Source organism: Marinomonas spartinae, assembly GCF_900089775.1.
GTDB lineage: Bacteria > Pseudomonadota > Gammaproteobacteria > Pseudomonadales > Marinomonadaceae > Marinomonas > Marinomonas spartinae.
In genome coordinates this window covers 57,672-114,705 of sequence record NZ_FLOB01000010.1, presented here as the reverse complement: position 1 = coordinate 114,705, position 57,034 = coordinate 57,672, and the positions used below count along the sequence as shown (strand labels likewise).

58 protein-coding genes (1 of these 58 running past the window's edge) are annotated in these 57,034 nt (G+C 43.2%); 40 read left to right on the top strand and 18 right to left on the bottom strand.

The window, feature by feature from the left end; translation table 11 throughout:
• Positions 1–228 precede the first annotated feature (228 nt).
• From MSP8886_RS17315 to MSP8886_RS17225, 19 genes are all read left to right on the top strand, one after another.
• Positions 229–1,032: a pyruvate, water dikinase regulatory protein gene (locus MSP8886_RS17315; protein ID WP_067018762.1), complete on the top strand. Its 804-nt coding sequence runs from the start codon at positions 229–231 to the stop codon at positions 1,030–1,032.
• Positions 1,033–1,619: 587 nt separating this feature from the next.
• Complete coding sequence (rnr, locus tag MSP8886_RS17310) at positions 1,620–4,214, top strand: ribonuclease R (RefSeq protein ID WP_067018760.1); 2,595 nt, start codon at positions 1,620–1,622, stop codon at positions 4,212–4,214.
• Positions 4,215–4,239: 25 nt separating this feature from the next.
• Entirely contained in the window at positions 4,240–5,007 is a 768-nt protein-coding gene (rlmB, locus tag MSP8886_RS17305; protein WP_067018758.1) for a 23S rRNA (guanosine(2251)-2'-O)-methyltransferase RlmB, read from the top strand.
• A gap of 12 nt (positions 5,008–5,019) precedes the next feature.
• Positions 5,020–6,081, top strand: a complete 1,062-nt coding sequence (gene cobT, locus MSP8886_RS17300) for a nicotinate-nucleotide--dimethylbenzimidazole phosphoribosyltransferase (RefSeq protein ID WP_139063173.1) — start codon at positions 5,020–5,022, stop codon at positions 6,079–6,081.
• Positions 6,082–6,127: 46 nt separating this feature from the next.
• On the top strand, positions 6,128–6,901 hold the full coding sequence (locus tag MSP8886_RS17295) for an adenosylcobinamide-GDP ribazoletransferase (protein ID WP_067018756.1): 774 nt from the start codon (positions 6,128–6,130) through the stop codon (positions 6,899–6,901).
• Entirely contained in the window at positions 6,898–7,488 is a 591-nt protein-coding gene (locus tag MSP8886_RS17290; RefSeq protein WP_067018754.1) for a histidine phosphatase family protein, read from the top strand. Before MSP8886_RS17295 ends, MSP8886_RS17290 begins: the two co-directional genes overlap by 4 nt.
• Before the next feature lie 76 nt (positions 7,489–7,564).
• Complete coding sequence (locus tag MSP8886_RS17285) at positions 7,565–8,179, top strand: trimeric intracellular cation channel family protein (RefSeq protein ID WP_067018753.1); 615 nt, start codon at positions 7,565–7,567, stop codon at positions 8,177–8,179.
• Positions 8,180–8,202: 23 nt separating this feature from the next.
• Positions 8,203–8,832 carry a cob(I)yrinic acid a,c-diamide adenosyltransferase gene (gene cobO / locus MSP8886_RS17280; protein WP_067018751.1) on the top strand — a complete coding sequence of 210 codons (630 nt, stop codon included), beginning with the start codon at positions 8,203–8,205 and terminating at the stop codon, positions 8,830–8,832.
• Positions 8,833–9,132: 300 nt separating this feature from the next.
• On the top strand, positions 9,133–9,576 hold the full coding sequence (locus MSP8886_RS17275; protein WP_067018749.1) for a DUF2753 family protein: 444 nt from the start codon (positions 9,133–9,135) through the stop codon (positions 9,574–9,576).
• A gap of 9 nt (positions 9,577–9,585) precedes the next feature.
• On the top strand, positions 9,586–9,864 hold the full coding sequence (locus tag MSP8886_RS17270; protein WP_067018748.1) for a hypothetical protein: 279 nt from the start codon (positions 9,586–9,588) through the stop codon (positions 9,862–9,864).
• Between the two features lie 195 nt (positions 9,865–10,059).
• Positions 10,060–10,365 (top strand): S24/S26 family peptidase, encoded by a 306-nt coding sequence (locus MSP8886_RS17265; protein ID WP_067018746.1) that lies wholly within the window; start codon positions 10,060–10,062, stop codon positions 10,363–10,365.
• Positions 10,366–10,532: 167 nt separating this feature from the next.
• Entirely contained in the window at positions 10,533–11,165 is a 633-nt protein-coding gene (locus MSP8886_RS17260) for a YitT family protein (protein WP_067018744.1), read from the top strand.
• A gap of 127 nt (positions 11,166–11,292) precedes the next feature.
• Positions 11,293–11,823: a GNAT family N-acetyltransferase gene (locus MSP8886_RS17255; protein WP_067018742.1), complete on the top strand. Its 531-nt coding sequence runs from the start codon at positions 11,293–11,295 to the stop codon at positions 11,821–11,823.
• Positions 11,824–11,855: 32 nt separating this feature from the next.
• Positions 11,856–12,545: a pseudouridine synthase gene (locus MSP8886_RS17250; RefSeq protein ID WP_067018740.1), complete on the top strand. Its 690-nt coding sequence runs from the start codon at positions 11,856–11,858 to the stop codon at positions 12,543–12,545.
• A 97-nt stretch (positions 12,546–12,642) separates the two neighbouring features.
• A complete protein-coding gene (locus tag MSP8886_RS17245) occupies positions 12,643–13,014 on the top strand; it encodes a DUF2750 domain-containing protein (protein ID WP_067018738.1) in 372 nt (123 codons plus the stop codon).
• Between the two features lie 196 nt (positions 13,015–13,210).
• On the top strand, positions 13,211–13,684 hold the full coding sequence (locus MSP8886_RS17240) for a HugZ family pyridoxamine 5'-phosphate oxidase (RefSeq protein ID WP_067018736.1): 474 nt from the start codon (positions 13,211–13,213) through the stop codon (positions 13,682–13,684).
• A gap of 131 nt (positions 13,685–13,815) precedes the next feature.
• On the top strand, positions 13,816–14,451 hold the full coding sequence (locus tag MSP8886_RS17235; RefSeq protein WP_067018734.1) for a TetR family transcriptional regulator C-terminal domain-containing protein: 636 nt from the start codon (positions 13,816–13,818) through the stop codon (positions 14,449–14,451).
• A gap of 140 nt (positions 14,452–14,591) precedes the next feature.
• A complete protein-coding gene (locus MSP8886_RS17230; protein ID WP_067018732.1) occupies positions 14,592–14,957 on the top strand; it encodes a DOPA 4,5-dioxygenase family protein in 366 nt (121 codons plus the stop codon).
• 266 nt (positions 14,958–15,223) lie between these two features.
• Positions 15,224–15,706: an FKBP-type peptidyl-prolyl cis-trans isomerase gene (locus tag MSP8886_RS17225; RefSeq protein ID WP_067018730.1), complete on the top strand. Its 483-nt coding sequence runs from the start codon at positions 15,224–15,226 to the stop codon at positions 15,704–15,706.
• Between the two features lie 88 nt (positions 15,707–15,794).
• Here the strand turns inward: MSP8886_RS17225 and MSP8886_RS17220 are convergent, their stop codons facing one another.
• A complete protein-coding gene (locus MSP8886_RS17220) occupies positions 15,795–16,646 on the bottom strand; it encodes an AraC family transcriptional regulator (RefSeq protein WP_067018728.1) in 852 nt (283 codons plus the stop codon).
• A 220-nt stretch (positions 16,647–16,866) separates the two neighbouring features.
• On the opposite strand from MSP8886_RS17220, the gene MSP8886_RS17215 reads away from it, so the two are divergent.
• The 4 genes from MSP8886_RS17215 to MSP8886_RS17200 all read left to right on the top strand — a co-directional run bounded on the left by MSP8886_RS17215 (position 16,867) and on the right by MSP8886_RS17200 (position 18,955).
• On the top strand, positions 16,867–17,286 hold the full coding sequence (locus MSP8886_RS17215) for a hypothetical protein (RefSeq protein WP_067018726.1): 420 nt from the start codon (positions 16,867–16,869) through the stop codon (positions 17,284–17,286).
• 162 nt (positions 17,287–17,448) lie between these two features.
• A complete protein-coding gene (locus tag MSP8886_RS17210; protein ID WP_067018724.1) occupies positions 17,449–17,892 on the top strand; it encodes a GNAT family N-acetyltransferase in 444 nt (147 codons plus the stop codon).
• A gap of 15 nt (positions 17,893–17,907) precedes the next feature.
• A complete protein-coding gene (locus MSP8886_RS17205; protein ID WP_067018722.1) occupies positions 17,908–18,495 on the top strand; it encodes a uracil-DNA glycosylase family protein in 588 nt (195 codons plus the stop codon).
• Positions 18,496–18,718: 223 nt separating this feature from the next.
• Positions 18,719–18,955, top strand: a complete 237-nt coding sequence (locus MSP8886_RS17200) for a glutaredoxin domain-containing protein (protein ID WP_067018781.1) — start codon at positions 18,719–18,721, stop codon at positions 18,953–18,955.
• A 470-nt stretch (positions 18,956–19,425) separates the two neighbouring features.
• Here MSP8886_RS17200 and MSP8886_RS17195 read toward each other — a convergent pair whose 3' ends face one another.
• The 5 genes from MSP8886_RS17195 to MSP8886_RS17175 form a co-directional block, all read right to left on the bottom strand.
• Positions 19,426–19,626: a hypothetical protein gene (locus MSP8886_RS17195; RefSeq protein ID WP_067018720.1), complete on the bottom strand. Its 201-nt coding sequence runs from the start codon at positions 19,624–19,626 to the stop codon at positions 19,426–19,428.
• Positions 19,627–19,898: 272 nt separating this feature from the next.
• Positions 19,899–20,555, bottom strand: coding sequence for a 5,6-dimethylbenzimidazole synthase (gene bluB / locus MSP8886_RS17190; protein ID WP_067018718.1), 657 nt, complete (start codon positions 20,553–20,555; stop codon positions 19,899–19,901).
• A 37-nt stretch (positions 20,556–20,592) separates the two neighbouring features.
• Positions 20,593–21,108: a hypothetical protein gene (locus MSP8886_RS17185; RefSeq protein ID WP_067018716.1), complete on the bottom strand. Its 516-nt coding sequence runs from the start codon at positions 21,106–21,108 to the stop codon at positions 20,593–20,595.
• Positions 21,109–21,247: 139 nt separating this feature from the next.
• Complete coding sequence (locus MSP8886_RS17180; protein WP_067018714.1) at positions 21,248–23,014, bottom strand: sodium:solute symporter family protein; 1,767 nt, start codon at positions 23,012–23,014, stop codon at positions 21,248–21,250.
• Positions 23,015–23,018: 4 nt separating this feature from the next.
• The gene (locus MSP8886_RS17175; RefSeq protein WP_370737031.1) at positions 23,019–23,318 is read right to left on the bottom strand and encodes a DUF4212 domain-containing protein; all 300 of its coding nucleotides are present in this window, start codon (positions 23,316–23,318) and stop codon (positions 23,019–23,021) included.
• Positions 23,319–23,512: 194 nt separating this feature from the next.
• On the opposite strand from MSP8886_RS17175, the gene MSP8886_RS17170 reads away from it, so the two are divergent.
• Entirely contained in the window at positions 23,513–23,971 is a 459-nt protein-coding gene (locus MSP8886_RS17170) for an MOSC domain-containing protein (RefSeq protein ID WP_067018711.1), read from the top strand.
• A gap of 43 nt (positions 23,972–24,014) precedes the next feature.
• On the opposite strand, the gene MSP8886_RS17165 is transcribed toward MSP8886_RS17170, so the two are convergent.
• The 3 genes from MSP8886_RS17165 to MSP8886_RS17155 form a co-directional block, all read right to left on the bottom strand.
• Positions 24,015–25,778: a sensor domain-containing diguanylate cyclase gene (locus MSP8886_RS17165; RefSeq protein WP_067018710.1), complete on the bottom strand. Its 1,764-nt coding sequence runs from the start codon at positions 25,776–25,778 to the stop codon at positions 24,015–24,017.
• A 283-nt stretch (positions 25,779–26,061) separates the two neighbouring features.
• Entirely contained in the window at positions 26,062–27,786 is a 1,725-nt protein-coding gene (locus tag MSP8886_RS17160; RefSeq protein WP_067018709.1) for an aminotransferase class V-fold PLP-dependent enzyme, read from the bottom strand.
• 74 nt (positions 27,787–27,860) lie between these two features.
• Positions 27,861–28,322: an Lrp/AsnC family transcriptional regulator gene (locus MSP8886_RS17155; protein ID WP_067018708.1), complete on the bottom strand. Its 462-nt coding sequence runs from the start codon at positions 28,320–28,322 to the stop codon at positions 27,861–27,863.
• Positions 28,323–28,680: 358 nt separating this feature from the next.
• Between MSP8886_RS17155 and MSP8886_RS17150 the strand changes: the two genes are divergently transcribed.
• The 7 genes from MSP8886_RS17150 (at position 28,681) to MSP8886_RS17120 (ending at position 35,542) form a co-directional block, all read left to right on the top strand.
• Positions 28,681–29,709 (top strand): ABC transporter substrate-binding protein, encoded by a 1,029-nt coding sequence (locus tag MSP8886_RS17150; RefSeq protein ID WP_067018707.1) that lies wholly within the window; start codon positions 28,681–28,683, stop codon positions 29,707–29,709.
• A 279-nt stretch (positions 29,710–29,988) separates the two neighbouring features.
• On the top strand, positions 29,989–30,708 hold the full coding sequence (locus MSP8886_RS17145) for a (Fe-S)-binding protein (protein WP_067018706.1): 720 nt from the start codon (positions 29,989–29,991) through the stop codon (positions 30,706–30,708).
• Positions 30,709–30,733: 25 nt separating this feature from the next.
• Positions 30,734–32,191, top strand: a complete 1,458-nt coding sequence (locus MSP8886_RS17140; RefSeq protein ID WP_067018704.1) for a LutB/LldF family L-lactate oxidation iron-sulfur protein — start codon at positions 30,734–30,736, stop codon at positions 32,189–32,191.
• Positions 32,184–32,924 (top strand): LutC/YkgG family protein, encoded by a 741-nt coding sequence (locus MSP8886_RS17135; protein WP_067018702.1) that lies wholly within the window; start codon positions 32,184–32,186, stop codon positions 32,922–32,924. The genes MSP8886_RS17140 and MSP8886_RS17135 overlap by 8 nt, the downstream gene beginning before the upstream one ends.
• A 50-nt stretch (positions 32,925–32,974) precedes the next feature.
• A complete protein-coding gene (locus MSP8886_RS17130; protein ID WP_067018700.1) occupies positions 32,975–33,877 on the top strand; it encodes a LysR family transcriptional regulator in 903 nt (300 codons plus the stop codon).
• Between the two features lie 219 nt (positions 33,878–34,096).
• The gene (locus MSP8886_RS17125; RefSeq protein WP_067018698.1) at positions 34,097–34,936 is read left to right on the top strand and encodes a DUF2076 domain-containing protein; all 840 of its coding nucleotides are present in this window, start codon (positions 34,097–34,099) and stop codon (positions 34,934–34,936) included.
• Between the two features lie 123 nt (positions 34,937–35,059).
• Positions 35,060–35,542, top strand: a complete 483-nt coding sequence (locus tag MSP8886_RS17120; protein ID WP_067018696.1) for a P-loop nucleotide/nucleoside kinase family protein — start codon at positions 35,060–35,062, stop codon at positions 35,540–35,542.
• Between the two features lie 103 nt (positions 35,543–35,645).
• Here MSP8886_RS17120 and MSP8886_RS17115 read toward each other — a convergent pair whose 3' ends face one another.
• Positions 35,646–36,299, bottom strand: a complete 654-nt coding sequence (locus MSP8886_RS17115) for a peroxiredoxin (protein ID WP_067018694.1) — start codon at positions 36,297–36,299, stop codon at positions 35,646–35,648.
• Between the two features lie 1,112 nt (positions 36,300–37,411).
• Between MSP8886_RS17115 and MSP8886_RS17110 the strand changes: the two genes are divergently transcribed.
• From MSP8886_RS17110 to MSP8886_RS17100, 3 genes are all read left to right on the top strand, one after another.
• Positions 37,412–38,794 (top strand): amino acid permease, encoded by a 1,383-nt coding sequence (locus MSP8886_RS17110; RefSeq protein ID WP_067018690.1) that lies wholly within the window; start codon positions 37,412–37,414, stop codon positions 38,792–38,794.
• A gap of 219 nt (positions 38,795–39,013) precedes the next feature.
• Complete coding sequence (locus MSP8886_RS17105) at positions 39,014–40,204, top strand: glycosyltransferase (RefSeq protein ID WP_067018688.1); 1,191 nt, start codon at positions 39,014–39,016, stop codon at positions 40,202–40,204.
• Positions 40,205–40,238: 34 nt separating this feature from the next.
• On the top strand, positions 40,239–41,588 hold the full coding sequence (locus MSP8886_RS17100) for a PIG-L deacetylase family protein (protein ID WP_067018685.1): 1,350 nt from the start codon (positions 40,239–40,241) through the stop codon (positions 41,586–41,588).
• A 55-nt stretch (positions 41,589–41,643) separates the two neighbouring features.
• On the opposite strand, the gene cpxA is transcribed toward MSP8886_RS17100, so the two are convergent.
• Together cpxA and MSP8886_RS17090 are read right to left on the bottom strand one after the other, a co-directional pair.
• A complete protein-coding gene (cpxA, locus tag MSP8886_RS17095; protein WP_245659128.1) occupies positions 41,644–43,095 on the bottom strand; it encodes an envelope stress sensor histidine kinase CpxA in 1,452 nt (483 codons plus the stop codon).
• The gene (locus MSP8886_RS17090) at positions 43,092–43,790 is read right to left on the bottom strand and encodes a response regulator (protein ID WP_067018683.1); all 699 of its coding nucleotides are present in this window, start codon (positions 43,788–43,790) and stop codon (positions 43,092–43,094) included. Before MSP8886_RS17090 ends, cpxA begins: the two co-directional genes overlap by 4 nt.
• A 192-nt stretch (positions 43,791–43,982) precedes the next feature.
• On the opposite strand from MSP8886_RS17090, the gene MSP8886_RS17085 reads away from it, so the two are divergent.
• Entirely contained in the window at positions 43,983–44,636 is a 654-nt protein-coding gene (locus MSP8886_RS17085) for a Spy/CpxP family protein refolding chaperone (RefSeq protein WP_067018681.1), read from the top strand.
• Between the two features lie 117 nt (positions 44,637–44,753).
• Here the strand turns inward: MSP8886_RS17085 and MSP8886_RS17080 are convergent, their stop codons facing one another.
• Together MSP8886_RS17080 and MSP8886_RS17075 are read right to left on the bottom strand one after the other, a co-directional pair.
• On the bottom strand, positions 44,754–46,652 hold the full coding sequence (locus MSP8886_RS17080) for a HAMP domain-containing methyl-accepting chemotaxis protein (protein WP_067018679.1): 1,899 nt from the start codon (positions 46,650–46,652) through the stop codon (positions 44,754–44,756).
• Between the two features lie 245 nt (positions 46,653–46,897).
• Entirely contained in the window at positions 46,898–48,337 is a 1,440-nt protein-coding gene (locus MSP8886_RS17075) for an aminotransferase-like domain-containing protein (protein ID WP_067018677.1), read from the bottom strand.
• Positions 48,338–48,546: 209 nt separating this feature from the next.
• Here MSP8886_RS17075 and MSP8886_RS17070 point away from each other — a divergent pair, with 209 nt between their 5' ends.
• From MSP8886_RS17070 to MSP8886_RS17050, 5 genes are all read left to right on the top strand, one after another.
• Positions 48,547–48,774, top strand: a complete 228-nt coding sequence (locus MSP8886_RS17070) for a DUF1127 domain-containing protein (protein ID WP_067018675.1) — start codon at positions 48,547–48,549, stop codon at positions 48,772–48,774.
• The gene (locus MSP8886_RS17065) at positions 48,774–49,436 is read left to right on the top strand and encodes a LysE family translocator (RefSeq protein WP_067018674.1); all 663 of its coding nucleotides are present in this window, start codon (positions 48,774–48,776) and stop codon (positions 49,434–49,436) included. The genes MSP8886_RS17070 and MSP8886_RS17065 overlap by 1 nt, the downstream gene beginning before the upstream one ends.
• 129 nt (positions 49,437–49,565) lie before the next feature.
• Positions 49,566–49,844, top strand: coding sequence for a GIY-YIG nuclease family protein (locus MSP8886_RS17060; RefSeq protein ID WP_067018672.1), 279 nt, complete (start codon positions 49,566–49,568; stop codon positions 49,842–49,844).
• A gap of 97 nt (positions 49,845–49,941) precedes the next feature.
• A complete protein-coding gene (locus MSP8886_RS17055; protein ID WP_067018670.1) occupies positions 49,942–50,325 on the top strand; it encodes a VOC family protein in 384 nt (127 codons plus the stop codon).
• 120 nt (positions 50,326–50,445) lie between these two features.
• Positions 50,446–51,570, top strand: a complete 1,125-nt coding sequence (locus MSP8886_RS17050; RefSeq protein WP_067018668.1) for a glycosyltransferase family 4 protein — start codon at positions 50,446–50,448, stop codon at positions 51,568–51,570.
• 43 nt (positions 51,571–51,613) lie between these two features.
• Here MSP8886_RS17050 and MSP8886_RS17045 read toward each other — a convergent pair whose 3' ends face one another.
• The 4 genes from MSP8886_RS17045 to MSP8886_RS17030 all read right to left on the bottom strand — a co-directional run.
• The gene (locus MSP8886_RS17045; protein ID WP_067018666.1) at positions 51,614–53,623 is read right to left on the bottom strand and encodes a RecQ family ATP-dependent DNA helicase; all 2,010 of its coding nucleotides are present in this window, start codon (positions 53,621–53,623) and stop codon (positions 51,614–51,616) included.
• Entirely contained in the window at positions 53,620–54,588 is a 969-nt protein-coding gene (locus MSP8886_RS17040) for a serine/threonine protein kinase (protein WP_067018664.1), read from the bottom strand. Before MSP8886_RS17040 ends, MSP8886_RS17045 begins: the two co-directional genes overlap by 4 nt.
• A 118-nt stretch (positions 54,589–54,706) precedes the next feature.
• Positions 54,707–55,975 carry a tetratricopeptide repeat protein gene (locus MSP8886_RS17035; protein WP_083201006.1) on the bottom strand — a complete coding sequence of 423 codons (1,269 nt, stop codon included), beginning with the start codon at positions 55,973–55,975 and terminating at the stop codon, positions 54,707–54,709.
• A gap of 85 nt (positions 55,976–56,060) precedes the next feature.
• Positions 56,061–57,034: the 3' portion of a response regulator gene (locus MSP8886_RS17030; protein WP_067018660.1), read on the bottom strand. It continues 295 nt past the right edge of the window; the window shows 974 of its 1,269 coding nt (coding positions 296–1,269); the start codon falls outside the window, past its right edge; the stop codon is at positions 56,061–56,063.

Below are 57,034 nucleotides of genomic sequence, written 5' to 3'. Positions count from 1 at the left end.
CGTAAAAGCTCTTTTTATTGTGTCTTTCATTATCATCGTGCTGTTCGACATCGCTGACATCAAGGTTAGGAGGCTGGAATTTTTTCTAGCCTACGCTTGTCAAAGTGCAGCGAATGAGATCATTGTATGTAGAGGAGTGCTAAGGAATAAAATCGATTATTCGATGTAGTTTTATTTCAATTAATAAATTCAATGTTGTTGCATAACAACAAAAAAGAGAAAAAATTTATGAAAGTGTATTTTGTTTCTGATGGAACGGCGATTACGGCTGAGGTGTTTGGTTCTGCGATATTGTCTTTTTTTGATATCCCAATCGAAATGCAAAGTGTGCCTTTTGTAAATACAAATGATCAAGCCAATGGTTTAAAAAGACAAATCAATTTAGAAGTAGCGAATGGCAATGCCCCACTGGTGTTTTATACCATTTCTGACATCTTAATTCGTGAGATTATTCAATCTTGTGATGCTCATTGTTATAACGTGTTTGGTGACTTGCTGTTACCTATTGAAAAAGCCTTAGGTGTGAAAGCCCTGCCGACGGCTCAAAAGGCTCATGGTATGAAAGCTGGGGTCTATGATGCTCGCATAGAGGCGATAAACTATGCCCTAGCGAATGATGATGGCGCATCGATCAAAAATTTCGATCAAGCAGATATCATTTTGTTGGGAGTGTCTCGCTCAGGAAAAACACCAACCAGTTTGTACCTTGCCATGCAGTACAGTATTAAAGCGGCAAATTATCCGATTACAGAAGATGACTTTTCTGCACCTGGCCTGCCAAAAGTGCTTCGTCCGTATAAGAAAAAACTGTTTGGTTTAACGATTGACCCCGATAGATTGCACGAAATTCGTACAGGGCGCATGGCGTCTAGTAAATATGCTTCGCCACGCCAGTGCCGTTATGAATTAGAAGAAGTAGAGTCTTTATATCGACAAGAGCGAATTCCTTTCTTGAATTCTACGCGGTTATCGGTGGAAGAAATTTCCGCCAAAGTAATGGCCGAAATGCATTTAGTGCGCCATAGACAATAATTTTTGCTGGAGAACCTATCAATTTATTCGATAGGTTCTTCTTTTTTGTGGGTTATTTAACTCGATTTGACGTAAAAAAGTGCGGAGTCTCCTTAAAACTATCATAATCAGTCGGTATAAAGATTCCTAAGATTAGTGAATTAGGGCGTTTTGTTGTGAAATTACACATAGAACAGCAACGTAGGGATTGGCTATTTCGAGTTTGCTTGTGCAGTTTATGTGAACAAGTGCGTTAAGCTAAAGAGTATTGGCGGAGAATACTCTATAATAATGGCTTATCAGGGAAGGTAAGAATAAGTTGTCTAAGACTCAGGCTTTCAGAGAAATGGTCAATTAAGGCGTGATGTTGAAAGAATGTAGCTACCTTTCAAAGCATTGCTGCGTAGAGTGACGTTTATCCCCATGCTGGGCAAGAGGACTTGTTTGTACCTTCCCTAGACAGGTCAGCGACTTGTTAAGCGGCTAACTAGAAGAAACACTAGACGGCATAAGACTATAGAGGAACAGGGCGCTGCAGAGTATAAGATGCCAACACCCATATTTTCATAAGGCTGCATCTTATTGAACAAATCAAGGATAAAAATACATTGAGTAATAAAAAAATTAACGACCCACATCAGCAGCGCGAAGCCTCTAAATACGATAATCCGGTACCAAGCCGAGAGTTTATTCTAGAGTTTCTGGCGACCCAGAACGTAAGCCTTGGTCATTTTGACCTCTGTAAAGCCTTCGGTTTGACAGGGGAGGACGAAATTGAAGCCCTTCGCCGTCGCTTGATCGCCATGTGCCGCGATAGCCAACTAGTGAGTAATCAACAAGACGAATATACCCCCATTTTAGAAAGTGATCTGATCGAAGGTTATGTTCAAGGTAATAAAGAGGGTCATGGCTTCTTACTGCGCCCAAATGACGATGATATTTTCTTATCTGCCCGTCAGATGCAAAATGTGATGGATGGCGATAAGGTGAAAGTGCGCCTGTCTGGCCGAAGTGTAAAAGGCCGTTTGGATGGCGTTGTGGTTGAGGTATTGGAGCGCAAGCACAGTCAGCTGGTTGGTCGCTATTATCTAGAAAAAAATGGCGAGGAGAGTCGTACAGCTTTTGTCACACCAGAAAACCCACGTATTTCTCAAGATATTCTCATTACCAAAGACTCTGGTTTAACCCCCTCTCATGGGCAGTATGTATTGGCGGAAATTGTCAGTTATGCAGAACGCGGCAAACCAGCACAAGGTATAGTGAAGAAGATTCTCGGTGATTTTATGGCGCCAGGAGTCGAAATCGAAGTGGCGATGCATCGTTATGAGATTCCTAACGAGTGGCCAGCAGCTGTGGAGCAACAGATTAAGCATTTCAGCAGCGAAGTAGCCGAAGAAGACAAAGCGCATCGTGTGGATCTTCGCGATACACCGTTTGTCACTATTGATGGTGAAGATGCGCGCGATTTCGATGATGCTGTCTATTGTGAAAAGACGCCAGGCGGTTGGAAGCTCTTGGTGGCGATTGCCGATGTGTCCCACTATGTGAAAAAAGACACTGCCTTGGATGAAGAGGCAATTGTGCGTGGCAACTCGGTGTATTTTCCTGGTCGTGTGATTCCTATGCTGCCGGAGATTTTATCGAACGGTCTGTGTTCTTTGAATCCAGATGTTGATCGTTTGGCGATGGTGGCGGAAATCTCGTTGACGTCTCGCGGTAAGATGCGTGGTTATAAGTTTTACGAAGGTTTGATTCGCTCCCATGCCCGTTTGACCTATACCAAGGTCGCAAAAATGATTTCATCAGAGCCCGATGAGCAAGGCTTAGGGTTACGTGAACGTTATGCTTCTATTGTGTCACACATTGATGATTTAAGCGGCTTATATCAAGTATTGAAAGGTGCTCGGGATGAGCGGGGCGCGATGGAGTTCGATACCATTGAAACGCGTATGGTATTCGATGAAAACTCTAAGATTGAGCACATTGTTCCGGTAGAACGCAATGATGCCCATAAACTGATCGAAGAATGTATGTTGTGCGCCAATGTGGCTGCCGCAGAGTTATTGATTAAAGCGGATTTACCCGCCTTGTTTCGTGTTCATGAAGGGCCAAAAGAAGAACGTTTGTTAACCCTACGTACTTATCTTGGTTTGCTTGGCTTGGAATTAACGGGTGGCCTGAAGCCGACTCCGGATGATTATGCCAAGTTAGCAGAACAGATTAAGGATCGAGCGGATGCTCGCAGTATTCAAACCATGATGTTGCGTTCTATGTCCCAAGCGGTATATCAAGCAGATAACATGGGCCACTTTGGTCTGAATTATCCTGCTTATACCCATTTTACCTCGCCGATTCGTCGTTACCCTGATTTGTTGACCCATCGTGCCATTCGTTACCTGATTCGTGGCGAAGGTCGTCCTGTGGTGCGTCAAGCGCATCGTGTGGCGGGTAGCCCAACGATTAAAGAGCGCAAAATCTATGGTTATGATCATGCGGATATGGATGGTTTAGGTGACTCCTGCTCGATGACAGAGCGTCGCGCTGACGAAGCCACGCGCGATGTTGAAGCTTGGTTAAAATGCCAATACGTTGAGCAGCATTTAGGTGATGCGTTTGAGGGGGTGGTGACGGCCGTTACCTCGTTTGGTTTGTTTGTGGAATTACAAGGCTTGTTTGTTGATGGGCTGGTGCATATTTCTGGGCTCGGTCAGGACTACTTTGTCCATGATATTGAACATCAGGCGATTATAGGTGAACGGACTGGACGGGTATTCCGTCTTGGTGACACGTTAAAAGTGCGTGTGTCCAGTGTCAATCTTGAGCAACGTAAGATTGATTTAAGCCTAGATGAAACCAAACCACGTCAACGCCACAAGGTAGAGCGTAACGATTTAACTGAGCTAGAAATGCAGCTTGCCCAGTTACCACCCATAGAGTTAGGTGGCCGTGGTAAGCCAAAAAATCTTCCCAAAGACGAGAAAGCCGCTTCTTCTAAAGAAAATAAAGGTAAAGGAAGTAAAGGCGAGAAAGACGGTGTACAAGCAAAATCGAAAAAGCGCCGTACACCTTCCAAAGGTAAACGCGTCCGGCAGAAAAAATCGTCGTCGGCTGATGCAAAGTCTACAGCGGCGGCAGTGAAAAAACCTAAGAAAGCCAAGAAGAAAGTCAAAAAGAACAATGCTAAGCCACGTGCGCGTGATTAATTGATTGATCGAGTAAAAGGTAAAAATGTCTGATTTAGAATGGATCTATGGTATTCACGCTGTTGAAAATGCGTTGTTACAACAGCCTGAACGGGTCAAAGAAGTGCGTTTTCAAGAAGGCCGAGATGATAAAAAGACACAGCGTCTTGTCCAATTGTGTAAAACCCATAAAGTACGTTACAGCTTGGTGGCTCGTCGTGAGTTAGATCAGTTGTTTACGAAGACCAAAGAACGAGTGGTTCATCAAGGGGTTGTGGCCTATACCACCCTGACCAAAGCGGGCAATGAGGCAGATTTGCATAGCTTAGTTGCTGGCTTAGATGAAAATCCGTTGATTATTATTTTAGACGGTGTGACTGATCCTCATAATTTAGGGGCGTGCTTACGTAGCGCCGACGCCGCCGGGGCCCATGCGGTGGTTATGCCAAAAGACAACTCTGCTCCGATGAATGCCACCGTGAGTAAAGTTGCCTGTGGGGCCGCTGAAAGCATTCCTGTTTTTGCGGTTACCAACCTTGCTCGTACCATGAAAAAGCTACAAGACCAAGGGGTGTGGATATTTGGTACCGCTGGTGAAGCGACGCAAACAATTTATGAGCAAGACTTGACGATTCCGACGGCCATCGTGATGGGGGCAGAAGGAGAAGGCATGCGACGTCTGACCCGTGAACAGTGTGATTATCTGGTGAAGCTACCAATGGCCGGTGTGGTGTCAAGCTTGAATGTCTCTGTGGCAACGGGGGTTTGTTTATATGAAGTGGTTCGTCAACGCGCTGTGAAAGCGCTGGCTTAAGGAGACGGTTCGGTGTTCGAGCAATTTGATATTTCGTTGCCTTCGTTGGAGTTAAAGGCAGCTTTACAACATAAAATCGATTCCAAAACCAAACCCGTTGGGGCATTGGGGGAGTTGGAAAGCATCGCTTTTCAATTGGGGGCGATTCAAAATAGCCTGACACCGGATGTCTCAAAACCCAAAATGATCGTTTTTGCTGCTGACCATGGCGTTGTTGATCAGGGGATCAGTTTGTTTCCACAAGAAGTGACACCGCAAATGGTGATGAACTTCTTAATGGGTGGGGCTGCGGTCAGTGTGTTTTGTCAACAGCATGGTGTGCCTCTGCGAGTGGTTGATGTGGGCGTTAAGTCAAGCATTGATGATCACCCTTTGCTTGGTCAGCGCAAAGTGGCGTTTGGCTCGAAAGACTTTAGCCAACAAGCAGCGATGACGACTCAAGAGCTAGCAAGAACGATCAACGCGGGAGTCGATGAAGCCGATTTGGCGATTGATGCTGGCTGCAATCTGCTTATGTTTGGTGAAATGGGTATAGGTAATACCTGTGTATCCTCTTGTTTGATGAGCGCTATGACAGGCCTGTCAGCGAGTCAATGTTCTGGTCGAGGGACGGGACTGGATGATGCCGGCGTGTCGCATAAGGCGCGAGTCATTGAGGCGTCCATTCAACGCGCGGAAGAAGAGACAGGCATATCTGCGGCAAAGTGGGGTCCACAAACCTTAGCTGAGCAGCTTGGTGGCTTTGAAATCATTGCCATGGCAAGCGCTATGCTACAAGCGGCCCATAGACAAACTGCATTTGTAGTGGATGGCTTTATTTGTACTGTGGCGTTCCTATTCGCTCAAAAAGTTGAACCCAATGTACGTCACTATGCGGTGTTTGCGCATCAATCCAATGAAAAAGCCCATCGATTGTTACTGGAACAGTTAAAGGCTGAACCCATTTTATCGTTGGATTTACGTTTGGGTGAAGGCTCCGGTGCCATTCTTGCTTATCCTTTGATTCAAAGCGCCACTGTCTTTTTGAATCAGATGGCAAGCTTTGAAAGTGCCGGTGTCAGTGGCCAATCCTAGCGAAGTAACCGTATCAATAAGACAAATTGTCTATAGGAGACAGTGAGTGGGTCAGTTCACTCCTTATTTAGAAGGGCTTAAACGCAGCATTGTTACCTACACACGTCTTCCTTTTGAGGTGGATTGGGATGAGAAAGAGCACACTCCAGCGGTGTGCTTTTTGCCATGGGTTGGCGTGTTGGTCGCGGTATTAAGTGCTTGGCCCTTGTTGCTTGATGGGTTAAGTGCTTCATTACAGGCCTTGTTCATGTTACTTAGCGCTGTGCTGTTGACGGGTGGGTTTCATGAAGATGGTTTGATGGACGCTTGCGATGGACTGGTAGGGGGCTGGACCCAGGAACAGCGTCTTTCCATCATGAAGGACTCACGTATTGGTAGCTATGCAGCGCTAGCCATCTGGTTTGTGATGATGCTGAAGTGGCTTCTGTTAACACAAATTTTATCGACCATTACGTCCTTGGATGATGGAGCATGGTCTAGCCTATTGATTTGGATTGCTGCTCATACAATGGCTCGGGTGATGCCGATAGTGATCATGAATTCGCTGGACTATGTGTCCACTGGACAGAGCAAAGCGCAGACGATGATTGCAACGCTACAGATGAAGGAGTGGGGGATTGTTTTTCTGCCTTGTATTCTGTTGGTGTTTTTTGATTTTGCTTACCTGCTGAAAGCGATCTGCATCTTAGCTTTATTTACCCTAGGCACCCATTTCTATTTGCAAAAGAAACTTGGCGGTTTTAATGGCGATACATTGGGGGCGATGGAGCAGATAGGTGAAGTTATTCTTCTGCTGTGTGTATTAGGAGTATTTGTGTGAAGCTGTTGTTGATTCGTCACCCAAAGCCAGATGTACCGACTGGATTGTGTTATGGCGCGACCGATGTGCCATTACCGGATGGTTGGCAAGAGCAAAGTTTAATATTGCAATCGTATCTTGATGACCGTTTTGCGCATAATAAGGTGGCCTTTTATCACAGTCCATTAAGCCGAGCAGCGGAGTTGAGCCAACTGTTAAGCCGAGGCACATCTTCTTGTGTGGATGCGTTGAAAGAGTTGGATTTTGGTGAATGGGAAAATCAGTTTTGGAACATGATACCTAAAGAAACAATTGATTCATGGATGGAAGACCTGGTTCAATCCGCCCCCTATCGAGGGGAGTCTCTGCAATCCTTGGCGAATCGAGTCGCGGGTTGGTGGCAATCGGTTCAGGACAAAGAGCTGGACGCTTGTGTTGCGGTGACCCATTCAGGAGTGATTAAGGTGCTTGTTAGTTTGTTGTGCCAATGGCCATTAGCTCAGTGTCATCGTATTGATGTGGGCTTTAACAGTGTGACGGAACTGACTATTCGTGGTGAGTTTATTACCCTTAACCGTTTAGGGGCAGGTGATTGGGTGCCTCGTTAGTCACACCATTTGTTTGAAACGAACATTGGTCTGTGCTTGCCAGCCAGTGAATATTTTATAGAGATTAAAAAAAGCAATGTTGCTATATATTTTAGGCATGGTGGGTATCGCCGCTTTTGCCATCACGGGCGTGATTTCCTCTGGGAAGCGTGATATGGATCTATTCAGTGTGGCACTGATTGGTATGGTGACTTCCCTTGGTGGTGGGACAATTCGGGATGTGATCTTAGGGGTGGATGAGGTGTATTGGGTAAAAGATCCCTCCTATTTGTGGGTGGCCTTTTTGTCTTCTGCCTTTGCTTTTTTTGCGGTTCGTATCATTGAAGATCGCCAACAAGTTTTCCATTATGCAGACTCTTTTGGTTTGGCTTTGTTTACGGTGATTGCGACGCAGCGTGTTCTCGCCCTTGGTTTTTCTCCGATGATTGCGATTACCATGGGAGTGATTACTGGGGTGGCTGGTGGTATTATTCGTGATGTATTGAGTCATCGTCCACCTTTGATATTGGGTCGTGAGTTTTACGCCACACCCGCTTTCTTAGGCTCTCTTTTGTTTGTTATCTTGCAGAAAAACATTCCTCATCATGAATATAACTCGATTTACGCGGCCTCTTTGATTTTTATACTGAGGTTGTTTGCTATTCACAAAGGGCTGTATTACCCAAGTTGGCTGCTTTATAAAAAGAAATAATGCGAATCAAAAAGAGACCAATTATGTCAGAGCAAGAGAAACCATCGACTCCAGTTGTGGAACAAGCGGATAAAAATGAAGCGCGCTTATTAAAAAAGAAAGAGGTGGTGGATAAGCGTATTGCGGCTGCTACACAGGAACGTGGTGTCACGATTTTGTTAACCGGCAATGGTAAAGGCAAAAGCTCTAGTGCGTTTGGTACGATGGCGCGAGCTTTGGGACACGGACAGCGTTGTGCCGTGATTCAGTTTATTAAAGGCCGAAAAGCTACCGGTGAGCAGCTGTTTTTTGGTGCTCATCCAAACGTCGAATTTCATGTAATGGGTCATGGCTTTACATGGGAAACTCGCAACCCTGAGCTGGAAAAAGAAGCAGCAGAGCAAGCCTGGCAATTGGCGAAAGGCGTGTTATCGAATCCGGATATTCATTTTGTTCTATTAGATGAAATTACTTATATGTACAAATACGGTTACTTGGATGATGCAGACCTCATTGAGGCGTTGAAAAATCGTCCTCAGTATCAAAATGTGATGATGACAGGCCGTACTGCACCAAGAGTCTTGTTAGACAGTGTGGACACGCACAGTAAAATTGCTAATGAGCGTCATGCATTTGCCAATGGCGTAAAAGCGCAAGCAGGCATCGAATGGTAGTGCTCTTGTGCATGATCCTATCATCTTAAGTTTGTCCAACAAGACCTAGTGCCTTGTTGGATGGACTGTCTTCCAAAAGCACCTTACTTTTCTTTCTAAACCGCTTCGAGCACCCAGTACCGATACGCTTCTTTAAAAAACACGCGATTATCGTTTTGTTTGATGATTGTTTTTCTCCTGATAGTAAAAACAAATGAGATCTATTATCAAAAAGGGTGGATTTTTCTTTTCTTTTAAATGATAATTATTCTCATTAAGTTGCTCTGATAAACTCATCTTACATGAGAGGTAGGAAAGACGATGCAAAACTGGGAAAAATTAACAAGACAAGCGAATCAAGCCTATTCTAATCATGCTTTTTTAGAAGCGGTAGATTTTCATCAACAAGCGCTCGATCAAATATTAAAACGTTTTGAGGAGGATTTCTGTCTGGATCCAGAGTCTGTTGTGGCGGCGACGGCGGTTAGTTACCTTAATATTGCAGAGTCTTATACTGGGCTAGGAAATGTGATGGCTGCTAATAGACAATTTGAGAAGGCTATTGATTTTTTACAAGCTGTGATTGCTCGACCTGACTTAGCTTTGGAGCAGCGTGATCTTATTTTCCAGACCATGAATCATATTCGTTTTGAGTGGGAATTGTTCACGCAAAGTTTTGGAAAGGAGAGGGTGGTTAAGCATTCTGCTTTGTTACACCCGTTTCCCCAGTTGACTCCTTCCACATTAACAGCAGCCTTTCACTAGGAGAATGATATGAAAAGGCGAAGTGGTTTGATCGGGAAGAAAGGTATCCTATTTCTTCTTATTCTAGGTTTTAGTTCTCTATTTTTTTTATTAGAAAATGGGCAAATACGACAGTGGGAGTTGCTGCTGCATGATTTTTTAGTGTGCCTTGTTGGGACTTTTATTGTTTCTGGTTTTGTCTATAAACAGTGTATTCGAGGTCGCAAGCATCGTGAGAAAAAGATAGACCTCATCAACAACAAAGGAGTCATAGAGTATGTTGCATTGGGTAATTCGTTTAGTAGATAAAGTAATTGGTTTTAAAACAGCCAAAGCGCACAGTATTACGGTCTCAGACATGGCCATGCAAGCTGCACAAAGGAGGCATCGTATACAGAGCCAATCTTCTTTTTGCCGGGCAAAGTGATAAGAAAATGAAGGGGGCTAAATGAATGTTTTTATTATAGAGATAGTCGATAGACCTAGTGAACGAGGAAGTTATTTATGTTTCGCTTAATGAAAATCGAGGGGCAAAGTATGGCGCCTTACTTGCACCATAATGACTTTGTTTTAACGAGCCGATGGTTTCTCTCATGCTGTATTGGAGATGTTGTTGTCGTCGATCATTTTTTGTACGGTATTATCATAAAAAAGATACGTCATATTGCGCCAGATGGTCAGTTATGGCTTATTGGAGAGCACCCAACTAGCTTAGAATCGGAGCGTATTGGCTGGGTTTCCCCTCGACGTGTATTGGGCAAGGTTGTTTTCCGTATACGCGCAAATCATAGGAAACAAGCTGACGGCTAGTGATGTCTCTGCCAGTATTTACATAGAGTTTACTGTACAAAAAATTGTACATCTTTTAAAAATCTACCGATTTTGTTTTGTCCTGCTCTCTTGGTCTCTTTCCCTCTACTTATTAAAATCTACGCTTCATTTTGCCCTTTTACCGTGTGATTTAAATAGAGAATACTATGTCTGGTTCTAATGTTGCTCCTACTCCAACTAAACGTCATACTCGCTTGGAAGATGCTTTAGCGGTGCTGATTGGTACCTTGATTATTGCACTGGGTGTCAGTTTGTTTTCCCAAGCTGGTTTGCTAACAGGCAGTACTGCTGGTATTGCTTTTCTATTAAGTTATACCACTTCGTTAAATTTTGGTGAGGCGTTCTTTTTAATCAATATTCCCTTTTATTTGATTGCCATTCGACACATTGGTTGGGAATTTACGTTAAAGACCTTTGCGTCGGTTTTTTGTCTGTCTTTTTTTTCTGATGTTACGCCTCGGCTCGTTTCCTTTGCGAGTGTTCAGCCAGTGTATGTGGCGGTGATCGGTGGCTTTTTGATGGGGGTCGGTTTTTTGATGCTGTTTCGTCATGACGCGAGCTTAGGAGGCATTAATATATTGTCTCGCTTTTTAGCAGATAAATATGGTTGGTCTATTGGTAAGTTTCAGATGCTGGTTGACTTGATCATTTTGAGTTCTTCGTTATTTATCGTGGATATGTCTCTGGTGGCCATTTCGGTTATTGGTTCCGTCGCTTTGAACATGATCATCGCAGTGAATCATAAACCTGGCCGCTATTTGGGGAATGTCTCTATTTAGCTACCATTTGCATTGAGCGTGCAAACAGCCTATTAGATTTTGTTTTTTTAAAAGTGAGCGTGACGATTTCCTATGTGGTCGCGCTCAGGTATTATAGAAACATTGTGATAAAAGAAGGAAACTTGGTTTGGAGCTGCTCAAAGTTGATGATCTTAAGCCTTACCTTAATGACCTAATTGAATTACTGTGTGATGCGGTTGATTCAGGGGCTCCCATCGGTTTTTTACCTCCTATGAGTGAGTTGGAGGCCAAGTCTTATTGGTTAACTGTGAATGACGATTTAAAAGTCAATCTGAAACAGGTTTTACTGGTCCGCGAAGATAATAAAATCGTCGGTAGCGTACAAATTGGCATGTCACCTAAAGCCAATGCTTTACATCGCTGCGATATTGGAAAACTGATGGTGCATACCCAAGCTCGAGAGCATGGTTTGGGAAGTACGCTCATGAAAGGCGTGGAGCGAGTTGCGGCGGCCATGCAGCGTCAATTGCTTATCTTGGAGGTACGCAGTGATGATGTAGCCCATGACATGTATATCAAACTTGGCTATATTCCCTTTGGAGAAGTCCCCGGCTACACCCGAAGTGCCAATGGTGCGTTACATAATGCCACTTTTTTTTATAAAGAAATTGAACCCACACACGAAGTATTCTCGTAAGTATATATTCACCCATAGCCATAGGCGATCTCTTGAGACTTGATTTTTATTTATCCCATGTGACAAACCTTGCTCGTAAAGCGTCTAAAGTAGCGATATCTAAAAGCCGTGTAACGGTAAATGGTGAGGTGATTAAAAAAGCCAATCATCCAGTAGAAGAGAACGATGTCATTTGTTTGGATGCTGTACCGCTGGCTTGGCCTTCTGAAGGTTATTATTTAATGTACAAGCCTGCAGGCTATGTTTGTGCCACGCAAGACGCCGATCACCCCGTTGTTATTGATTTACTGGAGACGCACTTAGGTCAGCCGCTAAAAGTGGTGGGGCGTTTAGACAAGGATACAACGGGTTTGTTGTTGTTTACGACCGATGGACAATGGTTACATCGTATTACCTCACCAAAAAGTGTGTGCCAAAAGCGTTATTGGATGACTTTGGCCGAACCGATTGATGATCATGCGTTAACGCAGTTAGAAGAGGGAGTGATGCTCAATGGCGAGCAGGCTCCAACTTTACCCGCTAAAGCGGAGCGTATTACTGAAACAGAGATTTTTCTGACGATTCAAGAAGGGAAATACCATCAGGTCAAGCGTATGTTGGCGGCGGTAGGAAACCGAGTCGAAACCCTGCACCGTGATCAAATTGGTCCTTTGGCGTTGGATGAGGGTCTGCAACCAGGTGAGTTTCGTGAGCTGACAAAAGACGAAGTGGCGTATTTTTAAAGCTTGTCTACTATCTCATGTAGAGGTTAGGTATGAGGCAAGATAAGCGCTCAATTAACAAGCGCCAGGTTTCATCATAGAGTAAGAGAGAATCCAGATGAGTAAAGAGTTGACGATGGACGAACGTGTCCAACTACTGATTGCAGCAGATAGCGAACGTTTAGCGTATTTTATTGAGCAAGCGAAACAGACCCAAACCGTTTGGAGTCTCAGTAATGAAGAAGGCTTCGTTATGGTAGAAACGGATGATGGTGATTGTGTTATGGTTTGGCCCGACGCAGAGTTTGCCAGCCAGTGGGCGGTAGAGGATTGGGATGACTGTGAACCCATTGCGATTGAGCTGTCGACATTTACTGGCCAATGGTTGCCTAGCCTAATGCAGGATAATATTACGATTGCCGTGTTTCCAAATATCGAAGATGAAGGCAAACTATCGACCGCTGAAGAGCTAAAAGCGCTTTTTGAATAGTTTGCTGGTACAGAGCGTGTGGTTGGGGGGAGCCTACTCCAGCGTTTTGTATTTTTGCCTTTTTCAGAGTGCAAAGTAAGCGCTTTTTAAAGGTCAGCGTATTTTTTAGATGATTTACTAACAAAGATGATATCGATCTAATGCGGCTAATACAGGCTGTGGTAGGATGAGGTGTCATCTTTAAAAGGAGTGCACCATGACAATGTCTACAGATACATCGCAAATGTCTAATCAGATTAAAACCATTTTAGAAACTGTCACATCGTTGCAGCTGGCGACGTTATCTTTGCAGAACCGTCCTTTCTCTTCTTACGCCCCCTATGCTTTGGGTGAAAACTGTTTCTATTTACTCGTTAGCGAACTCTCTCCTCATACTCATCATCTGCATAACCACCCAATTGGTTGCGTGATGATTGTTCAACAAGAGTCTGAGTCGAATAATCCTTACTTACGTCCTCGTGTTCAATACGATGTGACAGCGGAGTTTATTGAGCAAGATAGTGAAGAGTGGACAACGGGGATTCAGCTGTTAACAGATCGTTTTGGTGAGACGGTAACAACGTTAGTTGCGCAAAAGGATTTTTACCTAGTTCGATTAGATCCAGAAAAAGTGAACTTTATTCAGCAATTCAAAAACGATTACGTTATTGATGATACAGTACTTTATTAAAGGTCATAGACGATTTTCATTATTTTTATTGTGAAATTTTCGTTGGGCTTTAATGCTTCGGCAAAATAGGGTGATGAACTAAGTAACATAGGGTTTATGTAGAGAGCGGTTAACAAGGATTTATGAAAGTAATGAGTAAGCGTCAAAGTAATCGTGAAGAAATTTTTACTCGTATTTTAGACGCGGCTGAAGTGGAATTTGGTTTGAAGGGGTTTAGTGGGGCCAGTTTGCAACATATTGCTGACCGTGCTGAATTACCAAAACCGAATATTGTCTATTACTTTCAGTCGAAGGAGAACTTGTACAAGCAAGTACTTAATAAGATTGTGCGTGGGTGGAATGATCTTTTTGACCGCGCTACAGTGGATGACGATCCAGCGCAAGTGTTGGACAGTTTTATCCGTATAAAGCTGAAGCAAAGTTTCGAACAAGGTCGCTCTTCACGTATTTTTGCCATGGAAGTCATTAGTGGCGCGAATCATATTCGTGAATACTTAAAGGAGGATTTAAGTCCTTGGTTTCGCTCTCGGACAGCGCTAATTCAAGCTTGGATCGATAGTGGAAAGATGCGTTCGGTTGATCCAACCAGCTTGATTTTTATGATTTGGGCAACGACTCAGCATTACGCGGATTTTGAAGCTCAAATACTGGCTCTGTCGCATAAAGGGACTCAGGATGACGAGGATCTGAAGCGTGTTGGAGACACGGTCAGTAGCATTATTTTGCAAGGTGTCGGCTTGAGCTTACCACAAACGCAGGTTGCCTGATCTGATCGATTGTTTTCGTTGTAATAATGGTTAAAGGCTGATTGAGACCCCATTTAAATGGGCTATTTTTCGGCCTTTTGCTATTTATAAGACCTTAAATGCTTTAGAAAATCTAATATTATTTAGAAATAGAAGGCGCTATGAAACAAAATAGACGTACTGTAGAGACGTCGGATATCAAGGCTTATCATGCTCATTTATATTATCGAGATGAGTCTGGCCTTGAATTGGCGAAACAGGTTGCGGAGCAAGCGAGTGAATTATTCGAGTTGCAGATTGGTCGTTTCCATCAACAGCCTGTTGGTCCTCATCCACTGTGGAGTTGTCAATTATCTTTTGCCGTCAAAACATTTGCGGCCTTTGTTCCCTGGTTGATGTTGAATCGACAATCACTTGATGTGTTTGTTCATCCGGTAACGGGTGATGATTATTTTGATCATACTCAAGGTGTGAGTTGGTTAGGTCATGCCCATAAGCTGGATATTTCTCAGTTCGATGCAGGTTAAGGGGGATTTACAATAAGAAAAGCCGCTTACGTTATCATTGTTAAGTGTTTTTTTTGTTTTGTATTAAAAGTTTTTTTAACTCCCCCTAGAAAAATGGTTGAACGTCCCAAACTTGATTGCTTAGACGGTAGTTATTCAATCTATGTCGCGTTATCATAGTTGGACAAACTACTACAGTCTGGGTTCGTGTTGTGGCGGTGTTACGCAAAGTCTGTTTGCTTGTATCAAGCACTCGTTCCCTTATTCATTTTAATTAGGAGAAGACAATGCAAATTTCTGAAAACGCCGTAGTAAGCATGCACTACACATTGACTGATGACCAAGGTCAGCAACTCGATTCTTCTGTCGGTCAAGAGCCTCTAGTCTTCTTGAGTGGTGCCCAAAATATCATTGATGGTTTAGATAAAGCGATTCAAGGTAAAGTGGCTGGCGATAAATTGAACGTAGAAGTAGCACCTGCTGACGGGTACGGTGAAGTACATCAAGAATTGATTCAGAAAGTGCCACACGAGAATTTCCAAGGCGTTGATGACATTCAAGTTGGCATGCAGTTTATGGCTCAAACGCCAGGCGGCCAACAGCCTGTAACGGTCATTGGCGTGGAAGAGGATGGTGTGATGTTAGATGGTAATCACCCATTAGCGGGTAAGACATTAAACTTTGATGTAGAAATCGTCGAGGTTCGTGAGGCTTTAGCAGAAGAGCTAGAGCATGGACATGTCCATGGTGAAGGCGGTCATCAGCACTAGGCTTAAGCCGGTTCAACATAGCATACGAAAAAACGGCTTCTGGAAACAGGGCCGTTTTTTTTATCTCAAAATAACGCTAGCACCGTACTTAGGGGGATATTTGCTCAGTGAGTATGATGCCGGGAACGGAAGCAGGCTCTGTGCTAATCGTTCGATCTGAGAGGTATCTTGCCGGAGGTTTACCAACCGCCTTGCGAAACATGGTTACGAATCCGCTGGCATTTTCGTACCCCAGTTCTAATGCCACTGTTTGCACGCTTTCACCCTTAGTCAAGCGCTGTAGTGCAAGGATTACATGCAGTTGTCGACGCCAGCGTCCGAAACTCATGCCGATTTCGTGCAGTAGGATGCGGCTCATGCTTCGCTCGCTCATGCCAATGCGAGTGGCCCAATCGCCCTTTGAGGTTTTGTCTGTTGGGTCGGCCAACATCATTTTCGCTAGGCGGCGCAATCGCGGGTCGCGCGGCATCGGCAGATGAAGGTCTTCCACCGGAGCCGCTGCTAATTCATCCAGCAAAGTGGCTATCAGTCGATCTTCCCGCCCTCCCAGCGCATATAGTTCAGGAATCTCTGCTGCTTTTAGAAGCAGCTCGCGTAGCAGTGGCGATACCGAAATCGTACAGCAGGTTTTTGGAAGATCCGGTGCGGCATTTGGCTCGACGAATAGGCAATAACACTCTGTTTCACCCGATCCTCTGGCCGAGTGGGGTAAGTTTCCCGGTATCCATATCGCGCATTGCGGTGGCACGATCCAGACTCCATCTTCAATTTCACAGTTGAGGATGCCACGAACAGAATAAAGTAACTGCGCCTTGTGGTGCTGATGACTTGCATGTTCCCAGTCCTTTGTTACCGATGTGGCTCCCAGAGCAACAACGGGCCTAGGGACGTCATCAACGTCTCGGGTTACGTTCAGGTCAGTGATGGCAATGTTCGACATAATAATTGTTGAACCTCGGGTCGAAGAGGATAGATTGGCCTAATTAAAAAATATTATGGCCAAATTACGCAATGACGTCCAGTTATTCCGTAGGTATTGTTGGATTAACCATGCTAGCTATTTGGCTCACTCGGAGCATGGCACCTCCCAAAAAGGAGGAGCATTTTTCTGACAAGGTGTGGCCGCTAGCGATTTTTCTTATATTATAAGGAGTATTGATATGTTGCTTGATGTCTCGCAGTTTCCCCTAGTCTGGATACGACTAAACGCACAGTGCGCCGATCCCGAAGCTTCACTCTTTGATGAGTTTGAGGCTTTACTCGCTCGTAAGAGTGTTTTTGTTTTGCTCAATGACGAGGGGCTTAATGAAGATGAAGGTGATCACGAGCATTCTCCGGAAGAAATGAAGCAAATGTCACTTTGGATGAAGCGTCACAAGAGTGAATTGAGATCCTTCGTCAAAGCAGCAATCTACATCGAGCCGAACACAGCCAAAAGGCTCGCAACTAAGGCGTTTGCCCTCGTTTATGAAAAGTTTTGGGGCTATCCCATGTTTATGGTTGCCACCAAGAATGAAGCGCTGGACTTAGCGCAAACACTGTTGCTAAGTGAACAAATAGAAGCATGGACACCTTTTTAGGTCGGGCTAACTAGAAAAACATTCAATAGCCAAAATAGGCTCTAAGTTGTCTCCATGTGACCGCTTCTCATTGCTGCCAGTCGCATAAAAGAATCTTCTATTGCCATTTAAAAAGAAGCATTCTAAGGTCAGTCTTAAGGCTGAATAGGTTAGGACAGTAGTATGAAGCTTGTGTTAGAGCCCATAGTAAAAAGCGAATTTGAGGATTTGTTTGTTCGTATTAAGGAAGGTATCTTTCCATATGTTGATGCCGTGTTTGGCTGGGATGATAAGTTTCAGCGTCAGCGCTTAGAGAATGAGTATTCCCTAGATTGGTTCTATTGGGTAAAAATGAAACAAGATCGTGTTGGTGTACTGTGTTACAAGCGTCATAATGCTTCCTGTCATGTTCATTGGCTAATTGTATTCCCCGAGTGGCGGCAACGAAATATTGGCACCTCTATCATGGCTTTTGTTCAAAAAAAGGCTAGGGAAAGTGGTTGTACTGCCGTGACCTTATCCTCTTTTAAATGTAATGCAAACGCGATTCAATTTTATCAAGGCCTTGGCTATGTGATAATAGAGGAAGAAGAGGATTTTGTGTCTATGTCCTTATCACTCCGGTAGCATTGTGAGTTTGCGATGATCAGTCATTCTTTTATCGAGCTAGAATCGTCTATTAGAGGTTGTCAGCATTGCGCCGCTTGCCTTCCTTTGCCCCCAAAGCCCATTCTACAAATCCATCCTGATGCAAAAATTTTGATTGCAGGGCAAGCTCCTGGGCAAAAAGCTCATGAAGCTGGACGACCCTTTGATGATCCAAGTGGTGATCGACTACGTCAATGGCTGGGAGTATCAAAAGACGTTTTTTATGATGCTAAGCAAATAGCACTGGTTCCCATGGGGTTTTGCTTTCCTGGGACAGGGAAATCTGGCGATTTGCCTCCAAGAAAAGAGTGTGCGGAATTATGGCGGGCACCATTACTGGCTGAACTTAAATGCATTGAGTTAGTTATCGTGCTGGGTTCTTATGCCCAAGCCTATCATCTAGGTGTTGAAGGGAAAGCATCAGTCACGGAACAAGTGAAACACTGGAAAGACTATTTAGCTCAAGGCAAGCTTCCTTTGCCCCACCCAAGCCCTCGTAATAACCGTTGGCTAAAGCAAAACCCTTGGTTTGAAGAGGAGGTTCTACCAGCGTTAAAAATGATTGTTGAGCGTATTATTTAAAATGTACTCTTGTTGAGAGTATAGTGAATTGAGTGTTATAAAATCTTCTCGAGTATCATCGTGTGTTTTTCTTCAAATAAAACAGGGCTTGGATTATGTCAATTCGCAAATAGTACTGAGACAGTATTTTTAATAGTTTCTAACAATATGTTCAATAATATCAATTGATTATATATAACCTCGTGACTCTTATAGAGTGGTTTTTTTATGAGGTAGCATGGCTATGAAAAAATATTTATTGTATGGGCACGATGACTGTTTGTTTTCTCGCCGAGCGAAACAAGTACTGGATGACCATGATGTTCTTTATCACTATGTGGATATAAAAGGTGAGAATCTAAATAAAGTGGCGTTGTCTAGGTTGGTTGGTCATGATATATATACCCTCCCACAAGTGTTTTTAGACGATGAATACATCGGTGGCTTTCACGATCTACAGCGTCGTTTTTCTATTATGTAATATGTACTTAGCGTAATTTATTTTTTAATGTGCTTTACTTAGATTTTATAATAGGTTTAAAAGAATAAGGCTAGCATAAAAACGCTTATTAGACACTTACCCTATAAACTGCTTATTATTGAGATAGATGAAATATTGCCGCACACTTTGTGTAGCTGATTGGTAGGCCATTATTTGTGTTGGTAGAAACTTTTTGTTAGGGATGCAAAAAACGTTAGAGCAAGACATTAAGTCAACGTCAGATTAGATGTATCTAGATAATAAAATACACTATGTCTGATCATAAGAAAGGCAATAGAAAAAGGATAAAAATATTAGGAGGGAAATAAAGCGGGAGAGTGGGCGCTTATTGTTATTCTAGCGCGTGGTCCCGAAGAGTAAGTCATTTTTAAAAGGCCATGTTAGGATGAGAGGCCTGTTATTAATGCTTGCTCAGTTGCTCTTAGAAATATGTTTTATTGACGTCACAATTAAGCAAGGTGCGCGAGTTTAGATGCGTACACGTTAAATTTACAAATTGCTTTTTTCATAGAAGCGGCAGCGGAAAAGATAAGGTCAAAAATATACTCGGTGCTTTTTGCGCGAGCTATTAAGGTTGCTTTTTCACTTTCAGAAAGATATTTTGTGTCGACACCAGCAAGTAAGTCTTCAATAGGTTTTTGATTTTTCATAATGTATTCCTCTTTGTATTCAGCTTATTTAGATCGTGTAGCCTTTAGTTGATTCAACTTTCTGACTACAAGGATAATATTAGGTGTCGGCTGTCTAAATAACAAACGATGTTTTCTATCCTCATTGATGAATTAAACTCAACTATTTTGATTTGTGAGTAAGAAGCTTTATGACGAAGTGGAGGGTAAAGCGTTTGATGTTAAAAAAACAGCCGTAAAATAGAGCTGTTTTTTTGCTTGCTGATGAGTGTGAGGTCAGTATAGATGCTGGTTTACTCGTTTATCGGGTTAGGCCACGACTCAAAGTGGATGGCACTTTTGGCTTCCCTTCTAGGCAACCAGCCAAAACGTTCTAGATCGGGGGTGGTTTGAAAGTGTTCAACGTAGCCAACACATAGGTAGGCGATAATATCGATGCTCTCTGGAATGTGAAGAGCATCTCGAATCACATGGTCGTGTACGATGCTGACCCAACCAACGCCAATGTTTTCCGCCCGCGCTGCCAGCCATAGGTTTTGTACCGCGCAGACAGCGCTGAATAAATCCATTTCCGGTTTTGCTGTGCGTCCCAATACGGCTGAGCCTGTTCTACTACGGTCACAGGTCACACAAATGCCCAGAGGTGCCTCTTCGATACCTTCGAGTTTTAAGTTTTGATATTTTTCTTTACGTTCTCCTTCAAACATATTTGTAGCTTCAGCATGGGCAGTAAGAAAGCCTTGTTTTATTTTTCGTTTGGTTTGTGGATTTTGTACCACAATAAAGTCCCAAGGCTGCATAAAACCAACACTTGGAGCATGATGTGCTGCGATTAATATACGTTCTAATACGTCATCAGGGATGGGTTTATCGATGAACTCCTTTCGCACATCCCGACGAGCAAAAATGGTTTTATAAACAGCATTGCGTTCTTCTTGGGTAATTTTCATTTTGGTGTTCTTTATTCGTTACGTTGTATGGTGGGAATTAATGAGTAGTACCGATACCTGCACACACCGTGGTGAGTATAGGATCATTACTTTTTAATTTATGCCACGCAAAGGTGGAATCTTGCGCGGTTTTGAAAAAGTTGGAACGGGCGTTATTTTTACAATCGATCACTTGTGTGACGCGCTTTGCGCTGTGTCGTCGTTCAAAGAAATACAGATCAACTAATACCCAGTCAGGGTGGCGTTGATTGACGGCTGAATGACCCATATCCGCTGCGATAAAACGCACCGTTTGAGGATAGATATAACTCCAAGGGCGCCACAACGTTTTCTCTTGCACTGTTTTTACAACGACAATGCCTTTTGGTAATAAACTGGCTTGATGCGGATACCAATCGTATTCCCCTTGTATCTGCAAGCCTAGCATGGCGAAACCCGCAAAGGCAGGAACAAACCAGGCGGGGGCTTTTTTCTTTGTTAAATGACGCAGTAAAAGAGCAATGCCTGCTCCTCCTAGTCCTGCAAAGATGGTCGCAATGAATTCCCAAAACATGGTTTCTCTCTTACTCTTTTTAGATTGGTGATCATCATACAGGAAGTTGCTATAAACAAAGAAACCGAACACGATTATCTTGTTCGGTTTCTTGTTCCCTGCACTTCAATATTGCCTATACGTTAATATTAGATAGGGCTTAATGATCAACAGCACGACCAGCACCTTGTGGGTAACGAACACTTTCCACTAGGTCCTGAATGTGTTTAGGGGGGGCTTCTGTCATGGAAGAGACGGTAAACGCTACGATAAAGTTAATAGCTGCGCCGATGGCTCCAAATGATAATGGAGAGATACCAAAGAGCCAGTTATCCGGGGTATTGGTATACGAAGCGGTACCAGGAATAAAGAACCATCCTAAGAATAGGAAGATATAGACTAAGGTACAGCCTAAACCTGCCAGCATTCCCGCAATGGCTCCCTTATTGTTGATACGTTTAGAGAAAATCCCCATCATTAAGGCAGGGAAAATAGACGCAGCGGCAATGCCGAAAGCCAATGCGACAACTTGGGCGGCAAAGCCAGGTGGATGCATGCCTAAATAGGTTGCCACGGCAATGGCGACCCCCATAGAGATCCTCGCCGCTAGTAATTCACCCCGATCAGATATATTGGGATTGATGGTTCCTTTAATTAAATCGTGGCTGACGGCCGATGAGATGGCGAGCAATAAACCCGCTGCGGTAGACAGGGCTGCCGCTAACCCGCCTGCAGCGATTAGTCCCACAACCCAGCCCGGTAGGTTGGCTATTTCTGGGTTTGCTAATACAAGAATGTCGTTATTGACGCTGAGTTCGTTACCATTCCAGCCTCGCTCTGCTGCCGTGGCGGCAAAAGCTGGCGAGTCGTTGTAGAGCTCGATACGCCCATCGCCATTTTTATCTTGGAACTTGATCAAGCCTGTGGTTTCCCAGTTTTTGATCCAGTCGGGCCGTTCAGCGTACCCTATTGGCTGCTCTGTGGGACCATTTGGGTAAATGGTTGTTAACAAGTTCAAACGAGCCATAGAGGCAACAGCGGGCGCCGTTAAATACAGCAATGCAATGAAGACCAAGGCCCAACCTGCCGACCAACGTGCGTCTGCAACCTTTGGTACGGTGAAAAAACGGATAATAACGTGTGGTAAGCCCGCAGTACCAATCATGAGAGACAGAGTGAACAGAACCATGTTGAGTTTATTATCGACATCAGCTGTGTAATCTCTAAAGCCTAATTCGCGTACCACCTGGTCCAGCTTTTCTAATAACGGAATACCTGATTCAACGTGGTTTGAAAATAAGCCTATAGGAGGTAAGAAGGTATCGGTGAGCTGGAGGGAAATGTAAATGGCGGGTATCGTGTAAGCGATAATCAGCACGACATACTGAGCGACTTGCGTATAAGTTATGCCCTTCATACCGCCTAGTACCGCGTACAAAAAGACCACTACCGCGGCGATGAGCAACCCAATATCGTTGCTGACTTCTAAGAAGCGCGAGAAGGCCACTCCGGCGCCTGTCATCTGGCCGATCACATAGGTAGTAGAGGCGATGATTAAACAGGCAACGGCCACTAACCTTGCGCCGCTACTATAAAAACGATCACCAATAAAATCAGGTACTGTGTATTTACCAAATTTACGTAAATAGGGGGCTAACAGCATGGCGAGTAAGACATAACCGCCAGTCCAGCCCATTAAAAACGAGGAATTGGCGTAGCCGCCAGCGGCAATTAAACCCGCCATTGAGATAAACGACGCGGCAGACATCCAATCCGCAGCGGTTGCCATGCCGTTTAAAACTGGGTGAACGCCACCGCCTGCGACATAAAACTCTTTGGTAGAGCCTGCTCTAGCCCAAATAGCAATACCAATATAAAGGGCAAAGGAAGCTCCGACGAATAAGAAGTTAATGACAAATTGACTCATAGAACTACTCCTCTAAGCCAAATTCTTTGTCTAACTTGTTCATTCTCCAAGCATAGAAAAAGGTGATTGCGATAAAAACAAGCATGGACCCTTGCTGAGCAAACCAGAAGCCAAGGTCCGTTCCTCCAATGTGGATGCTCGATAGAAGTGGGCGTAGCAAAATAGCGCCACCATAAGAGGCTAATGCCCAGACGACTAAGCAGCCTAGAATGAGCCTAAGGTTAGCTTGCCAGTATTTTTCAGCATTTGATTTGGGGTTAGACACAGTAATCTCCTTATTTATAATTATTGTTTTACAGCGCATTTTTAATTTAGCAGCGATTTGTTTGTTTTGTGTAATAAATAAACAAAATTTATGTATGAATGTAAGATATACAGGTTGGATGGTATGGTTAGCATAATAGTCTAGGGGGTAATGTTGTGATGAATGAGCCCGTTATTTGCTGATAGATTGCAAAAAATCGTTTTAGGTGAGTTTGATTAAGGAAGGAAAAGAGGATGATCAAAAGCATATTTGTTGCCAAAAAGTCGAAAATGCCCCAAATTGGAATTGAGGCCGTTAAAGTAGATGCTGGAAAAGGCATTGTCGGCGACCGCAGCTATGGCAAGCGGCAAGAAGCTGGCCAGAACATCACCTTTGTAGAAAGCGAAGAAATTGAGGCTTTTAATACGAACTTTGATCAACAAATTGGACAGTCAGCGACACGTCGAAACATTGTGACTGAGGGAATTCGATTAAATAATTTGGTAGGGAAAGAGTTTATGATTGGCGATGTGCGCTTTTACGGGGTGGAATTGTGTGAGCCTTGTGCGTACTTGGGGCAGTTGCTAGCTAATGATTCTTTATCGGCGCCACAAGTGGTTAAAGCTTGGTTACATCGTGGTGGGCTAAGAGCTGATGTGTTAAGCACAGGGATTTTAAAAACGGGTATGCCTTTTATTTTACGTGAGGAGTAATCTTGTTAAATGTTTATTTACTCGCATATTAGAGGGAACCTAATTAGCTGAGAGAAGTTCTTAACGATACATTTTCTGTGTTGTCCTGAGCGACTATCTGATTTCGCCCATTATTTTTTGCCTTATATAAGGCTTGGTCTGCGAGATGGATAAGATGATCAAATTTGTCTCCTTCCTTTGGCATATGGCTGGTAACACCTTGGCTGAGAGTGATGTATTTTTGAGGCGATTTATGATGCTTGATCTTTTCTTCGTTGAGCTTGTCTTGTAATCCTTTAGCGAACAGTACGGCTTGGTCTAGGTCAAAATAGGGTAGTAGAATGATGAATTCTTCACCTCCATAGCGGGCGGCTATGCCTTGCGTATTTTTTACTTCTGTTAGAATCAATTGCGCTACTTGAAATAAACATTGATCTCCAGCTTGGTGTCCATAGAAATCGTTGAAACTTTTAAACCAGTCTAAATCAAGCATGATGATACTCATGTTGATTTGTTTATCGCAGGCAAGTTGCCACATACTAGTAAGTTCGTGGAAAAAGTGTCGGCGATTCGCCATTTGAGTGAGCTCATCGGTGTGGCTTAATTTTTTCAATGACTGGTTGAGCTGAGTCAGTTTTTGATTGGCTTCTTCAGTACGTTTTTGAGCCTCTAGGGAGTCTTGTTGTGCTTTATTAGTCGCCTCGACAAAAATGGAAAATGCTCTTCCCATCATTGCAATTTCATCATTGCCTGACTGAGGAACGTCTGTTTTTACACCTTTGACATGTTCTAGCATCACCCTATTTAATCGGTTTAAACGACGAATCAGATAGTAATGGATGAACCAGTATGCGACGCCTGTTAGTAACAGAAAAATAATACTAAATAAGCCGATTTTTAGCATCACTTTACTGATAAATGCCTTATGTTCTGAAGAGGCTTTTTGTGTGGACTGCTTTAATAGCTGATAAAGCTTATAACACGCATTACTGAGTTTTTTAGCTTCCGTTCGCGTTGTGTTTACTGCTGTTAATGTGGCAGAGTGTTGCATTTGTTGTTTGAGTGTTGTTGTGAATACCTGTTGGGATAACTTGCTGATTAAAATGATGTTTTTTCTTTCAAATGGGGTTAAATTATCTTGATAGGCTATGTTTGAGATGAAGGCTGAGATGCCATTCATTTGGGTAATTAGCTGATGGAAGGTTGTCGAATGTAATGTCAGAACGCTTAAGTTAATAGCTTTGATAAGCTCATCAATAAGGCTTTTTTCATGTTCTGGTATTTGGGGGATAAGGTAGATTTCCTTTTGTAAGTTCAGTAGATGATACTCAATATTACGCTGTGCCTGAGTAATCTTTCTTTTTTCAATAAGGTAGTTATTTAAGGTGCGAATAGTATTGAAGTATGGCTTTTTTAGCCTATCTATTTTTTCAATTAGGACTTGTTCTTGTGGAGTGTTAGCTGTTAATTGCTTGCGAATCTTTTCAAAAGACCGCTCAAATGAGTCATTACTGGCATTGTTTTTATTTTGTTCGGGCAGGCCAATGGTTGGAGATTGAATGTATCGTTCATCATAGTCTTGGTTGAGCATATTGACTAGAGTATCAGAGGCAATGACTTCTGCCTCTCGAGATAATTCGGCTGCGTGCATTGCTCGGTCAAAATAGGCGCTAGACAATGCATCGAACTCTTGGGATTGTTCTCGTAAAGTAAGGAGGCTGTAACCTGTTGTTAGAATGTAGAAGCTAAGGACACTTAAAAGAACTAAATTTAGGCGAAACCCTAATTGTTTCAGCGGCTTGAGCTTTGTATTAGCCTCATTTGCCATGTTTCGTCTCCTGACGTACTTTTATATTATGTAAAATAACCTACTTCTATTGCTCTATATAACCTGATGTACTAGCTAAAGTCATGTAAATTGTCGTGTTTCATATGATATTTCTTAGTTATTGCGCATAAAAAAACAAATGATGCTCAAAGCCAAAAACGTTAGATTGGCGATAAATATCAGGGTGTCCAAGTGGGATATTGGCCAATTGATAAGTTATGCTGTGGCCGTCAAGAAAGGTTTTACCATTTTATCAAATGGCCCTAAGCAAAGTCTTAAACTCTTAAGAGGGTTGTAAGTCGTCAACCAAAACGAATGTTTTGATGTCTTTATATTGTTTGTTAAAAGCCTGTTTTTGGCGAACATAATGGCCACTTTGACAATCTGAAACGATATCTAATGCCGCTGCGAAATAGCTTGATCGGTTCATCCAATCTTGCTTCTTATTTATCGTCGATGTTTGTGGAGAAGACTCTTGAGGGACTGTCGATAATGTTGACGATAATAAGGTATTAAGAGGCTTGGTAGTGGTTGCCTCTTTGCCTTGAAAACGCCATAAATCACTCTCTGGGAGATAGGCGTAATAGGGTAATAAAGTGAGCCCATGCTCCGCGACAAAATCAACCGCATCAAGAATAAAATCCACCTCGCTTTCTTCTAAAAAGTAATTGAGATTAAAGCGTACCCAGCCAGGTTTGACGAGTTTTTCACCCTTCGCTATCGCTTCTTGAATGCGTTTGGACTGTGCTTCATTTATCCCTAATAGTTGATGTCCATATGGGCCTGCGCACGAACAACCGCCACGGACCTGGATGCCAAATAAATCGTTTAATAAAGAGGTGACAAAACCGTGATGTAAATAGCCATAGTCAGTGCGGATTCGCAACGCTGTGATGGAAAGGCTTGGTGCATTGGCATGACCTAATCGCTCGATTGTGGAAGAGTGGCTCCAACGAGACTGTATTTTTTGCCCCCAGGCGTGTTCTTTGTTGAGGATCGTATCGACGCCAACCGCTTGTTTGAGTTGGAAGACGAGGCCAGCACGAATGGATTCTATGATTGCGGGGGTGCCACCTTCTTCACGACGTTCGCCAATCGGTAAAAAAGTATGGGAGTCTGGGGTGACGAAAGAGACCGTACCGCCACCAATATGGCTTGGCTTTTGGTTTTTAATGCAGGCGCGCTTGACCACGAGTATCCCAGGTGTACCTGGGCCGCCAACCAGCTTGTGTGTCGAGAAAAAGAGGGCGTCTTTGGCGAGTTGCTTATTCTGCTGGGGGTTCATATCAATATCGATATAAGGTGCAGCGGCGGCAAAATCCCAAAAAGACAAGGCATTGTAACGATGTAAGCAATCGGAAATGGCATTTTGGTCGCATAATATGCCTGTGACATTGGAAGCGGCGCTGAATGATCCAATAAGACGTTTACCATGATGTTCTTGCAGCTTATTTTCCAGTGTTTTGATGCACACCCCCCCTTCCTTGCCTTGTGGAATACGAATCACTTTTAGGCCTAGCTCACGCCATGGTAATTCGTTCGAATGGTGCTCATAGGGGCCGATAAACACGATGGTGTTGTGTTTTTCCTGGGCCGTAAGGTCTCGTAGCCCTAACTGGGTGATCAAGGTGTTCACTGCACTGGTTGCACCACTACCACAAAATAAAACAAGATCCTCACTACTGGCATTGACCGCTTGTCGTATTTGCTCACGAGCTTGCTCACGATAGCACGTCGTTTGTTGGCCTGTGGCATTGGCTTCCGTATGAGTGTTCGCATAGTAGGGCATAACATACTGCTGGATAGCATCCTCGATAAATTGCAAACTGCGTCCGGAGGCAGTGTAATCGGCATAAGTCAGCCTGCGCATTCCAAATGGGGTGTCGATCAACGTCTCTTTGCCAATGATGCCTTGTCGAATACGTTCGAGTAGTGCCTCTTTCTCTTTAGTCTTTATGGTGGCGTTTATTGTCACTTTTTGAGGAGCGGTTTTGACAGTAGATTGCATTCGAGATTGCCTTTGTTAATAAATGTTTTACCTGTAACGAATCTCTCTATTTGCGCTGCAATAATGATCTGCTTTTAGATAGATAAAGGCAGCTCCGTTGTATATTTAATCTGTTCCATCGCAAAATTTGAGGTCACGTCAGTCAGAGCGGTTGCGCTGATTAAGCGTTTATAAAATCGGTCGTAAGCGGGTATGTCCTTTACCACCACTCGTAATAAATAATCGTATTCTCCAGCCATGCGATAAAACTCCACTACTTCTGGAAACTCCGCCACAATTTGAGAAAAATTCGTGGCCCAATCCACCTCGTGTTGATTGGTTTTCACTTGGACAAAAACCGATACTCCGAGCTCAAGCTTGTCTGCATCCAATAACGCCACTCTTCGTTTAATGTAGCCAGCGTTTTCGAGCTTTTGAATACGGCGCCAGCATGGGGTTTTTGAGAGACCAACCTGCTGAGCAAGAGTGTCATTAGAAATACTATCATCACTTTGAATTAAGGCAAGAAGTTGCATATCTATGTTATCTAAAGTCATTTTGTTTTCTTTTAAATCTATTTTTTAGGATATTTTTTCTGATGATGTGCTTTTTTAATTGTCTATGCAACCTAGTTTCTAAAAATAAGAGATATTAGGAATTGTAGTTCTCTAATAGACGAAAAAATAATGTTAAAAAGTCTAATATTTACTAAATAGCAGTCTATATTTCATGAATAGGAAGGAAAAAAGGGCATGATGGTTACCTGGGACTAGATGGGATCTTTAGTGGGTTTCACATTGGTAACTTTTTGGAAGAAGCATGCCTGTCCAAGTAGAGATCTTGGTTGAACTTATGACATAGTGAAAAGGTCTCAAATAACTGTTTTAAAATACTTTAAAACGAAGGAGGCATCTTTTGCGTAATGTACTATGTGTTGTAGTGGGCTTATTGGCTGGCTTAGCGAGCACATCGTCTTTTGCTCAGACTCAATACCCATTAAAAATAGAGAATTGTGGGTATGAACATACCTATTTTGAGCCCCCAAAGGCTGTGGTTTCAATTGGTCAAGATGTGACCGAAACCCTCTATCAGCTTGGAGTGTGGGATAAAATTGTTGGCACAAGTGTCTGGTTGAATGATGTGGTTCCACAATTTTCACAGATAGATAAAATCGTTCCGCGTTTATCGGATGATATACCGACTCTTGAGTCAATTTTACAAAAAAAACCGGATTTTATTGGTTCACAGTTTGAGTGGTATGTCGGGGAGAGTGGGGTAATAGGTTCTAGAGAGCTGTTTGCGTCCCATGGTATTGCCGCCTATGTGTTGCCAACAGATTGTGCTAATCACGACAATGCTGTGGGTATGAATGGCGCGCAGGTCTACATGTTTAATACCGAGTCCTTATATAAAGGCATTGAAGATCTCTCTAACATTTTTGATAAGCAGGAAAGAGGGGCCATGTTTATTGCTGAATTAAAAGAGAGAGAAGCGAATGCGATTGCACGAGCGAAAAAGGATGAATTAAATAATGTATCTGCGGTGTTTTGGTACTCTAGTCCCAATCTTGATGGCCCGGCTTATGTCGCTGGGCGAACTAGCCCTGCTGGTTACATCTTGAATGCTTTAGGGATAGACAATATTGTGCACTCTGATGAGGAATGGCCTCTCATGGACTGGATCTCCATTTCTAGGGCGAACCCTTCCGTTATTGTGTTGGCGAAAATGAATCGCCGTCGTTGGGAAGCGGACGACTATAAAACGAAGATTGCGTTTCTTAAACGTCACCCGTACACGCGCAATATGACCGCGGTGAAAGAAAACCGCTTTGTTATTATGGATGCCTTAGCAATGAGAGCGTCAACTCGCTTGTTTGATGGTTTGGAACAAATGTCTATTGCTTTAGATGCAGTGAAAGATCGCCTTAGGGGAGGCGAAAAATAGTTGATATAACGGCTGCGTTTTTATTATTTCGTATATGACGATAAATTGTTTCTTAAAATATCATAATCAAACTCACTTCAGATTTTCGTTATAATTTAACTTATTGAATTTTATATTAAATTATAAAAATACGTTCATTTTCTTATTTTTATTGTTTTCTATTGGGCTTTTAAGTGAAATTTGCTTCTATACATTTTGCCATAAAGCGCCATTATACAGTGATTCTTCAATCATCACTTTATGTTAGGGCATTTTAATAATAACGCCCTAGGAGCCTGTATGAAGGTTAACTTTTTTGTCACCTGTTTATGTGACACTGTCAAAGCTAACGTCGCGAAGCGTACGGTTGCCTTATTAGAGCAGCTAGGTTGCGATGTAATGTTTCCTGAGGCCCAAAGTTGCTGTGGCCAGCCATCTGTTAACAGTGGCTACGTAGAAAGTAGCAAGCCTGCTATGAAGTCGTTCATTCGTGCCTTCGAGTGTAATGATTACCCCATTGTTACTCCTGCAGGTTCTTGCGCAGCCATGGTTAAGGCCTATCCCGAATACTTAAAAAATGAGCCTGAATGGGCCAAGCGAGCGCAAGCTGTTGCCGATCGACTTTTTGAGTTAACCCAATTTGTGGTTCGTGAATTAGGGGTTGTACAGCTGGGAGCGAAGCTGGTTGGAACGGCTGTTTACCATCCTTCTTGTAGTTTAATTCGTAAGCTAGGGGTACGTGATGAACCTTTATCTTTATTGGCCGAGGTAGAAGGCCTAACTCTATTACCTATTGAGAATCAAGAAACCTGCTGCGGTTTTGGGGGAACCTTCTCTGTCAAAATGGGTGAGATCTCCGGAGAGATGGTAAAAGAAAAAGTGCGTCATATGAGTGAGGTGACACCCGATTATTTGATTGGTGCTGATATTAGTTGTCTGATGAACATAGGAGGGCGCCTTCATCGTGAAGGGAAGGTGATCAAGGTCATGCACATAGCCGAAGTGTTGACGAGCTGTTAGTTTATTTCGTTGTAAGGGGACAAACATGTCGATGAAAACCAGTCATGCGACGTTTAAAGAGCGCATTGATATTCAAATGCAAGATGGCTATATGCGCCAGTCTGTTGCCAATGCACAAGAGCGGATGTTTTCTAACCGTGCTAAAGCCGCCGACGCATTAGGTAATTGGGAGCAATGGCGAGAAATGGGAAAGGAGATTCGCCAGCATGTTTTGGAGAATCTTGATTACTATTTAGAGCAGCTGAGTGACAAGGTTGTGGAAAACGGTGGCCATGTGTTTTTTGCTCGAACAGCCGAAGAGGCTGCGGGTTATATTGAAGGCATCATCAAAGAAAAAAAGGCCAAAAAAATTGTAAAATCCAAATCCATGGTGACCGAAGAAATTGATCTGAATAAGGCCATTATAGCTCTTGGTTGTGAAGTGATTGAAACGGATCTTGGTGAGTATATTCTACAAGTAGATGATTGTGATCCGCCTTCCCATATTGTAGTGCCTGCGTTACATAAAAACCGTACTCAAATCCGTGATATTTTCAAAGAGAAAGTAGATTATCAAGGGACGAATGACCCAGAAGAGATGACGCGCTTTGTACGCCAGCATATTCGTCATGATTTTTTAGAAGCAGATATTGGTATTACTGGTTGTAACTTTGCCGTGGCAGAAACGGGCACGGTTAGTTTAGTGACGAATGAAGGCAATGCTCGATTGGCCACCAGTCTGCCAAAAACGCATATTGCAGTGATGGGGATGGAGCGTCTAGTACCGACCTTTGAAGAGCTGGATATAGTGGTTAGCTTGTTATGCCGAAGTGCGGTGGGGTTACCCCTAACCGGTTACGTGACGGCGTTGACGGGCCCAAGGGAAGGTGATCAATGTGATGGACCCGAGGAATTCCACTTGGTGATAGTTGATAATGGTCGCTCCACTATTTTGGGCTCTGAATTTAAAGATATTCTACGTTGTATAAGGTGTGCGGCGTGTGTGAACACTTGCCCAGCCTATCGCCACATTGGTGGTCAATCTTATGGTTCCATTTATTCAGGTCCTGTTGGGGCTGTTTTGTCACCGCTCTTGGGTGGCTATGAGGATTTTAAAGAGTTGCCTTATGCTTGTAGTTTATGCCAGTCCTGCAACGACGTTTGTCCTGTAAAAATCCCCCTATCTGATTTATTGCTTAAGCACCGTAAAGTGATGGCAGAAAGTAAATTAACACCCCTTGGTGAACGCGCAGCAGCGAGGGCTTTTAACTATGTGAATGCGCGTCCAGCATTGTGGAGTAAAACGGTTAAAGTGGGGGCTAAAGTGGCCAATGCCGCGATAAAAGACGGGAAAATGCTTTTTAATGCAGGGCCCTTAAAAGATTGGACGGACTCGCGCGATCTGCCTCAACCTGATGGTGAGTCTTTCCGTAGTTGGTTTAAAAACCGAAAACAAACAACAGTGGAACAGCAGAAAAATGAGGCAGGAGACCGTCATGACTAATCAGGAGCGATTACAGCACCGTACCGCTTTTTTGGATAATATTGCTAAGGTATTAGATCGGCCTAGACGCACGCAAGCACCGGTTCGACCTGCTTTTAAATATCGTTGTCATCAAGAGGTTATGGCAGGATGGTCGCCAGATCAACTAAGAGATCACTTGGTAGATTACACCAAAAATGCATTGGGTGCTGAGGCTATTGTTACAACTAAGGCTAAGTTGAGTCAGGTGTTGTTTGAGGTTTGTCATGCTTATCAACAAAATAAATCGTTTAATGGCGGCAACGATGTTGTGTTATCCGCTGATGTACGATTGCTAGCTGATGTGGATATTAACCAGCTTACTCAAGCGGGATTAAGTTCATATGTATGGGATTCATCCCTTGGATACGACGCCAATATCCGTGTTTGTGAACGCGCTAAGGTAGGGGTTGTATTTGCAGAACAAGCCTTAGCAGAATCTGGCACCATGGTGCTCTATAGTCAGGCTGTACAGGGACGAGCGATTAGTTTATTGCCTGAGGCATCGGTGTTTGTCGTACCCAAAAGTGCCATTATGCCAAGATTAACTCAGGCGACAGCTCTGCTGTCCGAGAAAGCCAAAGCTGGCGAGCGAATGCCTTCCTGTATCAATTTTATTTCTGGACCCAGCTCGACGGCGGATATAGAGTTAATTAAAGTAGTTGGGGTGCATGGTCCCATTTTTGCCACCTACATTATTCTGGATGACCAATAATCATTTGATAATAAACACTCTAAAACGGCTAATAAAAGAGTATCTTTCGCATGCCCGCAATAGACGATTTAATCCTGTTTACTCAAGTCATTGAACACGGTTCTTTTAGTAGAGTTGCTGAGTTAAATGGCATTACCAAATCCGTAGTGAGCAAACGCATCAGCAAGTTGGAAAAAGAGTTGGGTGTGCAATTGCTGTATCGTACCACTCGGAAATTATCTCTTACTGAGGCGGGAGAAGTACTTAATCGTCGAGCGAAGAACCTTAATCAAGTGGCACAATCGGCGTTTGATGCGATTACAGGTTACAGTGAATCCATGTCGGGGCATATACGGATGTCGGTACCAACCATTTCAGGTGAACTGTTATTGGCTGATGTCGTTTCCGATTTCTGTAATCGCCATCCTGGATTAACAGTGGATATGTCCATGGACAATCACTTTGTGGATCTTGTTGCGGATAATTATGATTTGGTTATCCGAACGGGGTATCTGGAAGATTCCAGCTTAATTGCTCGACATATATTCAATTCCCGTTGGGTGATTTGTGCGTCGCCTGCTTATCTTGATCGCAACGGTATTCCCCAGACGCCAGTGGCGTTATCAAGGCATAACTGCCTAGGCTATACCCATCAAAGTACGGGTACATTTGATTGGCAGTTTTCTCATGACAATCGACTTTACACTCATAAAGTGTCGGGAAATTTCGCCTCTAATAATGCTGCCGCATTAAAAAAAGCTGTACTAGCTGGTAACGGAGTTGCCTATTTTCCAACTTGTCTTGTCTATGACGAATTACAAAAGGGTGAACTTATCGAAATACTAGCAGGTCATGTTGGTAAAGTGGTGGGTATCTATGCTGTCTACCCTTTCACCCGGACACCTTCTAAACGCATACAGGCGTTAATAGAGCATATTCGAGAAGGCTATTTAGCTATGAAGGAGCGCTTCTAACCGCGAACTTTATCCTCTTTGATTAGAGGGAAATCGATTTTGCCCAACGAGGCGAAGCTAGTTTCTTGGGATTTCTCTTCTTATTTGTCTCCAAGCACTTAACTTTTTCCTTTTTCCTGACTTTTTAGTGGCTTGTTAGTCCTGCTGCTGACCTTATCATGATGATAACAGGGTTGTGTTTATCAACCGATTTAATTGTTATACAAAGAGGGCTGTGCCATGAGTGATGATGCAAAACGTTTAATCGATAACTTGTTTGAACGTATTTCCGAAGCAGAAAAACAAACTGGCGAGCGGGATAAGGACGCTGAAGCTCACATCAATAAACACCTTGTCAATAATCCATCTGCACCTTATTACATGGCGCAAACCATTATTATGCAAGAAGCTGGACTAAAACAGTTAAAAGCAAAAGTCGAAGCATTGGAAAAAGAAGCAGCTAGTAAACCAAGCTCCGGTGGATTTTTATCGGGCTTATTTGGTGGTGGCAGTCAAAATACCAATAATGAACAAGCGCGTCGACAAGCTAGTTCTGGACCTGGTTGGGGTGGAAATGCGCAACAAGCAGGAGCAGGCTATGGTGCAGGGTCGGCTTATGGCCAACAAGCCAACTACCAAGGAAATGGTCAAAGAGGGCCCGCAGCTGGTGGTATGTTTGGCGGTGGCGGCGGTAGCAGCTTTTTAGGCGGTGCTTTAAAAACAGCCGCAGGCGTGGCAGGTGGCTTAGTTGTAGGGAATATGTTGATGGATATGTTTAGTCATCATTCGCAAACTGAGATGGTCGATATTATTAATGAAACGCCTACTCAAGATATGGGGCAAGCAGGCTTTGATGATAATGGTATGGATCAGGGGGGCTTTGCTGACAATGGTATGGATCAGGGAGGTTTTGCTGATAGTGGCATGGATCAAGGGGGCTTTGGGCAAGCAGGCTTTGACCAAGGTGGTATGGACCCCGATGGGTTTAATTCAAACTTAGGGGGAGGGTTTGACCAAGGTGGCTTTGGCGATGCTGGTGGTTTTGACGACTTTGGCGGGGATTTTGATGATTATAGTTAAACTCAAGGGTAGAGTGATGTACCGATCCTAGAGAAAATATCTTGCGCCGTGCTTTTCTTGCTTCTAGTCTCTTAATAGTGATTAAAGATGATATGAAGAGGGTGCGATAAGGATGGAGTCGGTATGAAAGAGAAGGGCTGTTTAGTATTTTTCTGTGGAAAAATGGGCGCAGGCAAGTCAACGCAAGCCAAACAAATGGCGGAGAAAAGAAATGCCGTTTTGTTGTCTGAAGATGTTTGGTTAGCAGAACTTTATCCGAATTTGATTCTCTCTTTTAAGGACTATTTAACCTACTCTGCACGGTTAAAACCCTTAATCAGAGAGCATGTTCAAAACATTCTTTCCACCGGAACGAATGTTGTCATGGATTTTCCTGCTAATACGGTAGTGCAACGTAAGTGGTTTTTAAGCTTGGTTGCAGCAATCAATGCGCCGCATGAATTCTTTTATTTAGAGGTCAGTGATGAGCAATGCTTAAAGCGCATTGCGCAACGACGTAAAGAAGAACCGACACGAGCGGCGTTTGATACTGAATCGGTTTTCCATCAAGTGACCAAATATTTTGAAGTGCCGACTCTAGAAGAGGGATTGAACTGGCGGGATTAGCTATAAAGCCTGACATTGTCTTCTGTCGGGCTTTATTTGCTTATAAGTCTTCTAAAGCAGTTTGTAATAGCTGTAAATAGTGGATCGACAGTCTAAAAAATGATTATGATGGCATTTTAACGGTACGCAGGTAGGGCAAAATAGTATTAACTTCACCAAATTTTTCTTTTGCCTGTTCATCATTTAAAGATAAAGCAACTATAACATCTTGGCCTGCCACCCAATTTGCAGGCGTTGCAATCGGCACACCATAGCTCGATTGTAGCGCATCTAGTGCTCGCAAAATCTCGGCAAAATTACGACCAACTGACATTGGATATGTCATGGATAGTTGTAATTTTTTGTCTGGACTAATGATAAACACGACGCGAACACTGGCAGAATTTGCTGCGGTTCTGCCGTCTGGAAGGTAAGCCTCAGCAGGTAACATATCCAATGCTTTAGATACTTCTAAGGATTCATCCGCAATAATAGGGAAGCTTGGCTTTGCACCAGAGAAAGACTCGATGTCTGCTTTCCATTCTTTGTGTTCTGCGATGCCATCAACAGACAAGCCAATCACTTTTGTACCACGCTTTTCCCACTCTGAAGACAACTGAGCTACTGCTCCAAACTCTGTAGTACAGACTGGTGTGAAGTCTTTAGGGTGACTAAACAATATTGCCCAACTGTTACCTATCCAATCATGTAGCTTAAAAGTACCTTGATCCGTTTCAAGTTCTAGATTTGGAACGGTATCGTTAATGCGTAAAGACATTAGGTTCTCCTTAATATCGGTTGAAGTACGAAACAAGCCCCAAGCTTGTGTTAGATATATTAGGACGCCCTAATATTTACTTCTATATATAATTATCTACTAAGCTTATAAATAAAAGCTATATATGATTCAAAAAAGGCTTTAGGAGGAATAGTTGTGGGGGATTGTTTAGGTTGTTGGTTACAGGCCAATGATCGGAATATGAAATAAAGAACAGCTATTGATCAGGCTAGAATGTCAGTGGGTGTAATCTACTACTATTTTTACTGTGATGATCATAAAAGAAAAAGGTCTGAGTATGGTGGTGAGCCTGAGGGTGTTGACGGTGGGGAAAGGTTCTTTTTTAGTCTAAAAGTGGGGTGCTAAAAAATGAATAATGTTCATTTATTGTCTGGATTTTGTTCAGTTGTGACGATTTAATGAAACTTTGGCTCTTATCCTTAATATATCCACGATTTACTAAGGCAAAAATGAACTGCTGTTTAAGTTTTCTCTATTGCTAAGAATTGATGCTTCTAGCAAGACTTTTTTGAAAGTTTCTCCAGATTATTTTGCAATAAAAAACGTCATGCCTTTTGTATTTGAAGCATACCCTTCCGCCGTTGTCTGCGATGTTATTAAAACTCTTTATAATATTTTTGCCTTTTTCTTGCTATTTTATTGTTTTTTAAGAATATTTTTTGTTTGTGTCTACTTGCTTTAGCAGCACATAAGGGTGTTAAAGAGAGAATGTTCGTCCTAGTTGCTATGAATCCTTTGCATAGATTGAATGTAAGTATTTCAATTACAAAGAAACCGTCAAGATATGTGTTTATTTGAAGATGTAATGGTGTGCTTAACATGACAGTTACTTGAGGTAGGTCAAAAAAAAATGTACTACTGAACGTTGTGCTTGTTGTGAAATTTCTTTCCTCTTTGAGCTTTCGAGGGGGCTTTCACTCCAAAAAATTACTAATGATTACAAAAAGGATATCACTTCAGTACTTTGTCACTTCCGTCTATAGATGCTTCAACCACTGAAGAGCCTGTAAACATAGCAATGGCGGTGTACCGAAACATGTGGATGAATCCACTTTTATAAAATAAACAGATACAAATCACTGGGGGTAACTATGAGTAAAGCGAATACAAATCATTTGGGGGCAGGGTTGTCAAACCGACAAGTTTCCATGATTTCAATTGCAGGCATTATTGGGGCGGGTCTATTTGTTGGCTCTGCCAATGCCATTGCAACCACAGGGCCTGCTATTCTAATTTCCTATGCGATGACAGGGGTACTCGTACTGCTTGTGATGCGTATGCTGGGTGAAATGGCGGTGTCTAATCCCGACTCTGGGTCTTTCTCGACGTACGCATCTCGTGCCATTGGTCCATGGGCTGGCTTTACAATCGGTTGGTTATATTGGTGGTTCTGGGTATTGGTTATACCTGTTGAAGCCATTGCTGGGGCGAATATTCTGCATACTTGGTTCCAAAACATTCCTTCTTGGGAGTTTGCGGTAGGGATTATGGTGATTTTGACACTATCAAACCTATGGGATGTAAAAAGCTTTGGTGAATTTGAGTTTTGGTTTGCTCTGATTAAAGTAGTCGCGATCATCGCGTTTATTATTATCGGTGGCATGGCTATCTTTGGTGTATGGCCATTAGCTAAGGACGTTAGTGGTGTGGCGAACCTATACTCCCATGGTGGTTTTATGCCAAAAGGGTTTGGCACCGTGCTTGCTGGTGTATTAGTGACAATCTTTTCTTTTTTTGGTGCGGAAATAGTGACCATTGCTGCGGCGGAATCCAAAAATCCAGGAGACAAAATTCGCCAAGCAACAAAATTAGTTGTGTATCGAATTGCACTTTTCTATCTCTTATCTATCTTCGTTGTTGTGTCTTTGGTTGCTTGGAATGACCCCGCATTAAAATCAGGCTCTTTCCAGTTTGTGCTTAGCTCTCTTCATTTACCTCATGCGAAATTGTTGGTTGATATTGTCGTATTGACTGCGGTATGTAGCTGTATGAATTCAGGTTTATATACCGCTTCTCGTATGTTTTATTCGTTGGCTTGTCGTGGTGATGCGCCTGCGGTAGGGAGAATACTTTCTATTACTGGAGTGCCTCGTGTGGCGGTTATTGCCTCAACACTTGCGGGTTTTGTTGGTTGTTTTGCAAGCTATGTGTTCCCTGGTGAAGTGTTTAGCTTCCTTTTATCGACCACGGGGGCCATCGCTCTTGTCGTCTATTTGGTCATTGCCGTATCTCAGTTAAGAATGCGTAACGCACTAGAAAAAGAAGGAAAATCGCCGGAGTTTAAAATGTGGCTCTTTCCGGGGTTAACCTGGTTAACCATTGGTATTATTGTGGTGGTTTTGGGTTATATGTGTATTTCTCCAGACTACCGACCAGAAACCTTTGCGACCGTTGGTGTAACCGCGATTATGTTAATATTTAGCTTTATCGTTACTGGTAAACGTTCTACTAACAGTAACTTAGTGACTGAGTAGACACGATGGTTAATGCTGTCGTTTTACTCATATAAGCTGAGTGATAACTATGTTTTGAAAAAGCGCGATGACTTCATCGTGCTTTTTTTTGTACGTTATATTTAAGTTAGATCTCTACAAGACAAACCGCTAAACTACGACCTCATTTGGTTACTTTTAGAGTGACATTGAAATCGGCAAACAAATATAGTGATACGCTAGTGATGTTTAGGATGTGAGATGAGAGTCGCAGTAGTCGTTAATTCTTTAAAATTGGGCGGTATGGAGCGGGTGGCTTGCAGTTTGACCGATGCGTTTGCAAAACAAGGCCATGATGCCCATCTTATCTATTTAAAAAACCGTCAGATTGAGGTTACTCCCAGTCATTCTAATACGACCATGCATTTATTTGATTTAAAAAAATGGGTGTTACTGAGTGGTATTGGACTCATATGGCTAGTGATCTGTCGCTTGTTGAATGTGGTATTTCGTAAGACGTTTTCTATGTTTTTTGCCTATGCGGAGGCGGTGGCTTTTGCTTATAAGCTAAATCGACTGGAAAAACGCATTGGCCGTTTTGATCTGATTGTATTTCGAGGACATGGAACCTTTAGTCATGTTTGGCCTTTGCAAGATAAACGCTTTGTGTTTGTCTGTGAAAGCACACAAAACAAAGCACATTTTGGTGCGTATTCTAAGCGCATCTTCACCTTATTGTTTTCTCATCGTCGCATGGTATGTGTATCGGATGGGGCGCGTGAGTCTTTTATGGACTTGATTGAGTCCTTCCAAATCCCTTGTCAGAGCATTCATACGATTACCAATCCAAACGATTATGACAAAATTCGTCAGGAAGCGGCGTGTCTAGTTGATAGTGTGGAATATCATAAAAAACCTTATATTTTAGGGCTAGGACGTCTGGTGCCGGGCAAGAACTTTCCGTTATTGATTGAGGCGTACCATTACGCTCGTCAACACTATGGCATACAGCATGATTTGGTGATTGTTGGGGAAGGGCGCGAGCGTGAAAAAATCAAACAGACCATCAAGCAGTTTGATTTAGAAGATTATGTTTTTTTAAAAGGACAACAAAACAACCCGTTCCCTTGGTATCAGCAAGCGGATCTTTTTGTATTAAGCTCAACAAGTGAAGGTTTAGGAATGGTGCTGATTGAGGCGCTGGCTTGTGGCACATCCGTAGTAGCGACAAATTGCCCTGGTGGCGTGGGCGATATCATGCAGGGCAAGTTAAAAAACTTTTTGGCGCAGCAAACTCCGGACTCCTTAGCTGAAAAGATTGCCTTGGCGCTACAAGAGGATACCTCTCCTGAACTGACGGCAGACATTGCCAAAGCATTACAACAGTTTGATGAAGCACACATTGTTGAACAATATATCCAAGCCTACTTCGCGACAGAGAATACCCTGTAACGCGATGAGAGGATTACACCGATACGAGTTAACTATGAAGAAAACGGATTATCAATACGCTTTACAGCCTGATTGGCAAAGTGAGGTGATACTGGAAAACACCCAATCGAAACATCAACACTGCGTCACTATTAATTTAGCGGATGGCGCAGGCTTTAGTGAGTTAAATATTGAGGATTTCACTTGGCTATTGGCGTTTTCTTATCAATCTACTCATAAGAAAACGCAAGGTTCTATTGCGATTGTTGAGTCGAATGATTCAGTGGTGTCGGTTTTCAATACTCAGTATTTTGAGTCGGGTGAAGAGGGGACTCGTTATCTTAATTTGAGTGGGATGTTGAACAATAACGCCAAGTCGGTGGCCACCTTGGTATTTAAACATTGCCGTTTGCCTAATTATGGAAAACTATTGGCATTTAAAAAACCGGATTTTAGCGATGGACCCATTTTAATCCTAGCGCCTCATGCCGATGATGCTGAGTTAGCCGCTTATGGTTTTTATCGTGATTTTGCCAAATCAACTTGGATAACAACCATTAACGCTGGGCAAAATGTTCAGAAACTGGAGAAGCAGTATATTCCTAGTTTGGACGACAATATGCGTGCAGCGGTTGCCCGTAAAGCGGCCATTAGAGCGTGGAACAGTATGACGACGCCACTGCTAGCAGGTGTTCCGTTAGAACAGCTATCCTCTCTTGGCTACTTTGGGCTAACTAAAAATGCGCTTTATAATGCAACAAAGGAGGTTCAAAAGGATCCAATATTGGCGGAATTAACACCGCAAGTGAGTCGCCAGTGGAATCGTATCTTCTTACCAAATGATTTGCCGAATAAGAGTTCTGGGGAGGCGCTGGTAATGGATTTAGCCAGCTTGTTAGAGCAAATCAAACCCACCACTGTATTGGTGACGGAGCCGGAAATCGACCCTCATCCAGAGCATGTTATGTCTGCTCATGCCTTGGCGTTGGCGATTCATGAGAGCACACATACACCTGAGCGGGTATTGATGTATGTGAATCACCTTCGTCACATAAAGACATTTCCTTACGGCCCTGAACACGCCAAAACTGCTTTACCGCCTTGGTTTGACGAAACCTCTGTCTTTGGAACGTTTTCATGTTATAGCCATCAGTTGGATATCGCGGCGCAAAAAGAAAAAGTCGTCTCTTTTGATACAATGCATGACCTAAGAAGTAAGCCCCGAGTCGGAAAAATGCTGAAAAGGTGGTGGAACAAAAAGGTATTGAAGAATGGTTACCAATACTACGGTGAGCACGTGTACTTTCAAACTCATATTAAGTCGAATGAAGTATTTACTCTGGTCGATGGTAGCGTGTTTAGTGATGCTTTGATTGGTAAAGCATCACTGGATAAGGCTATATAGTTTTCAATGAGCTGTGATTTTTAACTGACTTAGCAATCTGTTTAGGGGGGGATGTTTATATTGGCAAGCTTATCTTGACCTGCAAGCCTCCCAGAGAGCTTTTTGATGCGCTAATCGTGCCATTGTGTTGGGTGATAGCGTTTTTGCATATTGCTAGTCCTAAGCCCGTGCCGCCACTATGTCTGTCTCTGGCAGTGGATACACGATAAAACGGGCGAAATATTGCGCTTAACTCCTCTTCAGGTACGCCTTCACCATCGTCTTCTACCAAGACCTGTAACGAGCTTCCTTGTTCGTGAATGGAAATATGGATAGCGTGATGGCTATAGTAAATAGCGTTGCGTACAAGGTTTTCTAATGCACTGATGAGTAATGCTGGATAACAACGGATACGGTAGCTTGGAATAGGTGTAAAGGTCAGCTGTTTTCCCAATTGTTCAGCTTCGAATTGCGCATCGTCCAGCATCGCTTCCCACAAGCTGTCTAGAGAGTGTTCCTCCCAATGATTATGACTATTTACTTGTTGTTGAGAGAGTTCTAATAGTCTTGCAATCATGATTTCGAGGCGCTGAGCCTCAGTATCGATACGAGCTAGCTCATGACTCTTTCCTTGTTTTCGAATAGCAATGGCTTGTGCCATGCGCAGTCGAGTCAGCGGGGAGCGTAGTTCATGAGAAATATCAGAAAGCAGGCGCTGCTGTCGGCTGATCATGTCATTTACCGCCTCAACCATTTTGTTAAAACTGGCCCCAGCTTGACGAAATTCCGAACTGCCTCTTTCTAAAGTTGGATCCACTTCAAATTCCCCTCTAGCAACTCGTTGTGCCGCTTTTTCTAGGCGACGAGCTGGTTGGCTAAGAGCCCAAGCGAACCATAATAATAAAGGGGTACTAACGACCATGACCGCAAGCAGGAGTTGTAATGGATGATCAAACAAACGTAGTAATAAGGGAGGTGGACGGTGCCACTCTTGGCCAACATACAGCAGGTAGTCATTGCCTGCCAGATGGATGGACAGCGGACCAGATAACATCAATCGACCATAGAGCTTTTGTTGCGGGTTACTTGGGCTATCCATCGAGGTAATAAAATTGCGTAGAGCACGAAAAATAAAATCTGGCCCTTTAATGGGAGACAAAACTAAACCGTTCATATTCGTTATAAATACAATAGACTTTTCTTTAAGCGGTTCTGGCTTTTTGACAAGCTTGGGATCAGGTCCTGCGTCTTGTAGGCCGTCACGCATTGGGGGCGGCGGTGGATGTCGAGGGGGCTTTGGCTGGATTTTAAGGAGAATTTTACTGATATCCGTTTGTGCGGCAAAGCGTTTCTCTAAGCGTTGTTTGATAGCTTGAAGATGTTTTAGTCGTTCTTTGTCGATATGATGACTTTTTCGAGGGTCGAAATGAGGTAAAGATAATACCGCAAGCAATACCAATAGCATGGTAAACCAAAAAATGGCAAAAATTCGACCATAAAGGTTGGTGATTTTCGGTAAACGAATCATTCTGCCACCAGCAGGTAACCACGCCCGCGTAATGTTTTAATGCGAGGTTTGTTGTCGACAGAGTCAGGCAATTTTTTGCGCAAGTTAGAAACGTGCATATCGATGGCACGATCGAATACGGCAAGCCGTTTCCCTAATACTTCAAAGCTAAGGGATTCTTTGGTGACGACTTGCCCTGGGTGTAATAGGAAATAATGCAATAAAGCGAACTCTGTGCCAGTGAGGTCGATCAGCTCTTGTTTGTGGTACGCTTCTAGTTTTCCAGGATAAATGACAAGGTCGTCGTATTCGATTCTATCTTGGTGGACTTTGCTGGTTTTTTCTTTGTCACTTTTGCCATTGGCACGACGTAAAATGGCTCGGATACGAGCAAGTAATTCTCGCTCACTGAAGGGCTTGGGCAAATAATCGTCTGCTCCTAATTCCAACCCTATCACCCGGTCTATTTCATCGCCCTTGGCGGTTAACATAAGAACGGGGATTTCCCATTGCTCTCGTATTTTTTTGAGCGTATCAAAGCCATTAAGTTTGGGCATCATAACATCCAGCAGAATCATATCGATCGACTCATTTATGAGTGCTATCCCTTCCTCTCCATCATAAGCGCTGGTGACGGTAAAATGTTCAAAAGCTAATAACTCTTTAAGCAGATCGCTTAACTCTGTATCGTCATCAATGATTAAAATGTGCGGCATTGTTATTCCTTGAAAAATAATGAGCCAAGAACAATAGGATGACTCGTATTTTACTGTTAAATGTACCAATAGGTGATGGTTTTACGTAGCTTTACCTTCGTTATACGTCACTTTACTTATCAAATTCTATGCTATTCCCATGCGCTGACTTGCAGCGTGATCAACTGAATCATTTATAGTGAGGATTAGGATATGATAAAGCTAACGAAAAAGCTGATACTGACGACGGTAGCATTACCTTTCATTTTAACTTCTGTGAGTGTATTGGCTGAGGGTGAGGGCCCTGTTGCTCCTAGCCCTGATACTGCTCAATCTCCTAGTCCTGTTCCTCCTGATGCCGCCCCTCCTGCCCCCAATGCAGCTTCTCCAAGTCCTGTTTCCCCTGGGGTTGTTTCTCCTAGACTTGAACCAAGTAAGCATGGTCCTAAACCACCTTCAATGGGAGTGTGTCGGCCAGGTATGGGGCCTGACAGGCTGATAGCGTTTGCTCCTCACATGATGAGAGAGCTCCACCTCAGTGAGGCTCAAAGAGAGAAACTGAAAGCACTTCGACGGGCTGATATGAAAGAAATGAGAGCCGCCGAAATTGCGCATGAAAAGCGTCTCAACCGCCTATTGAATGCAGATAAGTTTAATAAAGTGGCAGCAAGGAAAGTTGTGACTGAAATGGATAACGCACGTATTAGTCATCAAGTTGCTACATTAGAAAGACAATACAAAATACTTCATATATTGACGCCGCAACAAAAGGCGGAATATATGAAGCTTAAAAGAGAGCAAAGACATCAATGTGAGGAAAAAATGCATCATCGTTTGGTAAAAGAACATAGGAAGCCTGTCTATTAGTTGATACTTGTTCACAATCAATATGACTTATTTGATGGTAAAAAGCCGCTGTCCAGTTTCACTGGCAGCGGCTTTTTGTTTAATCGCGATGGGATTATCGATAAGAACAGTGTTGGCTCAAATCTTAAAGCGGTCTGTTAGGGCTTTTAATTGATGGCTTAGGGTTCTTAGGTTGGTAACTGCTTGAACAGACTCAAGTGCTCCTTCGTTGGTTTTATCCGCCAGTTCTCGAACATTTTCAATGCTTCGGCTGATTTCTTCAGAAACATGAGATTGCTCTTCAGCGGCCGTTGCTATTTGTTGGTTCATATCTTGAACGTGTCCTACTTGTTCATTAATGTTTTTGAATAGGGTTAGAACACCTTTGGCTTTTTCCGCATTTTCCATCGACATGTCGCGACTACTCATCATTCTGGTTAGGGAGTCTTGTGCGCCATTTTGTAGTTCAATGATCAAATCTTCGATCTCTTTTGCGGAGTCTTGTGTTCGGCTTGCTAGCCCGCGTACCTCATCTGCAACCACCGCAAAACCACGGCCAGCTTCCCCTGCTCGAGCCGCTTCAATCGCAGCGTTTAGGGCGAGTAGGTTGGTTTGTTCGGCTACTGTTTTGATGACTTCAAGTACATTGCCAACGTTATCGGTACGGGATTTTAATTGTTCCATCGCTTGACTGGTCACATTTAAATCTTCCGCTAAAGACTCAATGAGTGTTACCGCGCCATTGATCATGGTATTACCTTGCCCGACGATATCATTGGCTTTTGTGGTAGCTCCTGCAGCAGTTTCAGTATTACGTGCAACCTCGGCGACAGTAGAGGACATTTCATTGATGGCTGTGGCCACCTGATCTGTTTCATCCCGTTGTGATTGCATCATGGATTGCCCTTGCTTCGAAATGCCTTCCAATTGTTCACTGGTTGAGCTTAAGTTCATCACACCTGAGACGATCTCGGAGATTAAGCTGTTTAGGGTTTTACTCATATCGCCAATATGATTTAACAGTTTGCCAAGCTCGTCCCGTCGTTCAGTGTGAAGCTGCTGAGTGAAATCCCCGCTGGAGATTTTTTCGACTGCTTGAATCACCGTATTCATAGGTTTGGTGATCATGTGGCGGATTAATAGCGCAAAAAAGATACCAATGAGAATGGCAATGACGGTGACGGCAATCACTAAGCCGTTGATTTCAGAACCATCTGCTTTGCTCTTTTCCTCTTGTAGATGAGTGATTGCATCAATATTGTTATTCATGCTTTTGGATAGGGTCAATAATTTGTCTTTGACGGAGTAAAGTGAGGACGCAATCTCCGGATTACTTTTGCCCATTTCATCGTATTGATTAAGTAGTGTTAATATTTGTTGCTGATGGCTTTGCAGGTTGTCAGGTAGCGATAATGCTTTTGTTTTGTTGATAACGGCGTTTAGCCTTGATGTCACTTCATCTACAGGAATAGGTTGTCCTTTCGCGATAAGGTTATTGATCATAGACGTTAAGGAATAGAGGTTGTTTTCAATGGTTAGTACTTCTAACGCATTGTTCTGATCATTGCTGTTTTTAAGCGCCTGTGCAATAAGGTTATATTGGCTATAAACATTAGTAAGAATATTTTTCGCTTGCTTATCAACGTCATCCCATTTTTTACGGGCCTCAGCAAGTGGCGTTAGTGTCTTTTCGTAATCCGCTATGCTCTGGCTGGTTTTCTGGATCAGTTCTAATACATCTGGGCCATTATAGAGCTGTTTTGATTTGGCTAATTTGTCACTAAGTTGTCGAGTGAGATCCATCAGCTTGGCTTTGTCAGTCTCAGAGCCGGAAGTAACAAAGTGCTCGCGAGCGACCTGCATATCAACAATATTATGATCCAACTCATTGGATAACCGAACTTTGTCTGCTCGGCTGAGTAATGAACTCACACCATACATACTTGTTATACCCACAATAAGAGTCAGTATCAGTACGGAGCCAAAACCTAATGCTAGTTTGGTTCCAATTAATCGGTTTTCTAAAAAATTCATCATCTGGCGATTCCTTAGCAGACGCTGTTGAACTGAGGGTGTCTAGTAAAAGATTAATGACTAATAAGTCCATCTTATTTTGATTGTTGATATAGACAAATATAAAGATAGGAAACTGTCTTTGATAGCACAACCATTAAGCAACGTTTTAAAATATCCTAAGCGGAACGGCACACAGTCTACACTACTTATCTTTATCAATGTGAAGGCTACTGTAACAGAAAGCTATCTCCGGCATAATGTTCACTCTATGTTAACTGGCTTTTTGTTTTTTTAGTTGAGGTGAATTCATCGATTAAACGCGCTAGGCTCCTTATTCCGTTTTCTCGTTCGTGTGGTTTTAATTGACTATAGTTGATTCGTAAGCAATTACGGTATTTACCTGTAGATGAAAAAATAGGGCCGGGTGCCAAGCTAATACCATGCTCGCGACAGGTTTTGACCAACTCTAAGCAATCTATCGGTAGATTGAGTTCTACCCAAAGAACAAAGCTTCCGCTAGGAAAACTCACTCTGGTGCCTTTTGGCAGGTAGGTGTTAATGGCGGTGAGCATATGATCTCGTTGTTGTTCATAGTGTTGCCGCATTTGTCTAATGTGTTTGTCATAGCCTCCCAGACGAATAAATTTGGCGATGGCTAATTGTGGCAAAGTCGGGCACATAGAGCTGCTGACGTATTTGATATGGGTTACTTTGTCCCGATAGCGGCCCGGGGCCATCCAGCCAACGCGCATGCCTGGTGCAATGGTTTTAGAGAAAGAGGAGCACATTAATACGCGCCCATCGCTATCAAACGATTTTATTGTCTTCGGACGAGGGAATTGATAAGAAATATCCCCATAGATGTCATCCTCAATAATGGTGATATCATAACTTTGAGCCAGTTTAAATAGGCGTTTTTTTTGCTCCTCAGGCATGGTATAGCCCATAGGATTGTTGCAGGTAGGCGTGGCTAAAATTGCTTTAATTGGCCATTGGTCTAAGGCCAGTTCCAATGCTTCTAGGCTAATACCTGTTTCTGGGTGAGTGGGGATTTCCATGACTTTTAGTCCAGCGGCCTTAATGGCCTGCATGGCACCATAAAAGCCTGGTGATTCAATAGCAATGATATCGCCAGGCTCGGCAACGGCTCTTAGGCAGACTGAGAGTGCTTCTTGGCAGCCTGAGGTAATAACCAAGTCATCAGGATGAAGTTGGCATCCAGAGGCAACGGTGAGACGACAAATTTGTTCGCGTAACTCGATCGTCCCCCGCACATCGCCATAACCTAGTCCTAACTGTGGGTGCTGTTTTGATAAATCCGCTAATGTTTTAAGCAAGGGTTTAAGGGTAGGGGCTTGCATATTAGGCATGGCATGTTGCAGTTGTATACCAAGCTTCTCACTACGAATCATCAGCATATTGAGCACTTCTTCCCATTGTGAGACTTCTAATGGGCGTTGAGGTGGTCGCGAAATAGTGGGCAAATTATCGTGTTGATAAGGCTGACTAACAAAGTAGCCTGATTTAGGACGAGCTTCTACCAATCTCTCTTGTTCTAGCTGGCGATAGGCTTCTTGTACGGTTGAGATGCTGACACTGTATTCTTGTGCTAATTGACGAACCGAAGGCAGTCTGTCGCCTATTTGGTAAAAGCCATGTTTAATATGCTCCCCTAGTCTTAGCGCTAAATCTTGATACAGTGTCATGATCGATTTTCCTTTACTTTAAAGTGCTTCATTTTATTAGAAATGAATATATTCCCACTGTAACCATACAGATTGGTGCTTTCTTCGCCATACAGGCGGTTTTCTCGATGATCTGTATGGTGAAAAATGTCTATTTTTACCTCTGTTATGGTTTTTGTCTTCCCTTTAATCTGATGCCTTAGGTTAGTTGGCTAAGAAGGAGAAGGGTAATGTTGGTGATTGCGCTATTAGCTCATATAAAACAGTGTGTACAAAGTTATCGGACACGCAAGGACTTATTGGTCTTAACAGCTGATGAACTCAAGGATGTCGGTATCTGTGAAGAGGAGAAAATAAAACAGGCTGCTAAAGCGACTCTATTAGGAATAGGGAAGGAGGTGCTGATGTTTAAGTGCACTAGCAAACCGCTTGATAAAAAAGCGCATGGAGACGTCTAATGCTGAATTTTTCTTTTTTTCTGGGCGTAGCGGTATTTGCTTTTGTTATGTCTGTTACGCCAGGTCCAAATAATATGATGTTATTGTCCTCAGGAGCACAATTTGGCTTTCGTCGAACCTTGCCGCATATGTTAGGGATTATTCTTGGCATGGCGTCTTTATTGTTGGCTATTTTGCTGGGGCTTGGCTCGTTGTTTATACTCTACCCTCCACTTTACAGTGTCTTAAAATGGGTGGGTGGGGCATATTTGCTTTGGCTTGCATGGAAAATTGCGAATGCTCCAACGGACAAGATGGCAGAGCAAAAGCCAAGCTTAGTCTCGCCGAGTCAACACAGCGGCCTGCAACCTAGGAGTGCCGATAAGCAAATAATGCCAATGCGCTGGTGGCAGGCCTCCTTATTTCAGTATGTGAACCCTAAAGCTTGGATGATGTCTATTGGCTGTGTCAGCTCGTTTTCTCTAGCGGGCGATCTGTATGTTCAGTCTGGCTTTTGGATTATTATATTGTTTGCGTGTATGGGGTTTCCTGCAATTACAATATGGGTGTTAGCGGGAGAGGCCATTCGCCGAAAACTAACGAGTGTAAAGCGTCAACGTCTATTTAATATTGTCATGGGCGTACTGACTGCTTCGACCTTGTTATTAATAATCAAAGGCTAGTACTGTTTTTGCGGATGGCAGTCTACTGTTAGTCGTTATGGAGGCTCGTATACAATAGTAGATCTGGTAAGTGTTTAGTGAGGTGATTTTTCCCTCTATGATAGGACAATCAATAAGGCTGAGTAACGCGTGAGTGAGTGGTATATCTACATCATTAGAACTCGTTTAAATACCCTCTATACTGGTATTACCACCGATGTGGAAAGGCGCTTTCATGAGCATTCAGAGCAGGGCACAACGGGGGCGAAATACCTTAAAGGAAAAGGGCCTTTGGAACTTGTTTGGCATCAACTGGCTGACTCGAAGAGGGACGCCGCAAGGCTTGAGTATCGTGTCAAAAAACTTAAGAAATATCAGAAATTACAATTGATTAGCGGTCAGATCGATTTACATTCTTTACGAGAATAAGCAGGTTTTTGACTTGTCTTTCGGGTCATTTGCTCCTAGCATTACTTGGTTAGCAAAGACAGATTAAGTCGTGACTTGTAAAGGGAGACAAGGGTACATGATTCGCCAGATTGACCATATCGTGTTAACCGTTGCTGATATTGAGAAATCCGTCGCCTTTTACGAAAAAGTGTTGAAAATGAAGCCTGTTACTTTTGCTAATGGCCGTCGAGCTATGCATTTTGGGCAGCAAAAAATAAACTTTCAACGCGTCGGCGATGAGTTACGTAATCATGCTCTTGAGGGCTCTGGCGATCTGTGTTTGATAGCTGATTGCTCCCTAAATGAGGTCATCGCTCACCTTAATGCCTGCCAAGTGCCTATTCTTGAAGGCCCTGTCAGCAAAACGGGTGCTCAAGGTGAGATTCAATCTGTTTATTTCAATGATCTTGATAACAATCTTATTGAGGTGAGTGTCTATCCTAAGAGTCTCTCAGAGTAACTTAGTTAGTGTTATTGGGGGATTTTTTCTTGTTTAGAACCGCTTTTTTGTCTGCTTATTGCTATCATTGTTGTTTAATTTTGTTCCTCTCAAATGACCGTCAAGGATCCTTCTTCGGCTATGAAAACTATCTTAATTGCGAAACAAAACCTTGAGAAGACCTATTCTGGTGCTTGTCGTAGTGTGCATGAGGAAATCAAATATTTTCACTCTAAAGGCTGTGAAGTGCATACTATTTCTGAAAATGCCAATGTGGCGGATATTGAAAGCAGTGGAGGGATTCCTCATAAGTCTAAGCGGTTTTTTTGGCAGAAGAAATTTAGACGCAGAATGCAATTTAGCAATGAAGCTTTGAAGTTGGCGAAAAAGCTCAAAGTCGATTTGTTGATAGGTCAAGGGGACTTACAACAGCCAGATGTGCATTTTATTCATAACTGTGTGCATTTGGCATCCGAGAAAGTCCATGGCAAGCCCTTGGCGAAAGACGATGAGATGTATTTAACGCATACCCCCATTTTCCAAAATCATCAGTTTAAACATATTGTTGCCAACTCACATTTGGCCAAAAATGAATTGATGTCTCGTTTTTCGATACCAGAGCACGATATCTCTGTGATCTATCCGGCGATTGATGAAAACCAGTTTAGGCTATTACCCATTGAGGAGCGAAATGCGATTCGTGCTGATCTGGGCGTGAAAAGTGATGAGCTTCTGGTGGGTTTAGTGACCTCTGGAAACTTTAAAAAACGCGGTGTTGATCGATTCTTTGAGGCCATTAGTTTATTGCCAAAAGAGGTGGCCGAGAAAACGCATTTTGTCTTTGTTGGTAAAGATAAACTGTCCCCTGAATATCAAGCGATTCTAGACCGTTCACCCTATAAAGACAGAGTACGCCAACTGCCGATTATCAATAAGGTGGAGGGGTACTTTAATGCGTTGGATATATTTGTACTGCCAGCCAGAATTGAAGAGTTTGGGCGTGTTGTGGCTGAGGCGATGGCTTGTGGTGCCCCTGTGATCACGACGAAATGGGTGGGGGCGAGTGAGTTAATGAAAGCTGAGTCGGCTGAGTTTGTCTATGATGGTGAAAGCAACCAAACGCTTGCCAATTTGATGGATGCTTTACTCAGTGATAAAGCACTGCGAAAACGGGTCTCCCTAGCGAATCAAACTTCTGCCAAAGAAGTTTATGAATCTGCATTGGAAGAAAAATTTGATGCCGTTTTTGGCCCTTATATTGTCTAGTTCTCTGTTCACCAAGTATGCAATATAAGGCTCCGTTAGGGTGTTATTGTGTTCGTAGCGCTTCTACTGCAGTAATAACGTCTTTATAGGCCTTCTCTTCATAAACGCCGAAGCCTGTCAATTGACGGGCTTTGATCTTCGTAAAAATCGGTTGTGCTAGGCCCGTTAAAAAGCGTGTTATTAGAACCGATGTGAGCCTTGTCTCTGAGCTTTTGTTTCGCAGCTGTTGTGTGAATTCAGTGACATAGTGAGCCATTTGTTGACGCTGTTTTTCCAGCGACTCTTTTTGCTCTATTGGTTCGGGGAAGACAAGCACTTTTCCACGGCATACAGAGCAATGTCCACAATATTCTGGGGCATTTTTATCACCAAAATAGCGAGCTAGGTTATGGTTCAAGCAGCGATTGAGTTCAAAGAAGCGAATCATGGTGGCAATGCGTTCGATTTCTGCAGTTTGTTTTTCTGTAACGTATTGATCTAAGGCGTTCAGTAAGGTGTCGAGATGAAACCGTTCCAGATTGACTTGATAGACCTCGGTTAGTTGCTTGCTTTCTAGTGTGAGCACATGGTGAGACTCAGCGTATTCTAATAGTTGTAGAACATCGCCGCGAGAAAGCCCTGATTGCTGATAAATTAAATCGAAATTTGGTGTGCCCCAGATTTTCTTATATTGAATGCCTTTAAGAAGAGCGTCGTAAGCGGCACGCATGTTGTCAGGCACTTGTGCCGCAAAGGCATAGCGATCACCTTCCCACTTTAAACGCACATCTGCGTAATAACTGTATTTAGGAGTGATAGCCCCGAGAATTTCGAGTTGAACCAAGAGGGTTTTTAACGGCAGTGAGCGAATGTTAGTTTGGTTGGATAAGCCGTATAGCTGGGTTTCCCAAAGCGTTTGTTGGTCGTCATTGGTCTCCGCTTGTTCTTCAATGGTAGTGAGCAGGGAGGCAATGCCTTGTCTTTCCGGTGTATCGCCATAAACGAAGTTTTCTAGCGTGTGCAATCCCTCTAGGCTGGCTAGCAGTACACAACGGCTGGCTTGGTTATCACGTCCCGCTCGGCCGATTTCCTGACTGTAATTCTCAATGGATTTTGGTAAATCATAATGTACGACGAGTCGAATGTCCGCTTTGTCTATGCCCATGCCGAAAGCGATGGTCGCGACAATGATACGTGTGTGACCTGCCATAAAGTCTGCTTGAATTTGGCTACGAAGGTCGTTGCCGAGTCCGGCATGGTAGGAGGTCGCTGAGTAGCCTTTTGATCTTAGTGCTTGAGCGATATCATCTGCAGTTTTTTGCTGAGTCACATAGACAATGCTGGCTCCTTGAGTGTTGTCTAAAATCGCCGTCAGCTTATTGAGTTTTTCATGGCCTTGTGCAGGAATAAGATCCACGTCTAAGTTGTGGCGATAAAAGCCTGTTTGCACAATGTGCTCAGGGAAAATATCAAACTTTTGTGCCATGTCTCTTTGCACTCGACGAGTGGCCGTGGCGGTTAAGAGCAAAACGAGAGGGATGTTTAGCTCTTGTTTGTATTGCGGGAGTTTTAAGTAGTCAGGGCGAAAATTGTGTCCCCACTCAGAAATACAGTGTGCTTCATCCACCACTAGCATAGAAATTGGCACTTGCTTGATAAAGCGGCGAAAACGTTCGTTCTTAAAACGCTCGACCGAGATCATGAGAATTTTAATGGCACCATTTTGGGCTTGTCTCATGACCTCCTGACTGTCTTCTTTGGATTGGCTGGAATCCAAGCAGGCAGCGGGAATGCCTTTACTTTGTAAAAAAGCTAATTGGTCATGCATTAGTGCGATTAGCGGCGAAATGACTAAGGTCAGGTTGGGTAACTGTGTGGCGGTAAATTGATAGCAAAGAGACTTTCCTGAACCCGTTGGGAAAACGGCAAGGGAAGAATGCCCTGATAACAACTGAGTAATGGTTTGGCCTTGGCCTTCACGAAAATGCTCGAAACCAAATATGGTGTGTAATGCCCCTTGTAAATCGCGCGCTTGAAAGTCTGGAGTGAGGGTTAACGGTGTGGTGGTCTTCATCGAGAAAACTGCCCCCATTCTTGTTCACAGCTGTGCAATTCACTCAAATGATTGAGCCAATACTCTTCACTGGCAAACCAAGGAAAAGCTTTGATAAACGCAGGGTCGCTCCAACGTTGCTGTAACCAGGCCGCATACTGGATAACGCGAGCGCTTTTGAAGACATCGATCAGGTCTAATTCGCGGGTTTCAAAAGGCAAATACGCTTCGTATCCTTCAATCATTTCACTCAGTTGCTGCCTTGGGTTTTCGGTTTGTGTCAGGTGTAGCCAGATATCTTGAACGGCCACACCGTTTTGACAATCGTCAAAGTCCAATAAATGAAATTGACCGTTATGCAACATCAAGTTGCTTCGATGGCTGTCCCCATGAATGGCTCTCAGTTGAGTGGGCCAATAGGCTTGAATGCGAGTGGCACTCAAGTCAATCAGCTTGGTTATTTGAGCCTGATAAATAGGTTTGAGTTTTTGTGGTAGATAGTCTTCTGCTAAAATGTGCTTAGCCGCCTGAGTCATTTGTTCAAGAGGCAACACACTGATGCGTTTGGTAAAAGGGGCGTTCATTTTTTGATGGACTTGGCCAATTAATTCACCCAGTTGATACAGCTGATCAAGGTTGTCTGCCTCTGGATGTTGTCCAATGAGTTTTGGGGACAGGCAAAAGTGTATGCCGTTATGGCTAAACAGGCTTTCACCGTTAAATACCATGGGAGCGACAACGGGCACGCTTTCCTCTTGTAACCTTAATAGGGTGAGGTGTTCCTCTTTGATTTGGGCTTCACTCCAGCGTTCTGGTCGGTAAAACTTGGCGATCACTGTTGGGCCGTCTTCTATCCCGATTTGATAAACTCGGTTTTCGTAGCTGTTTAATGGATAAATTCGCGAGTCGCTCCATAAACCAGTAGACTCGACGGCATCGAGAATCACGTCAGGAACGAGGTGGGAAAAAGCGTGGGAAGCAGACATAGTTAACTCTCTGGTGAAATAAAAAAGACTCGCTGCCGTGTTCATACCAGCAATAAATCGCAAATCAATAGGGGACGATAACGGGGACCGTCTCCAATGGCAAGCTTACCGTGTCCGATTAAAACCGTAAGCCCAACATTTTCTTTAGCGTTATTTCTTGATGCGGTGTTAATGGTTCCGCTTCTTCCATACTGATGCGTCTTCCCCAAGTATGCCATGCTTTGACCGCATCTTTTTGCAGCCCTCTTGCTAGTAGATTCTGAACTTCTAGACGGAAAGAGTTAGTGACAACCTCCGGGTTATTCTGTCCAATCTTTCGTAATCGTGTCAGTGCTCGATGAAATTTTTCGATCAGTCTTGGCGCTTCTATGTCGTTTTCGATTAGTTCAGTAATGGTTTTTAAATAATCGTAATAAAGTGCTGGTGTATCACTATTATTGTCTTTTGAACTGCGGATGGCTTTTGATAGGGCTTGTTCTGCTGTGAGCCAGTCTTCTAAATCGATACTAATTCTTCCTAAGCGTAAAGAGCGCTCATAGGAACGAGGGGAGACAAGCAATGCTTTAATAATGATTTCTTGAGCCTCTTTGGGTTGATTGAGTTCTAAATATAGGTCGACTAATAGATCGTAGGCAGAGAAAAAGTACTGGTTTAATTCAATCGTTTGTTCTAGGGTTTCAATCGCTTGCTTGAGTTGGTTGAGCTTAATATGGCATTGTGCCATGCCAAAATGGGCCCATGCTAATTCGTGATTACGTTGCAAAACCTTAGCGTAGTGGGCGCTGGCGGATTGGTATTCTCCTCGTTGATATATGCTTTCCCCAATCACTCGAAGACACTGGCTGGCATATTGAGGGTAGTGTTTAATAATAGCTTTTGCCACACGTTCGAGCGTAATGTAATCCTTTTGTTTTCTGGCTTGATGGGCAAGGTCAAAGACGGTTCTTTGTTTAACGACACGTTTAAGACGGCGATGGAACGCTGCCGGTGTAAAAGGCTTCACTAAATAGCAGTCGGGCTGATATTCTAAAATGCTGACCACGCTTTCATAGGCACGATCTGCAGTAATCATCATAAAAATCACGGGATGATCAAGGTTGTAATGTTTACGCGTTGCTTCAAGTATCTGCTGACCATTGATTTTATTGTCAGCATTAAAATCAGAGAGAATAATATCATACTTGATGGCTTGAATGCGTTTAATAGCGGACTGATCAGATATTTCAAAATCTATTTTCTCATAACCTAACGATACCATTAAGGACTTCAATAAAAAGCGCATCTCAGCGATGCTTTCGATGATAAGAACGCGCTGTTCTGCTGCCGCATCGGATTTCGTAATCACTTCCATGGTCAACCTTGATGTGGATGAGGTTAGCTTAGACATTTCTATAGTCTAGAAGAAAAATTGTGCTTCTATTCTATTTTTTTGCCCGTATTCAATTTTTGTCTAGATGACAATAAGTGCTTTTTTAGAGTAAACCAAGTCGCTTTTTTAAGGTTAGCTCTTGGGCAAGGGTCAAGGCAGAAGCTTCCCCTTTTTCAATGAGTTTGCTCCATAATTGCCAAGAGCGAATGGCTTCTCCAAGGTGATTTCGATAGAGCAACTGTTGAATTTCAAGGCGAAAGGAATTGGATAAGACATTGGGATTAGATTGCCCCAAGCTTCTTAACCGAGATAATGCACGTCTGAATTTATCCTGTAGTCTTGTACCCTCTATGCCTTGTTCGAGCATGGCTGTAATTGTCTTTAAATAGTCGTAATACAATTCGACATTTTCTGAGCTTGTGTCTTTCGCAAGACGAATGGCTCGGGAGAACGATTGTTCTGCTATGACCCAGTCTTTTATCTCGATGCTAACACGTCCTAGCCTTTGAGAGCGCTCAACAGATCTTGGTGAGTTTTCTAAGGCTCTAAGTATCGCAGATTGAGCCTTTTCTAGGTTTCCCATCTGAGTATGAACATCAGCAAGTAGGTCGTAAGCTGAGAGAAAGTGCTTGCTTAGGGCTACTGTTTTCTCAAGATGATTAATGGCAGAAGGGAATTCTTCTAATTGAACATCGCATTGTGCCATCCCGTAATAGGCCCAAGCCAGTGTGCTATTACCATCTACTATCATGGCATAGTGTTGTTTAGCTGACTTGTACTGCTTGCGTTTATAAAGAGATTCACCTATCACTTTCAGGCACATGCTGGCATATTGTGGGTATGCTTTGAGGATCTCTTGAGCGTGCTTTTCCATGGATTCGTAGTCATCTTTTTTTCTTGCTTGATCGACGATAGAAAAGATTTTTTTCTGGCCAATAATTTTGTTAAAACGACGATGAAAGGACGTTGGAGGGAAGGGTTTGACTAAGTAGCTATCCGGTTCATATTCTACAGCGCTGACAACACTTTCGTAAGTTGTATCAGCGGTAATCATCATAAAAATAGCGGAATGGTCCA

Bases quoted from the DNA above. Each gene is read 5' to 3' on its own strand.
- MSP8886_RS17315 (WP_067018762.1), top strand. From the start codon at position 229: ATGAAAGTGTATTTTGTTTCTGATGGAACGGCGATTACGGCTGAGGTG.
- rlmB (WP_067018758.1), top strand. From the start codon at position 4,240: ATGTCTGATTTAGAATGGATCTATGGTATTCACGCTGTTGAAAATGCG.
- MSP8886_RS17285 (WP_067018753.1), top strand. From the start codon at position 7,565: ATGTTGCTATATATTTTAGGCATGGTGGGTATCGCCGCTTTTGCCATC.
- cobO (WP_067018751.1), top strand. From the start codon at position 8,203: ATGTCAGAGCAAGAGAAACCATCGACTCCAGTTGTGGAACAAGCGGAT.
- MSP8886_RS17275 (WP_067018749.1), top strand. From the start codon at position 9,133: ATGCAAAACTGGGAAAAATTAACAAGACAAGCGAATCAAGCCTATTCT.
- MSP8886_RS17270 (WP_067018748.1), top strand. From the start codon at position 9,586: ATGAAAAGGCGAAGTGGTTTGATCGGGAAGAAAGGTATCCTATTTCTT.
- MSP8886_RS17265 (WP_067018746.1), top strand. From the start codon at position 10,060: ATGTTTCGCTTAATGAAAATCGAGGGGCAAAGTATGGCGCCTTACTTG.
- MSP8886_RS17260 (WP_067018744.1), top strand. From the start codon at position 10,533: ATGTCTGGTTCTAATGTTGCTCCTACTCCAACTAAACGTCATACTCGC.
- MSP8886_RS17245 (WP_067018738.1), top strand. From the start codon at position 12,643: ATGAGTAAAGAGTTGACGATGGACGAACGTGTCCAACTACTGATTGCA.
- MSP8886_RS17240 (WP_067018736.1), top strand. From the start codon at position 13,211: ATGACAATGTCTACAGATACATCGCAAATGTCTAATCAGATTAAAACC.
- MSP8886_RS17235 (WP_067018734.1), top strand. From the start codon at position 13,816: ATGAGTAAGCGTCAAAGTAATCGTGAAGAAATTTTTACTCGTATTTTA.
- MSP8886_RS17230 (WP_067018732.1), top strand. From the start codon at position 14,592: ATGAAACAAAATAGACGTACTGTAGAGACGTCGGATATCAAGGCTTAT.
- MSP8886_RS17225 (WP_067018730.1), top strand. From the start codon at position 15,224: ATGCAAATTTCTGAAAACGCCGTAGTAAGCATGCACTACACATTGACT.
- MSP8886_RS17220 (WP_067018728.1), bottom strand. From the start codon at position 16,646: ATGTCGAACATTGCCATCACTGACCTGAACGTAACCCGAGACGTTGAT.
- MSP8886_RS17215 (WP_067018726.1), top strand. From the start codon at position 16,867: ATGTTGCTTGATGTCTCGCAGTTTCCCCTAGTCTGGATACGACTAAAC.
- MSP8886_RS17210 (WP_067018724.1), top strand. From the start codon at position 17,449: ATGAAGCTTGTGTTAGAGCCCATAGTAAAAAGCGAATTTGAGGATTTG.
- MSP8886_RS17205 (WP_067018722.1), top strand. From the start codon at position 17,908: ATGATCAGTCATTCTTTTATCGAGCTAGAATCGTCTATTAGAGGTTGT.
- MSP8886_RS17200 (WP_067018781.1), top strand. From the start codon at position 18,719: ATGAAAAAATATTTATTGTATGGGCACGATGACTGTTTGTTTTCTCGC.
- MSP8886_RS17195 (WP_067018720.1), bottom strand. From the start codon at position 19,626: ATGAAAAATCAAAAACCTATTGAAGACTTACTTGCTGGTGTCGACACA.
- bluB (WP_067018718.1), bottom strand. From the start codon at position 20,555: ATGAAAATTACCCAAGAAGAACGCAATGCTGTTTATAAAACCATTTTT.
- MSP8886_RS17185 (WP_067018716.1), bottom strand. From the start codon at position 21,108: ATGTTTTGGGAATTCATTGCGACCATCTTTGCAGGACTAGGAGGAGCA.
- MSP8886_RS17180 (WP_067018714.1), bottom strand. From the start codon at position 23,014: ATGAGTCAATTTGTCATTAACTTCTTATTCGTCGGAGCTTCCTTTGCC.
- MSP8886_RS17175 (WP_370737031.1), bottom strand. From the start codon at position 23,318: ATGCGCTGTAAAACAATAATTATAAATAAGGAGATTACTGTGTCTAAC.
- MSP8886_RS17170 (WP_067018711.1), top strand. From the start codon at position 23,513: ATGATCAAAAGCATATTTGTTGCCAAAAAGTCGAAAATGCCCCAAATT.
- MSP8886_RS17165 (WP_067018710.1), bottom strand. From the start codon at position 25,778: ATGGCAAATGAGGCTAATACAAAGCTCAAGCCGCTGAAACAATTAGGG.
- MSP8886_RS17160 (WP_067018709.1), bottom strand. From the start codon at position 27,786: ATGCAATCTACTGTCAAAACCGCTCCTCAAAAAGTGACAATAAACGCC.
- MSP8886_RS17155 (WP_067018708.1), bottom strand. From the start codon at position 28,322: ATGACTTTAGATAACATAGATATGCAACTTCTTGCCTTAATTCAAAGT.
- MSP8886_RS17145 (WP_067018706.1), top strand. From the start codon at position 29,989: ATGAAGGTTAACTTTTTTGTCACCTGTTTATGTGACACTGTCAAAGCT.
- MSP8886_RS17140 (WP_067018704.1), top strand. From the start codon at position 30,734: ATGTCGATGAAAACCAGTCATGCGACGTTTAAAGAGCGCATTGATATT.
- MSP8886_RS17135 (WP_067018702.1), top strand. From the start codon at position 32,184: ATGACTAATCAGGAGCGATTACAGCACCGTACCGCTTTTTTGGATAAT.
- MSP8886_RS17130 (WP_067018700.1), top strand. From the start codon at position 32,975: ATGCCCGCAATAGACGATTTAATCCTGTTTACTCAAGTCATTGAACAC.
- MSP8886_RS17125 (WP_067018698.1), top strand. From the start codon at position 34,097: ATGAGTGATGATGCAAAACGTTTAATCGATAACTTGTTTGAACGTATT.
- MSP8886_RS17120 (WP_067018696.1), top strand. From the start codon at position 35,060: ATGAAAGAGAAGGGCTGTTTAGTATTTTTCTGTGGAAAAATGGGCGCA.
- MSP8886_RS17115 (WP_067018694.1), bottom strand. From the start codon at position 36,299: ATGTCTTTACGCATTAACGATACCGTTCCAAATCTAGAACTTGAAACG.
- MSP8886_RS17110 (WP_067018690.1), top strand. From the start codon at position 37,412: ATGAGTAAAGCGAATACAAATCATTTGGGGGCAGGGTTGTCAAACCGA.
- MSP8886_RS17105 (WP_067018688.1), top strand. From the start codon at position 39,014: ATGAGAGTCGCAGTAGTCGTTAATTCTTTAAAATTGGGCGGTATGGAG.
- MSP8886_RS17100 (WP_067018685.1), top strand. From the start codon at position 40,239: ATGAAGAAAACGGATTATCAATACGCTTTACAGCCTGATTGGCAAAGT.
- cpxA (WP_245659128.1), bottom strand. From the start codon at position 43,095: ATGATTCGTTTACCGAAAATCACCAACCTTTATGGTCGAATTTTTGCC.
- MSP8886_RS17090 (WP_067018683.1), bottom strand. From the start codon at position 43,790: ATGCCGCACATTTTAATCATTGATGACGATACAGAGTTAAGCGATCTG.
- MSP8886_RS17085 (WP_067018681.1), top strand. From the start codon at position 43,983: ATGATAAAGCTAACGAAAAAGCTGATACTGACGACGGTAGCATTACCT.
- MSP8886_RS17080 (WP_067018679.1), bottom strand. From the start codon at position 46,652: ATGATGAATTTTTTAGAAAACCGATTAATTGGAACCAAACTAGCATTA.
- MSP8886_RS17075 (WP_067018677.1), bottom strand. From the start codon at position 48,337: ATGACACTGTATCAAGATTTAGCGCTAAGACTAGGGGAGCATATTAAA.
- MSP8886_RS17070 (WP_067018675.1), top strand. From the start codon at position 48,547: ATGTTGGTGATTGCGCTATTAGCTCATATAAAACAGTGTGTACAAAGT.
- MSP8886_RS17065 (WP_067018674.1), top strand. From the start codon at position 48,774: ATGCTGAATTTTTCTTTTTTTCTGGGCGTAGCGGTATTTGCTTTTGTT.
- MSP8886_RS17055 (WP_067018670.1), top strand. From the start codon at position 49,942: ATGATTCGCCAGATTGACCATATCGTGTTAACCGTTGCTGATATTGAG.
- MSP8886_RS17050 (WP_067018668.1), top strand. From the start codon at position 50,446: ATGAAAACTATCTTAATTGCGAAACAAAACCTTGAGAAGACCTATTCT.
- MSP8886_RS17045 (WP_067018666.1), bottom strand. From the start codon at position 53,623: ATGAAGACCACCACACCGTTAACCCTCACTCCAGACTTTCAAGCGCGC.
- MSP8886_RS17040 (WP_067018664.1), bottom strand. From the start codon at position 54,588: ATGTCTGCTTCCCACGCTTTTTCCCACCTCGTTCCTGACGTGATTCTC.
- MSP8886_RS17035 (WP_083201006.1), bottom strand. From the start codon at position 55,975: ATGTCTAAGCTAACCTCATCCACATCAAGGTTGACCATGGAAGTGATT.